Annotated in this window: 43 protein-coding genes and 1 other RNA gene (1 of these 44 running past the window's edge); 18 read left to right on the top strand and 26 right to left on the bottom strand. The window is 52.1% G+C overall.

Going from position 1 to position 57,671, the window contains the following annotated elements:
* The 10 genes from HNQ92_RS10255 to HNQ92_RS10210 form a co-directional block, all read left to right on the top strand.
* Positions 1-778, top strand: partial view of a VWA domain-containing protein gene (locus HNQ92_RS10255; RefSeq protein WP_184173872.1) — the final stretch only. It extends 1,301 nt beyond the left edge of the window; only the last 778 of its 2,079 coding nucleotides appear in the window; its start codon lies off the left edge, out of view; it ends in the stop codon at positions 776-778.
* Positions 779-817: 39 nt separating this feature from the next.
* Positions 818-1,690, top strand: a complete 873-nt coding sequence (locus HNQ92_RS10250) for a DUF2279 domain-containing protein (protein ID WP_246439968.1) — start codon at positions 818-820, stop codon at positions 1,688-1,690.
* Positions 1,691-1,724: 34 nt separating this feature from the next.
* Positions 1,725-2,708 carry a Smr/MutS family protein gene (locus HNQ92_RS10245; protein ID WP_184173868.1) on the top strand — a complete coding sequence of 328 codons (984 nt, stop codon included), beginning with the start codon at positions 1,725-1,727 and terminating at the stop codon, positions 2,706-2,708.
* The gene (locus HNQ92_RS10240) at positions 2,638-4,125 is read left to right on the top strand and encodes a DUF4403 family protein (RefSeq protein WP_246439966.1); all 1,488 of its coding nucleotides are present in this window, start codon (positions 2,638-2,640) and stop codon (positions 4,123-4,125) included. The genes HNQ92_RS10245 and HNQ92_RS10240 overlap by 71 nt, the downstream gene beginning before the upstream one ends.
* 116 nt (positions 4,126-4,241) lie before the next feature.
* Positions 4,242-4,660, top strand: an RNA gene (gene rnpB / locus HNQ92_RS10235) — RNase P RNA component class A.
* Positions 4,661-4,823: 163 nt separating this feature from the next.
* A complete protein-coding gene (locus tag HNQ92_RS10230; protein WP_246439964.1) occupies positions 4,824-6,236 on the top strand; it encodes an OmpA family protein in 1,413 nt (470 codons plus the stop codon).
* Positions 6,237-6,399: 163 nt separating this feature from the next.
* The gene (locus tag HNQ92_RS10225; RefSeq protein WP_184173864.1) at positions 6,400-6,957 is read left to right on the top strand and encodes a 30S ribosomal protein S16; all 558 of its coding nucleotides are present in this window, start codon (positions 6,400-6,402) and stop codon (positions 6,955-6,957) included.
* A gap of 123 nt (positions 6,958-7,080) precedes the next feature.
* Positions 7,081-7,626, top strand: coding sequence for a ribosome maturation factor RimM (gene rimM / locus HNQ92_RS10220; RefSeq protein WP_425504281.1), 546 nt, complete (start codon positions 7,081-7,083; stop codon positions 7,624-7,626).
* Positions 7,616-8,290, top strand: a complete 675-nt coding sequence (gene trmD, locus HNQ92_RS10215; protein ID WP_184173860.1) for a tRNA (guanosine(37)-N1)-methyltransferase TrmD — start codon at positions 7,616-7,618, stop codon at positions 8,288-8,290. The genes rimM and trmD overlap by 11 nt, the downstream gene beginning before the upstream one ends.
* A 319-nt stretch (positions 8,291-8,609) precedes the next feature.
* Entirely contained in the window at positions 8,610-21,698 is a 13,089-nt protein-coding gene (locus tag HNQ92_RS10210; RefSeq protein ID WP_184173858.1) for a collagen-binding domain-containing protein, read from the top strand.
* A 141-nt stretch (positions 21,699-21,839) separates the two neighbouring features.
* On the opposite strand, the gene HNQ92_RS10205 is transcribed toward HNQ92_RS10210, so the two are convergent.
* On the bottom strand, positions 21,840-22,283 hold the full coding sequence (locus tag HNQ92_RS10205) for a GNAT family N-acetyltransferase (protein WP_184173856.1): 444 nt from the start codon (positions 22,281-22,283) through the stop codon (positions 21,840-21,842).
* Positions 22,284-22,402: 119 nt separating this feature from the next.
* Complete coding sequence (locus HNQ92_RS10200) at positions 22,403-23,434, bottom strand: RluA family pseudouridine synthase (RefSeq protein ID WP_184173855.1); 1,032 nt, start codon at positions 23,432-23,434, stop codon at positions 22,403-22,405.
* A 77-nt stretch (positions 23,435-23,511) separates the two neighbouring features.
* On the opposite strand from HNQ92_RS10200, the gene HNQ92_RS10195 reads away from it, so the two are divergent.
* Positions 23,512-24,417: a 1-aminocyclopropane-1-carboxylate deaminase/D-cysteine desulfhydrase gene (locus HNQ92_RS10195; protein WP_343062982.1), complete on the top strand. Its 906-nt coding sequence runs from the start codon at positions 23,512-23,514 to the stop codon at positions 24,415-24,417.
* A 78-nt stretch (positions 24,418-24,495) separates the two neighbouring features.
* Here the strand turns inward: HNQ92_RS10195 and HNQ92_RS10190 are convergent, their stop codons facing one another.
* From HNQ92_RS10190 to rfaD, 4 genes are all read right to left on the bottom strand, one after another.
* Positions 24,496-26,727, bottom strand: a complete 2,232-nt coding sequence (locus HNQ92_RS10190; protein WP_184173853.1) for a monovalent cation:proton antiporter family protein — start codon at positions 26,725-26,727, stop codon at positions 24,496-24,498.
* Between the two features lie 198 nt (positions 26,728-26,925).
* Positions 26,926-27,429 (bottom strand): DUF3299 domain-containing protein, encoded by a 504-nt coding sequence (locus tag HNQ92_RS10185; protein WP_246439961.1) that lies wholly within the window; start codon positions 27,427-27,429, stop codon positions 26,926-26,928.
* Positions 27,430-27,579: 150 nt separating this feature from the next.
* Positions 27,580-29,025 (bottom strand): Fe-S cluster assembly protein SufB, encoded by a 1,446-nt coding sequence (gene sufB, locus HNQ92_RS10180; RefSeq protein WP_184173851.1) that lies wholly within the window; start codon positions 29,023-29,025, stop codon positions 27,580-27,582.
* 131 nt (positions 29,026-29,156) lie between these two features.
* Positions 29,157-30,122 (bottom strand): ADP-glyceromanno-heptose 6-epimerase, encoded by a 966-nt coding sequence (gene rfaD / locus HNQ92_RS10175; protein WP_184173849.1) that lies wholly within the window; start codon positions 30,120-30,122, stop codon positions 29,157-29,159.
* Positions 30,123-30,338: 216 nt separating this feature from the next.
* Here rfaD and HNQ92_RS10170 point away from each other — a divergent pair, with 216 nt between their 5' ends.
* The 4 genes from HNQ92_RS10170 to HNQ92_RS10155 are packed head-to-tail and all read left to right on the top strand — an operon-like array spanning position 30,339 to position 34,410.
* Complete coding sequence (locus HNQ92_RS10170) at positions 30,339-30,755, top strand: 6-pyruvoyl trahydropterin synthase family protein (RefSeq protein WP_184173847.1); 417 nt, start codon at positions 30,339-30,341, stop codon at positions 30,753-30,755.
* A 29-nt stretch (positions 30,756-30,784) separates the two neighbouring features.
* The gene (locus HNQ92_RS10165) at positions 30,785-32,521 is read left to right on the top strand and encodes a hypothetical protein (RefSeq protein WP_184173845.1); all 1,737 of its coding nucleotides are present in this window, start codon (positions 30,785-30,787) and stop codon (positions 32,519-32,521) included.
* Complete coding sequence (lpxB, locus tag HNQ92_RS10160; RefSeq protein WP_184173843.1) at positions 32,518-33,624, top strand: lipid-A-disaccharide synthase; 1,107 nt, start codon at positions 32,518-32,520, stop codon at positions 33,622-33,624. Before HNQ92_RS10165 ends, lpxB begins: the two co-directional genes overlap by 4 nt.
* A gap of 30 nt (positions 33,625-33,654) precedes the next feature.
* Positions 33,655-34,410 carry an EcsC family protein gene (locus tag HNQ92_RS10155; protein ID WP_184173841.1) on the top strand — a complete coding sequence of 252 codons (756 nt, stop codon included), beginning with the start codon at positions 33,655-33,657 and terminating at the stop codon, positions 34,408-34,410.
* 36 nt (positions 34,411-34,446) lie between these two features.
* Here HNQ92_RS10155 and HNQ92_RS10150 read toward each other — a convergent pair whose 3' ends face one another.
* The 4 genes from HNQ92_RS10150 to HNQ92_RS10135 are packed head-to-tail and all read right to left on the bottom strand — an operon-like array spanning position 34,447 to position 41,571.
* Positions 34,447-36,864 carry a hypothetical protein gene (locus HNQ92_RS10150; protein ID WP_184173839.1) on the bottom strand — a complete coding sequence of 806 codons (2,418 nt, stop codon included), beginning with the start codon at positions 36,862-36,864 and terminating at the stop codon, positions 34,447-34,449.
* Between the two features lie 54 nt (positions 36,865-36,918).
* Positions 36,919-38,034, bottom strand: a complete 1,116-nt coding sequence (locus HNQ92_RS10145; protein ID WP_184173837.1) for a DUF4249 domain-containing protein — start codon at positions 38,032-38,034, stop codon at positions 36,919-36,921.
* A 34-nt stretch (positions 38,035-38,068) separates the two neighbouring features.
* Positions 38,069-40,843, bottom strand: a complete 2,775-nt coding sequence (locus HNQ92_RS10140) for a TonB-dependent receptor (RefSeq protein ID WP_184173835.1) — start codon at positions 40,841-40,843, stop codon at positions 38,069-38,071.
* Positions 40,840-41,571 (bottom strand): hypothetical protein, encoded by a 732-nt coding sequence (locus HNQ92_RS10135; RefSeq protein ID WP_184173833.1) that lies wholly within the window; start codon positions 41,569-41,571, stop codon positions 40,840-40,842. Before HNQ92_RS10135 ends, HNQ92_RS10140 begins: the two co-directional genes overlap by 4 nt.
* A gap of 403 nt (positions 41,572-41,974) precedes the next feature.
* Between HNQ92_RS10135 and HNQ92_RS28925 the strand changes: the two genes are divergently transcribed.
* Entirely contained in the window at positions 41,975-42,103 is a 129-nt protein-coding gene (locus tag HNQ92_RS28925; protein WP_281380733.1) for a hypothetical protein, read from the top strand.
* Positions 42,104-42,231: 128 nt separating this feature from the next.
* Here the strand turns inward: HNQ92_RS28925 and HNQ92_RS10130 are convergent, their stop codons facing one another.
* From HNQ92_RS10130 to HNQ92_RS10085, 10 genes are all read right to left on the bottom strand, one after another.
* Positions 42,232-43,383 (bottom strand): retropepsin-like aspartic protease, encoded by a 1,152-nt coding sequence (locus tag HNQ92_RS10130; RefSeq protein WP_221307429.1) that lies wholly within the window; start codon positions 43,381-43,383, stop codon positions 42,232-42,234.
* Between the two features lie 199 nt (positions 43,384-43,582).
* Entirely contained in the window at positions 43,583-44,122 is a 540-nt protein-coding gene (locus tag HNQ92_RS10125) for a helix-turn-helix domain-containing protein (protein ID WP_184173829.1), read from the bottom strand.
* Between the two features lie 211 nt (positions 44,123-44,333).
* Positions 44,334-44,732, bottom strand: a complete 399-nt coding sequence (yiaA, locus tag HNQ92_RS10120; RefSeq protein ID WP_184173827.1) for an inner membrane protein YiaA — start codon at positions 44,730-44,732, stop codon at positions 44,334-44,336.
* 258 nt (positions 44,733-44,990) lie between these two features.
* Positions 44,991-45,392, bottom strand: coding sequence for a DoxX family protein (locus HNQ92_RS10115; RefSeq protein ID WP_184173825.1), 402 nt, complete (start codon positions 45,390-45,392; stop codon positions 44,991-44,993).
* Between the two features lie 13 nt (positions 45,393-45,405).
* Positions 45,406-46,011 carry a hypothetical protein gene (locus tag HNQ92_RS10110; RefSeq protein WP_221307428.1) on the bottom strand — a complete coding sequence of 202 codons (606 nt, stop codon included), beginning with the start codon at positions 46,009-46,011 and terminating at the stop codon, positions 45,406-45,408.
* A gap of 80 nt (positions 46,012-46,091) precedes the next feature.
* On the bottom strand, positions 46,092-46,691 hold the full coding sequence (locus tag HNQ92_RS10105; protein WP_184173821.1) for a Crp/Fnr family transcriptional regulator: 600 nt from the start codon (positions 46,689-46,691) through the stop codon (positions 46,092-46,094).
* Positions 46,692-46,828: 137 nt separating this feature from the next.
* The gene (locus HNQ92_RS10100) at positions 46,829-47,827 is read right to left on the bottom strand and encodes an alpha/beta fold hydrolase (protein WP_184173818.1); all 999 of its coding nucleotides are present in this window, start codon (positions 47,825-47,827) and stop codon (positions 46,829-46,831) included.
* Positions 47,828-48,163: 336 nt separating this feature from the next.
* Complete coding sequence (locus tag HNQ92_RS10095; protein WP_184173816.1) at positions 48,164-48,376, bottom strand: DUF4287 domain-containing protein; 213 nt, start codon at positions 48,374-48,376, stop codon at positions 48,164-48,166.
* 42 nt (positions 48,377-48,418) lie between these two features.
* The gene (locus HNQ92_RS10090; RefSeq protein ID WP_246439959.1) at positions 48,419-49,018 is read right to left on the bottom strand and encodes a class I SAM-dependent methyltransferase; all 600 of its coding nucleotides are present in this window, start codon (positions 49,016-49,018) and stop codon (positions 48,419-48,421) included.
* Positions 49,019-49,256: 238 nt separating this feature from the next.
* Positions 49,257-49,874 carry a hypothetical protein gene (locus tag HNQ92_RS10085; protein WP_184173814.1) on the bottom strand — a complete coding sequence of 206 codons (618 nt, stop codon included), beginning with the start codon at positions 49,872-49,874 and terminating at the stop codon, positions 49,257-49,259.
* An 806-nt stretch (positions 49,875-50,680) separates the two neighbouring features.
* Between HNQ92_RS10085 and HNQ92_RS10080 the strand changes: the two genes are divergently transcribed.
* Together HNQ92_RS10080 and HNQ92_RS10075 are read left to right on the top strand one after the other, a co-directional pair.
* On the top strand, positions 50,681-51,733 hold the full coding sequence (locus HNQ92_RS10080) for a DUF4386 domain-containing protein (protein ID WP_184173812.1): 1,053 nt from the start codon (positions 50,681-50,683) through the stop codon (positions 51,731-51,733).
* A 135-nt stretch (positions 51,734-51,868) separates the two neighbouring features.
* A complete protein-coding gene (locus tag HNQ92_RS10075) occupies positions 51,869-52,180 on the top strand; it encodes an alcohol dehydrogenase catalytic domain-containing protein (RefSeq protein WP_425504287.1) in 312 nt (103 codons plus the stop codon).
* A gap of 10 nt (positions 52,181-52,190) precedes the next feature.
* Here the strand turns inward: HNQ92_RS10075 and HNQ92_RS10070 are convergent, their stop codons facing one another.
* The 6 genes from HNQ92_RS10070 to HNQ92_RS10045 all read right to left on the bottom strand — a co-directional run bounded on the left by HNQ92_RS10070 (position 52,191) and on the right by HNQ92_RS10045 (position 57,463).
* Positions 52,191-52,775 carry a Crp/Fnr family transcriptional regulator gene (locus HNQ92_RS10070; RefSeq protein ID WP_184173808.1) on the bottom strand — a complete coding sequence of 195 codons (585 nt, stop codon included), beginning with the start codon at positions 52,773-52,775 and terminating at the stop codon, positions 52,191-52,193.
* Positions 52,776-53,047: 272 nt separating this feature from the next.
* A complete protein-coding gene (locus HNQ92_RS10065) occupies positions 53,048-54,040 on the bottom strand; it encodes a pepsin/retropepsin-like aspartic protease family protein (RefSeq protein ID WP_184173806.1) in 993 nt (330 codons plus the stop codon).
* A 170-nt stretch (positions 54,041-54,210) separates the two neighbouring features.
* Positions 54,211-54,834, bottom strand: coding sequence for a class I SAM-dependent methyltransferase (locus HNQ92_RS10060; protein ID WP_184173804.1), 624 nt, complete (start codon positions 54,832-54,834; stop codon positions 54,211-54,213).
* A 511-nt stretch (positions 54,835-55,345) separates the two neighbouring features.
* On the bottom strand, positions 55,346-56,128 hold the full coding sequence (locus tag HNQ92_RS10055; RefSeq protein WP_184173802.1) for a DUF3667 domain-containing protein: 783 nt from the start codon (positions 56,126-56,128) through the stop codon (positions 55,346-55,348).
* A gap of 328 nt (positions 56,129-56,456) precedes the next feature.
* Positions 56,457-56,768 carry a class I SAM-dependent methyltransferase gene (locus HNQ92_RS10050; RefSeq protein WP_184173800.1) on the bottom strand — a complete coding sequence of 104 codons (312 nt, stop codon included), beginning with the start codon at positions 56,766-56,768 and terminating at the stop codon, positions 56,457-56,459.
* A 158-nt stretch (positions 56,769-56,926) separates the two neighbouring features.
* Positions 56,927-57,463, bottom strand: coding sequence for an SMI1/KNR4 family protein (locus HNQ92_RS10045; protein WP_221307427.1), 537 nt, complete (start codon positions 57,461-57,463; stop codon positions 56,927-56,929).
* Between the last annotated feature and the right edge of the window lie 208 nt (positions 57,464-57,671).

Genomic DNA, 57,671 nt, shown 5'->3' with positions numbered 1-57,671 from the left:
TGGGGAGTACCGCCTGGCTCCCGGTAGCGAGGTAGTGCTGTACCAGCGGGTAGGTAGCGTAGCCACCACGAAGCCGTTGTTGGTACTGAATACCTCCGGTGAGCGCAAGATTGCCTTGCTGGCAGGGGAGGGGCTCTGGCAGTGGCGGCAGGAAGAATACGCCCTTACCGAAAAGCAGGATGTGGTGGATGAGCTGTTCCGAAAAGTCATTCAACTTATTTCGGTCAAAGAAGACAAGCGCAAGTTCCGGGTGTACCCCATCAACAACGAGTTTGATGCCGGCGAACGGGTCGTTTTCCAGACGGAGATTTACAACGACATCTACGAAAAAATTTACGGCCAGGAGGTACGTCTGGATATTACCGACGAAAAAGGAAAAACCCTCACCTACAACTACACCCACACCGCCGACAACCCGCGGTTTGAAATAAGCGGCCTGAATGAGGGCGTTTACCGCTACCGCGCCAGTACCTCGCTACGCGGCGGGCAGGAGCAGGTTAGTGGTCAATTTGTGGTACGTGATGTGGACCTGGAAGCGCTGAATACAACGGCCGATTTTGGACTATTACGGGAATTGGCCAGCCGGAGCGGAGGGCAGTTTTTACAGCCGAATACCCTGGGTAGTTTGGCGCAGCTCATGACTACCTCGCGCCCTCCCGACCGCCTTGACAGCTCCGAAGAGATGGTGGAGCTCATTCATTTGAAATGGCTGTTTTTCCTGTTGGTGTTGCTGGCAGCGACGGAGTGGGGGCTGCGTAAATACAGCGGGAGCTACTAAGCCATGGTGGGCGTTAAAACGGCGAGCAGGCTAATTCTGATGGGTGGAATACTCCTGGCCCAGGTTGGCAAGGCGACCTCCTGGCCCGCTGACTCTACGGAGCCCACCCGGCCTAACTACCGCCAGCTGCACGGGCTGTTTGCGGTACAAACGGTATTGTATACAGGTACCCTATACGGGCTGAGTAAGTCGTGGTACAAGAACCCGGCAACGCGTTTTTCGGTAGCAGATGATGCCCACGAGTGGAAACAATTGGACAAGTTGGGGCATCTTTACACCGCTTATCAGATTTCCCTACTCACTGCGGAGTTATATAAATTAACGGGTATCAGCAAAAAGCAGGCTATTTTTTACGGAGCGCTGTCGGGTTTTTTCTTCATGACCCCCATTGAAATTCTCGATGGCTTTGCCCCGGATTACGGATTTTCGCCCAGCGACATGGTAGCCAATGTACTAGGTCCGACGCTATTTATGGGGCAGTACGCACTTTGGGACGAGATTCGCATCCATCCCAAATTTTCTTTTCACCACACGCCACTGGCCGCCGAACGCCCTGAGTTGCTGGGAAGTAGCTGGTCGGAGCGCTGGCTGAAAGATTACAACGGACAGACCTACTGGTTTTCGGCGAGTCCCCGCTCGTTTGCGCCCGGGTCCAAGTGGCCCGGCTGGCTGTGCTTCTCGCTGGGCTACGGCATTCACGACATGGTGGCCGCCGAGGTAGGCAAAAGTACCGAGTTGGGGTTTGTACCCTACCGCCAGTACTACCTTTCGCTAGACGTGGATTTCACTAAGATCAAATCCCGGCGTAAATTTGTGCGCACGCTGGGGTTGTTACTGAATACCTTGAAAGTACCCGCCCCGGCGCTGGAAGTAAGTAAGCACGGCCTGAGATTCAGACCTTTGTATTTTTAGTAGCGAATCTTTCGCGCTTAACTTTTATTAAATTATGAACATTGGGGATAAAGTAAGGCTGGTACACGGACGCGAAGAGGGAATTATTTCCCGATTCCTGCCGGGGAATCAGGTTGAGATAGAGATTGAAGACGGCTTTCGGATCCCGGCCATGCGGCACGAAGTAGTGCTGGTGTCGCCGATGGAAGGGCAGCGAATGAAGAAGGCCGAAGAAAAGGATAAGATAGTGCCTCGCTCGGGGGCGGCACCCCGGCCCGCGGGTTCTTTTGCCGAAAAAGGAATCTACCTGGTATTTGTGCCCATCAACGACCGCGAGCTCACGGTACACCTGGTTAATAATACCGACTGGCTGCTTCCTTTTGTGGCTGCTAGCGATCACGAAGGTACCCATCAGGGCCTGGTGGGGGGTACTTTGAACGCCCGAAGCTCCCAGAAAATCAGCGACTTGCTCATCAAGGATTTTGAGCAATGGCCTACCTTCGACTTCCAGGTACTTCACTTCCGGCCAGGTACTTTCACCGCCAGGGCCCCTTTCCTAAAACGGATCAAGTGCCGGGCGCAGTCGTTCTACAAAAAGAAAAGCCAGGCACCGGTACTGCTCAAGGAAGCCTATGTGTATCAGCTGGATGAGGACGGCGAAGTGGCCGCCCCGGCGGGAAACATTTCGCCCCAGGAGCTCCGCGAGCGGATGCTTTCTCCCGAGCCGCTCAAAGTACCCCCGAGCCGCCCGGTAACTGCCCCTACTACGGTGGACCTCCACATTGAAAAATTACTCCCCGAGTACGCCAAGCTCCCCAAAGAAGAGATACTCACCATTCAACTGAAAACGTTTGAACAGCAGCTCGAGCAGGCCATCGCGGGCGGGGCGGACGAAATGACCTTTATTCACGGAGTAGGCAATGGCGTGCTCCGCTCAGAACTGCACCGCCGCCTGGGGCAACACCAACATGTACAGTACTATCAAGACGCTCAAAAAGAGAAATTTGGCTACGGAGCAACCCTCGTTAAAATTAAGTAAGCGCCGATGGTGCCTGCTGGCGCTGTGCGGACTCTTGCTGCTGGGTCAATGTACCCCCAAAAAGACTTCCCAGCCTTCGGCTCCGGCCGAAAAATACCTCTATTCGGATATGCAGATTCAGAACGAAAAGTACTTGTCGACCTTCAATGTACCCGTTGAGATGCCCATTGCGGAGTTGGAGAAGCAGATTAACGCTCAGCTGAAAGGGCTTATCTACGAGGATAATAGCTACGAAGACGACGGCCAGGACAACCTGAAAGCCAAAATTTGGAAGCTCAGTGACATCAAAGTTCAGGCGTTGGATTCTACGTTCTTGTTTGAGGTACCTTTGAAAATATGGGTCAGTGCCGGGTATAAAATCAGCCCGATGGGATTTACCATGTCGGGCTATAAAGATACCGAATTTGCCGTTCGGCTGCGGTTTATTTCCAAAGTAAGCGTTTCGCCGGACTGGCGCATGCTCACCACGACCCATGTAGACAGCTACGATTGGATCAGCGAGCCTTCCATCAAGGTCTCGGGCTTCAATATTCCCATCAAAGGGATGGTCAGCCGATTGCTGAACCGAAACTCGGATAAAATCACCCAGGCCATTGATGAGCAAGTCGGTAAGGCCATTGAGCTGCGTAAATACGTGCAGCAAGCCTGGGACCTGGCGCACAACCCGGTGCTGATGTCAGAGGAGTACAATACCTGGCTGGTGGTACTTCCCAACCAGATACTCATGACGCCACTGCTGGCGCGCAGCGGGGTACTTCGTACGTCCATTGGCATCAAAGGCTACACCCAAACGATTACGTCGAGCGTGAAGCCGCTCCTCAAGACCGACCCGCTACCTCCCTTGCGGGTAGTAGAAAAAATCCCCGCCGAATTCAAGGTAGGGCTGATCAGCCTGATCAGCTACGCGGAAGCCGCTCGTTTGGCGGAAGCCAATTTTGTGGGCAAACAGTTTGCCTTTATGGATGGCCGTTATGCAGTGGAAGTGACGAGCATCGCGTTGTTTGGCCAAAATGAAAAGTTAGTCATTAAGGCCGGGCTCAAAGGCAGCCTTAATGGGTTTATCTACCTGAAAGGTACCCCCACTTACGATCCCGACACGAAGATGCTCTCCTTGCATGACCTTGACTACGACCTGGATACCCGAAATGTAATCTTTAAAACGGCCAATTGGCTCTTGCAGGGGAAGTTTGCCCGAATGATGGAAAAGCAAATGGTATTTCCGCTGGGAGAACAGATGGAAGAAGCCAAAAAGGGCATTCAGCAAACGCTCAGCCGACGCAAACTGGCGGATGGCGTTGAGCTCAGGGGAACGCTGAATGAGGTACTTCCCGACAAAGTATACCTCACGCCCGAACACATTTATGCCGTGGTATTTGCCACCGGGAAAGTCAATATACGGATCGAAGGGTTGCTCTGAGCGCACCAAAAAAAAGTACCCTAAATGGGTAAAAAGCCTGTGTTTTTTTATTTTTTATGCTAAATTACCTACCAATCAAAGCAAAGTATTTGTTAGCTTTGTAGCCAAACCGAAATAGAGTAAGTCGTTCTATCGCTCCGGCAGAGGCCGGAGAGGAAAGTCCGGACAGCGCAGAGCACCGTACTTCCTAACGGGAAGGCAGCGGATTGGTGACGATAAGCTGACAGCCAGTGCCACAGAAAAAATACCGCCTGGCATGATATTTTGTGCCGGGTAAGGGTGAAAAGGTGGTGTAAGAGACCACCGTTCCGGCGGTGACGCCGGAAGCGAGGTAAACCTTACGGGCTGAAAGACCAAGTAAGTACTGAGTTTGGGGCGGCTCGTTCCAGTTTTTACTTCTAATCGTTGTAAAACCTCAGTACGGGTAGGTCGTTAGAGGCTCCGGGTGACCGGAGTCCTAGACAAATGATAGAAATTCCGGCCCTTTGCAAAAAGGACTGGAATACAGAATCCGGCTTACAGGCTTATTTTTATTTCGGTATTTTTAATTTTAAGTTGTTAGTAAAGTTTGAACTATTGAACCACATAACTGGTGTTTCCTCATGAAGAAAAAGAACCTTTACGTTGCCTTGATTTGCCTTTCTCTTATTGCAACGGACGCTCTGGCCCAGAATCGTTCCTACGAAGGTCCCAATAAGATGAATACTTGGTCCATTACCGGCTACGGAGGACTAACCCGCTTTTTTGGAGATTTGAGTCAATATGACTTCAAACGAGGCGAGAGAGAAAATGTCACGGGAGGGTTTGGTCTTTCTATCAACAAACAGCTAACGCCACTCTTTGGGATACAGCTTACCGGCTGGAACGGTAACCTCACCGGCTCCAAGCGCGGCGTCGAAGGGATGAATCCTGAGACGCGTGTGGTGACCAGCTATGACGTATACTTCAACAGTCCTTCGTTCATCCAGGCTACCCTCGACGGTACGGTCAACCTAAACCGCCTTTTATTTGGTTTCAATAAGCTACGCCGCTGGAAGTTTGATGCGCACGCCGGTTTTGGGGTGATGTACTTTCACAGCAAGCTCTACGACCTGAATACGGGCGCGTTTCTGTTTGAGACCAATACCGAAGGAAGCTCCAAAACTGCCGGTACCTGGGAGCGCAACGGATCGGTCTATACCCGCGAATGGGTTGTTCCGGTGGGTTTAGCCATTCACTACGAATTATCCCCTCGCTTTGATATAGGCGTAGATTTTGCGATCAACCACGTTAATACCGAAAAAATAGACCTTACCGTTGGGGGCGTAACCGACTACGCTTCACAGTCGGGAATCTGGGGCTTCCACAAAGGCGATTCCAAGCAGGATAAATGGGGCTACGGCGCCATTGCCCTTACGTACAAGCTGGGTAAAAATGCCGTGATGTCGAAAGACGGAAAGTACGATGCCTCTTCGGGCCGTTACCACCTGCGTTGGGCCGATCCTAACGCCCTGATCCCGCCGCCATACAACCCTACCATGGATGACGCCGATTCCATTGCAAAGGCCAACATGCCCAAGCCCGTTGATCCGCGCCTGTACACGGATTCTGACGGAGACGGGGTTGCCGATCTGTTTGACAAGGAGCCCAACACGCCCGCTGGCAGCGTGGTATCCGGTGGTGGGGTAGCCATGGATCTGGAAAAGTACATCTCCGATGCCATCCGGAACAACTTGCCCAAAGACGAATGTGAGGCCCTGTTCTCCAATATTGAATTTGATACCGACAAATCAGTGATTCGCCCTACTTCTCAAACGACCCTTAACCAGGTAGTTGAGTTGTTGAATATGCGTCCCAACTGCCGCATTGTATTGGTAGGTAATGCGGATGCCCGCGCCTCCGACCGCTACAACATGGCCCTTTCGAAACGCCGGGTCGAAGCGGCCAAGCGGTACCTGATTCGGGCGGGCTTGGCGGATCCCAGCCGTATCATTGTGGAGCACTTTGGTGAGTTTCGCCCCATTGCTCCCAACACCACCGTGGAAGGGCTCCAGGCTAACCGTCGGGTAGAAATCAAAATCCTGCCGATGAATTCGCTTCGTTCCAACTACCCGGCTGGTTTCAGACCTTAATGCAAAGTACCCCGGTACCAGTCTAAATAGATATATAAAAAACGGGAGGGCAGTCATGCTCTCCCGTTTTTTTATGAAGTATGCTTCACAGAATAAAGAAAATAACGTACATTTGCACCCTGTTTAACCCGAAGGACGAGTTCCTTCATTTAAAACAAACATAATGGCAGTAAAAATTAGATTAGCGCGTCGTGGACGCAAAAAACTAGCGATGTATGACATCGTAGTAGCCGATGCCAGAGCACCACGAGATGGTCGTTTCATCGAGAAAATCGGTACTTTTGATCCCAATAGCAATCCTTCAACCGTAGTTTTGCAGTCTGAGAAAGCCGTAGATTGGTTATTGAAAGGCGCACAGCCCACGGATACCGCTCGCTCCATATTGCACCACGAAGGCGTATTGCTTCGTAAGCATTTGCAGGTAGGCGTTATTAAAGGGGCTATCACGCAGGATGTGGCAGATGCCCGTTTTGAGGAGTGGAAGCAAGCGAAGGAAGGTAAAGTAACATCGAGCACGGATGCTTTGACGCAGAAGAAAGAGGCCGAGAAACAAGCCAAGCTGGATGCTGAGCGTAAATCGAACCAGGCCCGTGCCGAGGCAATTATCAAGAAGAACACCCCTCCGGCTGACGAAGCACCTGAAGCACCCGCTGAAGAGGCTGAAGATACGGCTTCTGCCGAAGGAGAAGCAACGGAGGAAGAAACCCCTGCGGCTGAGTAATACTTCTTCAAGGGTACTTAATAAAATAGGGGTCTGCCGGTTAGCCGTACAGACCCCTATTTTTTACAAATCAATTCTCCAAATCAATCAATCGATCTAATATTGACACACGATAGCTGCTATTTGTTGGGATATATCGTACGTACCCACGGCACCAAAGGCGAGTTGACCATACATCTGGATGTAGACTATCCCGAGGAGTACGAAGAAATGGACTCCGTTTTTGTGGAGATCAAAGGGGAGCTGGTGCCGTACTTCGTGGAGCGCATCAACCTCCAGAAACAAAGCAAAGCCATTGTGCAGTTTGAGGATATCAACACCATCGAGAAGGCACAGGCGCTCGTAGGTACTGCCTTGTATATGCCGTTGGATACCCTGGAGGCACTGGAAGAAGGCCAATTTTATTACCACGAAATCCAGGGGTACCGGGTAGTGGACCAGCAACTGGGCGAGCTCGGTACGGTAAAGGATGTATACGCCCAAAACGCCCAGGACCTGATTGCCATGGAATACCAGGGCGTAGAGGTACTTATTCCCACGGTGAATGAAATTGTACTTCGGGCCGATCGGCTCAACCGGCAGCTGCTGGTGAACCTTCCCGAAGGCTTGCTGGAGGTGTACCTGGACCCCAACGCGGAAGCAGAACCAGAGGAAGACGATGCGGATTGACATCATTAGCTGCGTACCCAAGCTGCTGGATAGCTTCTTTGGCCACTCGATCCTGAAGAGAGCGCAGGACAAACAGCACGTAGAAGTATATGTACACGATCTGCGCGACTACGCCACCACCAAACACCGCACCGTAGACGACTACGCTTTTGGCGGCGGGGCTGGCATGGTACTTCAGATCGAACCCATTGCCCGCTGCCTGCGTACTTTACAGGCCGAGCGCTCCTACGACGAAGTAATCTACCTCACTCCCGACGGGGCGCTTCTTCAGCAACGAACCGTCAATACCCTCTCCTTAGCCCAAAATCTCATTTTGCTCTGCGGCCATTACAAAGGCGTAGACCAGCGCGTGCGTGATTTATTCATTACCAAAGAAATCAGCATTGGCGACTACGTACTTTCGGGAGGCGAATTGGCCGCGGCCGTTCTGGCCGACGCCATCATTCGGCTGGTACCCGGCGTACTAAACGACGAAACCTCAGCCCTAACGGATTCTTTTCAGGATGATCTGCTGGCTCCTCCCGTCTATACACGTCCCTTTGTGTTTGAAGGACACGAAGTACCTGCCGTGTTGCTGTCCGGCCACGAGGCCAACATCGAAGAATGGAGGCATGAACAATCGCTAAAGCGCACCGCCGAAAGGCGCCCGGATCTGCTGAAGTAGGGGTAGTTATTGACCAAAAAATAAATCGTTATTGGTAATGTGACTTTTATTGCTTTACTTCGAACATATTTTTTGAAGAAGGCATGAAATTTCTTTAGGCGCGAAGGCGTCTAAAAAATGGCATGTTCTTTGCAGCATTTACATAGTGCCTCCCATCGAGAAGCTTTTTGAAGCCCTTCGGGAGGTTTTTGCAAGAGAGAAGTACCTATTGATTTTTAGCTTAACTATTCCAAAAGTTTATTTTTTAAACGAATAATTCAATTGGAATAGTAGGAGCAACAAGCGTGCCAAAATAGAGTAACACACACACTATACTAACATGAGAATAAACTTTACCTCTCTGAGGTTAGCTATGGCGTTGGCTGTAGCTAGCGTCACTCCTGCTTTTTCCCAAAATCCTACGGCCGCCGCTACTGGCTATGGGGTAGTAGTCCAAAACAATTTAACGCTCAAATCCGGAGAGATCGACGGTGGCTCAGCCGCCGGAGGGAATCTGATTTTGGAGGGAACTACCAACGTTACGGGTAATACCTATAACAATGCGGGTAGTAGGCCCACCACCAACTCGGGCAATAACTTCTTGGCGCTGACCATCCAGGGCAAGGTTACCTACACGAGCGGAGGTGGTGTGAACGTGAACGGCAACGGCTGGGTGAAGCTGTGCGATCAAACGGGCTCCTATTTCTTTTCCGTAAATGGATCCAATACCCGTATTACGGGCCAAAGCGGAAATAGCAATGCCGACCCCAAGGTCAATATCAACACCGGGCAGGCTACTAATACCCTTCAGCAGTGTAGCGTTTTTAATTTTACCACCGCGTTTACGGCCTTCAATGCCACTTCCACCACGCTGGGAGGCTGCGCCAATAACGTTACGCCTGCTTTTGATCAGGGAAGCAGCACGCCCAAGTTGACGCTCCAGTCCAACACGACCAACGTATGGAACCTGGCCATGAGCGGCCAGAACCTGGGTGGGTACACCAATGTTACATTCAATAATGCCCCCACCAGTACCCGACCGCTGGTAATCACGGTTTCTACGGCCGGTGCCATTACCTGGAACACCTGGTCTATGGCCGGCATAGGAGACGCCGAAGGCGCTTTCATTATATATAACTTCCCCAACGCGACCTCCCTCACCATGACGGGCGGTAATACCATCAAAGGTACCGTATTGGCACCCAAGGCCGATATTATTAAGAATACCAGTGGCAATATAGACGGGCAGGTAATTGGGAAGTCGTTGGTCATGAATGGAGGTGAAATTCACTACCGTCCTTTCAACGCCAGCACGACCTGCTCTACACCGACGGTTTGCCCATGTACCTCCCCAAATTTAGTTACCAATGGCTCATTTGGCAGCGGTACTACCGGCTGGGTGTTACCGGGCTCGGGTTCCAACAGCACCTTCACGGGCCAATACGCTTACAACAACGGTCCTTCTTTGGTAATCAATAATAGCGACGCCTCAGGTACCTACGAAGTATACCAGGATATAACCGGCGTTACGGTTGGAAAAGAATACAAGATCAACATGCGTGCTTCTACGCACACACCGTATACATCCAGTAATGGCAAAGATCATTATGTAGCCTACGAGTTTTATAATTCCAGTAATGTTAGAATTGGGAACCGGGTGCAGCAGCGCGTTACGCAGAGCGTTTTCTCTTCCAATCCTACCTATGGGTTATACTCCTTTGAGGCCACGGCACCGGCTGGAGCGGTAAAACTCAGGATTGTGGGCTCGGCGAAAAATGATGCCCTGAAACTGGATGAGGTAGTCGTTACCACTTGCGTTACGCCTCCGACGGTTACGGTCACGAACAATGGCCCACTTTCCTGTACCAAATCCAGCGTTACCATTACGGCTACGCCTACCCCGTCTTCGGGCGTTACGTACAGCTGGACGGTACCCAGTGGTGTGACCAATCCGGGTAACGTAGCTTCCTTCTCCACTACTAAAGTAGGTACTTATACCGTAGTCGTAACGGTTCCCGGCACCGGGGCCAGCTGTACGGCTACCGCCACCACCGAGGTAACAGAAAACAAAACGCCGCCAACGGTTACGGTGACCAACAACGGTCCGCTGACGTGTACCAAGACGAGCGTGACGATCTCAGCCACGCCCGCCACGGGAGCCAGCTACGTCTGGACCGTACCGCCGGGTGTAACCAACCCCGGCAACGTGGCTTCTTTCAGCGCCAGCGTGGTAGGTACCTACTCGGTGGTGGTGACCAGCACCGCCAACGGTTGCTCGGCCAACGGAAGTACCTCCGTAATAGAAAACAAAACGCCGCCAACGGTTACGGTGACCAACAACGGCCCGTTGAGCTGCGCCAAGACGAGTGTGACGATCTCAGCCACGCCTGCCACGGGAGCCAGCTACGTCTGGACGGTGCCGCAGGGTGTGACCAATCCCGGCAACGTGGCCAGCTTCAGCGCCAGCGTGGTAGGTACCTACTCGGTAGTCGTGACCAGCACCGCCAACGGCTGCTCGGCCAACGGAAGTACCTCCGTCACCGGCAGCACAACACCACCGACGGTGGCGGTGACCAACAACGGTCCGCTGACGTGTACCAAGACGAGCGTGACCATCTCGGCCACACCCGCCACGGGAGCCAGCTACGTCTGGACGGTACCGCAGGGGGTGACCAATCCCGGTAACGTAGCTTCTTTCAGCGCCAGCGTAGCCGGTACTTATTCGGTGGTGGTGACCAGTACCGCCAACGGCTGCTCGGCCAACGGCAGCACCTCCGTCACCGGCAGCACCGCTGCCCCGACGGTTTCCTTAAATACCATTACCCTCACCTGTGCTTCGCCGAGCCAAACCTTGACGGCTACGCCAGGCAACCTGAATGGCGGCACAGCCAGCTACGTCTGGACAGTACCGCAAGGTGTGACCAACCCCGGCAACGTAGCCAGCTTCGCCGTAACGGTAGCGGGTGCATATAGTGTTGAAGTGACCAACTCGGCCAATGGCTGTAAGGCGTCGGCATCCAAGGAAGTAACAGAAAACAAAACGCCACCGACGGTTACGGTGACCAACAACGGTCCGTTGAGCTGCGCCAAGACGAGCGTAACGATTTCGGCCACGCCTGCCACGGGAGCCAGCTACGTCTGGACGGTACCGCAGGGGGTAACTAATCCCGGCAACGTAGCCAGCTTCAGCGCCAGCGTGGCCGGTACCTACTCGGTGGTGGTGACCAGTACCGCCAACGGTTGCTCGGCCACCGGAAGTACCTCCGTCACCGGCAGCACAACACCCCCAACGGTCACGGTAACCAACAACGGTCCGCTGACGTGCGCCAAGACGAGCGTGACGATTTCAGCCACGCCCGCCACGGGAGCCAGCTACGTCTGGACGGTGCCGCAGGGCGTGACCAATCCGGGCAACGTAGCTTCTTTCAGCGCTAGCGTGGCGGGTACCTACTCGGTGGTAGTGACCAGCACGGCCAACGGTTGCACCGCCAACGGCAGTACCACCGTCACCGGCAGCACCGCCACGCCCACGGTATCCTTGAACACCATCACATTGACCTGCGCCAGCCCCAGCCAAACGCTGACGGCTACGGCAGGTAACCTGAGTGGCGGCACGGCCAGCTACGTCTGGACGGTACCGCAGGGTGTGACCAACCCCGGCAACGTAGCCAGCTTTACGGTAACGGTAGCGGGAAATTATTCAGTCGAAGTGACCAACTCGGCCAACGGTTGTAAGGCGTCGGCTTCCAAAGAAGTAACAGAAAACAAAACGCCACCGACGGTCACGGTGACCAACAATGGCCCGCTGACGTGTACCAAGACGAGCGTGACGATCTCAGCCACACCTGCCACGGGAGCCAGCTACGTCTGGACGGTGCCGCAGGGCGTGACCAATCCGGGCAACGTAGCTTCTTTCAGCGCCAGCGTGGCGGGTACCTACTCGGTAGTGGTGACCAGCACGGCCAACGGCTGCACCGCCAACGGCAGTACCACCGTCACCGGCAGCACCGCTGCCCCAACGGTATCCTTAAATACAATTAGCCTCACTTGCGCCAGCCCCAGCCAGACCTTGACGGCCACGGCAGGTAACCTGAGTGGCGGCACGGCCAGCTACGTCTGGACGGTGCCACAGGGTGTGACCAACCCGGGCAACGTAGCCAGCTTTGCGGTAACGGTAGCAGGTACTTATAGTGTGGAGGTGACCAACTCGGCCAACGGCTGTAAGGCTTCGGCTTCCAAAGAAGTAACGGCTAACAAAACGCCGCCGACGGTATCCTTGAACACCATCACATTGACCTGCGCCAGCCCCAGCCAGACCTTGACGGCCACGCCAGGCAACCTGAATGGCGGCACGGCCAGCTACGTCTGGACAGTGCCACAGGGTGTGACCAACCCGGGCAACGTCGCCAGCTTTGCGGTGACGGTAGCAGGTACTTATAGTGTAGAAGTGACCAACTCAGCCAACGGTTGTAAGGCATCGGCTTCCAAAGAAGTGACGGGCAGCACCGCTGCCCCGACGGTATCCTTGAATACGATCAGCCTCACTTGCGCCAGCCCCAGCCAGACCTTGACGGCCACGGCTGGCAACCTGGGTGGTGGCACGGCCAGCTACGTCTGGACGGTGCCACAGGGTGTGACCAACCCCGGCAACGTAACCAGCTTTGCGGTAACGGTAGCAGGAAATTATTCAGTCGAAGTGACCAACTCGGCCAACGGCTGTAAGGCGTCGGCATCCAAGGAAGTAACAGAAAACAAAACACCACCGACGGTGGCGGTGACCAACAACGGTCCGCTGACGTGTACCAAGACGAGTGTGACGATTTCGGCCACACCCGCCACGGGAGCCAGCTACGTCTGGACGGTGCCGCAGGGTGTGACCAATCCCGGCAACGTGGCTTCTTTCAGCGCCAGCGTAGCCGGTACTTATTCGGTAGTGGTAACCAGCACCGCCAACGGTTGCACCGCCAACGGCAGCACCTCCGTCACCGGCAGCACAACACCACCGACGGTGGCGGTGACCAACAACGGTCCGCTGACGTGCGCCAAGACGAGCGTAACGATTTCGGCCACACCCGCCACGGGAGCCAGCTACGTCTGGACGGTACCACAGGGGGTGACCAACCCCGGCAACGTGGCCAGCTTCAGCGCCAGCGTAGCCGGTACCTACTCGGTAGTCGTGACCAGCACCGCCAACGGCTGCTCGGCCAACGGCAGCACCTCCGTCACCGGCAGCACCGCTGCCCCGACGGTATCCTTAAATACGATCAGCCTGACCTGCGCCAGCCCGAGCCAAACCTTGACGGCTACGCCAGGCAACCTGGGTGGTGGCACGGCCAGCTACGTGTGGACGGTGCCACAGGGTGTGACCAACCCCGGCAACGTAGCCAGCTTCGCCGTAACGGTAGCAGGTACGTATAGTGTAGAAGTGACCAACTCGGCCAACGGTTGTAAGGCGTCAGCTTCCAAGGAAGTAACAGAAAACAAAACGCCTCCAACGGTGGCGGTGACCAACAACGGTCCGCTGACGTGCGCCAAGACGAGCGTGACCATCTCGGCCACACCCGCCACGGGAGCCAGCTACGTCTGGACGGTACCGCCGGGCGTGACCAATCCCGGCAACGTGGCTTCTTTCAGCGCCAGCGTAGCCGGTACTTATTCGGTAGTGGTAACCAGCACCGCCAACGGTTGCTCGGCCAACGGCAGCACCTCCGTGACGGGCAGCACCAGTACGCCAACAGTTTCACTAAATACGATCACGCTGACCTGCGCCAGCCCGAGCCAAACGCTGACGGCCACGGTAGGTGGTTTGGACGGCGGCACGGCCAGCTACGTGTGGACGGTACCACAGGGTGTGACCAACCCCGGCAACGTAGCCAGCTTTGCCGTGACGGTAGCAGGTACTTATAGTGTGGAGGTGACCAACTCGGCCAACGGTTGTAAGGCCTCGGCTTCTAAACTGGTAGAGGAAAACAAAACACCACCGACGGTTTCCTTAAATACCATTACCCTGACCTGCGCCAGCCCCAGCCAGACCTTGACGGCTACGCCAGGCAACCTGAATGGCGGCACAGCCAGCTACGTCTGGACGGTACCGGGTGGTGTGACCAACCCCGGCAACGTAGCCAGCTTTGCGGTAACGGTAGCGGGTACCTATAGTGTAGAAGTGACTAACTCGGCCAACGGTTGTAAGGCGACGGCTTCCAAAGAAGTAACAGAAAACAAAACACCAACGACGGTATCCTTAAATACGATCACGCTGACCTGCGCCAGCCCGAGCCAAACGCTGACGGCCACGGTAGGTGGTTTGGACGGCGGCACGGCCAGCTACGTCTGGACGGTGCCACAGGGTGTGACCAACCCCGGCAACGTAGCCAGCTTCGCCGTAACGGTAGCAGGAAATTATTCAGTCGAAGTGACCAACTCGGCCAACGGTTGTAAAGCTTCGGCTTCCAAAGAAGTGACGGGCAGCACCGCTGCCCCGACGGTATCTTTAAATACCATTACCCTGACCTGCGCCAGCCCCAGCCAGACCTTGACGGCCTCGGCGGGCAACCTGGGCGGCGGCACGGCCAGCTACGTCTGGACAGTACCGGGTGGTGTGACCAACCCCGGCAATGTGGCGAGCTTTGCGGTAACGGTAGCAGGTACCTATAGTGTAGAAGTGACCAACTCGGCCAACGGTTGTAAAGCGTCGGCTTCCAAAGAAGTGACGGGCAGCACCACGACCCCGACGGTATCTTTAAATACCATTACCCTCACCTGCGCCAGCCCTAGCCAAACGCTGACGGCCTCGGTCAATAACCTGGGCGGTGGCACGGCCAGCTACGTCTGGACGGTACCGGGTGGTGTGACCAACCCCGGCAACGTAGCCAGCTTTGCGGTAACGGTAGCAGGAAATTATAGTGTGGAGGTGACCAACTCGGCCAACGGTTGTAAGGCTTCGGCATCCAAGGAAGTAACAGAAAACAAAACGCCTCCGACGGTGGCGGTGACCAACAACGGTCCGCTGACGTGCGCCAAGACGAGCGTGACGATCTCGGCCACGCCTGCCACGGGAGCCAGCTACGTCTGGACGGTACCCGATGGCGTAACCAACCCCGGCAACGTGGCTTCTTTCAGCGCCAGCGTGGTAGGTACCTACTCGGTGGTGGTGACCAGCACCGGCAACGGCTGCTCGGCCAACGGTAGCACCTCCGTCACCGGCAGCACGACGCCTCCAGTGGTGACAGTCACCAACGACGGCCCGCTGACTTGTACCAAAACGAGCGTGACGATTTCGGCCACGCCCGCCACGGGTGCCAGCTACGTCTGGACGGTACCGCAAGGAGTGACCAACCCCGGCAACGTGGCCAGCTTCAGCGCCAGCGTGGTAGGTACCTACTCGGTGGTCGTGACCAGCACCGGCAATGGCTGCTCGGCCAACGGAAGTACTTCCGTCACCGGTAGCACCGCCACGCCCACGGTATCCTTGAATCCGATCACTTTGACCTGCGCCAGTCCAAGCCAAACGCTGACGGCCTCGGTGGAGAACCTGGGTGGCGGTACGGCCAGCTACGTCTGGACGGTACCGGGTGGTGTGACCAACCCGGGCAACGTGGCCAGCTTTGCCGTAACGGTAGCAGGAAATTATTCAGTCGAAGTGACCAACTCGGCCAACGGCTGTAAGGCTTCGGCTTCCAAAGAAGTGACGGGCAGCACCGCCACGCCCACGGTTTCCTTGAATCCGATCACTTTGACCTGCGCCAGCCCGAGCCAAACGCTGACGGCCTCGGTCAATAACCTGGGCGGTGGCACGGCCAGCTACGTCTGGACGGTGCCACAGGGTGTGACCAACCCCGGCAACGTAGCCAGCTTTACGGTAACGGTAGCAGGAAATTATTCAGTCGAAGTGACCAACTCGGTCAACGGCTGTAAGGCGTCGGCTTCCAAAGAAGTGACGCAAGATAAGGCGGCTCCGACGGTAGCGGTGAATGGAGGCGTGCTGACTTGCATAGCCACTTCCCTTACCCTCACGCCAACGACCAACCCAGCCAACGGACTGACCTACCTGTGGAGCGGCCCCGGCGTGCCAGCCAATACCACTACGCCTACCTACGTAGCCAATGCCGTAGGTACTTACACCGTTACGGTGACGAATCCGGCCAATGGCTGTACGGCCTCCGACACGGCCATTGTTTCTGAAAACAAGACAGCGCCTCAGGTGACGGCGACCGGTGGACGGATTACCTGCTCAACCTCCAGTGTGAAATTCTCCGTAACCCTTGTGCCCGCCGGAGCTGGTTACAGCTACGCCTGGTCGGGGCCCAATGCTTACGTATCGACGGAAAAAGAACCTTCGGTAGGCGAAGCAGGGATTTACACCCTGGTAGTCACCAACCTGGCCAACGGCTGTACGGCTTCGGATACGGCAGAGGTGAAGAAGGATACGGACCTGCCCGGTGCGACGGCCATTGGCGATACGATTACGTGCGAGCAGACGACGGTAACCCTAAAAGGTTCTTCGCAGGCCTCGGGAGTAACCTACGCCTGGACGGGCCCCAATAGCTTTACCTCGAATTTGCAAAACCCCACGGTGTCTACACCGGGAGTTTACACGCTAACCGTAAGCAAGGCCGGTAGCGATTGCCAGTCGATGGCCACCGCCGAGGTGAGTATCGATACTCTTAAACCAGCCGTGAGTCTCAATACCATCAAGCTGACTTGCGCCAACCCCAGCCAAACGCTGACGGCCACGGTAGGTAGCCTGAACGGCGGCACGGCCAGCTACGTCTGGACGGTACCGCAGGGCGTAACCAACCCGGGCAACGTAGCCAGCTTCACGGTGACGGTAGCAGGTACCTATAGTGTAGAGGTGACCAACCTGACCAGCGGTTGTAAGAAGTCTGCTTCAACGATGGTCACGGAAGATAAAGAGGTACCTACGGTGACGGTAATTAATGACGGCCCGCTGACCTGCACCAAAACGAGCGTGACGATTTCGGCCACGCCCGTCACGGGTGCCAGCTACGTCTGGACGGTACCGCAAGGAGTGACCAACCCCGGCAACGTGGCCAGCTTCAGCGCCAGTGTGGTAGGTACCTATTCGGTGGTCGTGACCAGCACCGGCAATGGCTGCTCGGCCACCGGCAGTACCTCCGTGACGGAAAACGGAACGTTGCCTACGGTTACCCTAAATGCAATTGAACTTACCTGTACTACCACTAGCCAGACTTTAACGGCCACGGTAGAAAACCTGGGCGGCGGCACGGCCAGCTACGTCTGGACGGTACCAGGTGGCGTAACCAACCCCGGCAACGTGGCTAGCTTCACGGTGACGGTAGGAGGTACTTACTCGGTAGAGGTGACCAACTCCGCCACGGGCTGTAAAGCGTCGGCTACTACGAAAGTAGAGGAAGACAAAACGCCGCCAGTGGTTACGGTAACCAACAACGGTCCGCTGAGCTGCGCCAAGACGAGCGTAACGATTTCGGCCACGCCTGCCACGGGAGCCAGCTACGTCTGGACGGTACCCGATGGCGTAACCAATCCCGGCAACGTGGCCAGCTTCAGCGCCAGTGTCGTAGGTACCTACTCGGTGGTAGTGACCAGCACCGCCAACGGCTGCTCAGCCAACGGAAGTACTTCCGTCACCGGCAGCACGACGCCTCCAGTGGTGACAGTCACCAACGACGGCCCGCTGACTTGTACCAAAACGAGCGTGACGATTTCGGCCACGCCCGTCACGGGAGCCAGCTACGTCTGGACGGTACCGCAAGGAGTGACCAACCCCGGCAACGTGGCCAGCTTCAGCGCCAGCATGGCAGGTACCTATTCGGTGGTCGTGACCAGCACCGGCAATGGCTGCTCGGCCACCGGCAGTACCTCCGTGACGGAAAACGGAACGTTGCCTACGGTTACCCTAAATGCAATTGAACTTACCTGTACTACCACCAGCCAGACTTTAACGGCCACGGTAGAAAACCTGGGCGGCGGCACGGCCAGCTACGTCTGGACGGTACCAGGTGGCGTAACCAACCCCGGCAACGTGGCTAGCTTCACGGTGACAGTAGGAGGTACTTATAGTGTAGAGGTGACCAACTCAGCTACGGGCTGTAAAGCGTCGGCTTCTACAATGGTAGAGGAAGACAAAACACCACCGACGGTTTCTCTCAACGCCATCACGCTTACCTGTATCGACCCCAGCCAAACGCTGACGGCCACGGTAGGTACTTTGAACGGAGGTACTGCCAGCTACGTGTGGACGGTACCGCAGGGCGTAACTAACCCCGGCAACGTAGCCAGCTTCACGGTAACTACCCCAGGTACCTACTCCGTAGTAGTTACGAACTCCGCTAATGGTTGTGAAAAGTCAGGTACCTCCGTCGTTCTCGAAGACAAAGCGGTACCTGTGGTGGTAGCCAAGGGCGGCGCGCTGACCTGCACTACGTCGAGCATCAAGCTGACGGCGACGGTCACTCCCGACAACAACCAGTATACCTACAGCTGGTCAGGACCTAATGCCTTTGTATCAACGGAGAAAGAGCCCGTTGTGAGCGAAGCAGGTACCTACACCCTGACGGTGACGAATCCTGCCAGCGGCTGTACGGCTTCCGATACGGCCTTGGTAACTAAAGACAACGAACTCCCCGGCGCTACGGCCGTGGGTGATACCCTCACCTGCGCGCAAATCACGGTGACCCTGAAAGGCTCTTCGCAGGCCGAAGGCGTAACCTACACCTGGACGGGGCCTGGTAGCTTTACGTCGAATTTGCAAAATCCGCAGGTATCCGTACCTGGTACTTACACACTGACGGTCACCAAGCCCGGAAGTAGCTGCCAGTCGGAGGCCACCGCCGAAGTAAGCATCGACACGCTGACACCACAGGTAGTCATCAACGGAGGAGTACTTAACTGCGAGCAAACGACCGTGACGCTCACGCCAACCACTACCCCAGCGCAAGGCTTGACCTACCTCTGGAGCGGTCCCGGTGTACCAGCCAACACCACCACACCTACCTACGTAGCCACGTTAGCCGGTACTTACACGGTGACGGTCACGAACCCGGCCAACGGCTGTACGTCTTCTGACACGGCAGTAGTAACGGGCGACAAAGAAGTACCTTCGGTGGTAGCTACTGTAGAGAACGACGGGCTGCTGACCTGTGACGCTTCTTCGCTCACGATCACCGCCGTAGGTACCCCCACCGGCGTGACCTACGCCTGGACCGGTCCGGAAAGCTTCACGGCCAGTACTGCCGAAATTGAAGTGGCCCAAGCAGGTACCTACATCGTGACGGTGACGAGTGCCACCAACGGCTGTACGGCTTCGGACACGGTGGTGGTGACGCAAGATAACGGCAAGCCTACCGTCGTAGTAGATGGAGGAATGCTCAACTGCGAGCAAACGACCATCACGCTTACGCCAGCAACTACCCCAGCGCAAGGCTTGACCTACCTCTGGAGCGGTCCCGGTGTACCAGCCAACACCACCACACCTACCTACGTAGCCACGGTAGCCGGTACTTACACGGTGACGGTGACCAACCCCGCCAACGGTTGTACGGCCTCCGACACGGCTATTGTTAGTGGCGACAAAGAAGTACCTTCGGTGGTAGCTACCGTAGAGAACGACGGGCTGCTGACCTGCGATGCTTCTTCGCTCACGATCACCGCCGTAGGTACCCCCACCGGCGTAACCTACGCCTGGACCGGTCCGGAAAGCTTCACGGCCAGTACCGCCGAAATTGAAGTAACCCAAGCAGGTACCTACATCGTGACGGTGACGAGTGCCACCAACGGTTGTACGGCTTCGGACACGGTAGTAGTGACGCAGGATAACGGCAAGCCTACCGTAGTAGTAGATGGGGGAATGCTCAGCTGCGCTCAAACGACCGTGACGCTCACGCCAACAACTACCCCGGCGCAAGGTTTGACCTACCTGTGGAGCGGTCCCGGCGTACCGGCCAACACCACCACGCCTACCTACGTGGCTACCGAGCCAGGTACCTACACCGTGACGGTGACCAACCCCGCCAACGGTTGTACGGCCTCCGACACGGCGCGAGTGATCTTTGATGAAAACGCCGCCAAGCCCGAGGCCGGGGCGGATATACCCGTGGTTTGTGTGGGTATCCAGCCCGCAACGACCGCTACGCTCAACGCCCAGCCGTTTGCCGGAGCCACCTGGATTCAGGTAGGAAATTCACCTTCGGTAATCACCATTGCCGATGCCAATGATCCTAAAACGACCATCAGCGGCCTTACGGTAGGTACCTATACGCTGGTATGGCAAGCGGGCGACTGCGCCGATACCGTGCAGGTACTGGTGCCCGACTGTAGTCTGGAGTGTGTCAAGCCCGATGCGGGTGCCGACCAAACGGTTTGCGCTCCGGCTACTACCTTTAAACTACCCAACGCCGGCGAAAACCAGGAGTGGGTCGTTGGGGATGGTCCGTCCGTAGCCACGATCAACGCCACCACGGGGCAGGTTAGTGGCCTCACGGAAAGCGGTATCTATGCGTTCATCTTGCGTGACATGACCATCGGAGGTACCTGTGCCGACACGGTGTTTATCTTCCGCGGTACCAACAGCGCACCCGACAACCAAAGTACCTGCAACGACACGCTGACGCTGGTGGCCACCGCCGGAGGTACCTGGACGGCCGCCTCGGGCAACCCAGCCGCCGCCGCCATCACCGCCGCAGGGGTAGTAACGGGCATGACCGAAGTAGGCGTGTACAAATTCATCCTTTCCAACGGTACCTGTACGGATACCGTGGCGGTAGAGCGACTGGATTGTACCAAAGAATACGACCTGGCGCTGGATAAATCCATCAGCACCAAAGTAGCCGCTCAGGGCGATACCATCACCTACACCATTCGGGTGTGGAACGAAGGCGAAGCTACCACCCACGGCATCGAAGTGACCGACACCCTCAACGCCGGTGTGCAGTACCTCTCGTACCTGGCCAGCGTAGGTACCTACACGGCGGGCACGGGCATCTGGAAATTCGATAGCCTGGAAGTAGGCGATACCGTGTCGCTGCAAATCAAGGTGCGGGTTATTGCGCAGGGTGTGTGGTTCAATACCGCCGAGATTACCAAGATGACTGAGAAAGACCGCGACAGCACCCCCGACAACGGCGCTGAGGGCGAAGACGACATCGACCGCGAGTGCTTCACGGTGCCGGTGGAGCTCTGCCTGGGCCAAAAGTACCAGGCGTCAGTAGATGCCAGGTACACCGACGTAGTGTGGTTTAAGGACAACGTACAGATCGCCACGGGCAACAGTTACATCATCAGCGAAACCGGCCAGTACACCTTCACGGCGGCTGGTACACAGTGCCCGGCGCAAGGCTGCTGCCCCATCATCGTAGCGGTGACCGAGTGCTGCCCGGCCGAAGTGTGCGTACCGGTTACGATCAAGAAAACCCGCTCCGCCCGGAAATAAAAAATACCTTTTGCATAAGAATTGAAAACCCCGCCTCGTAGGAAGCGGGGTTTTCTTGTTAACGGGAAATATGTTTTAGTAGAAGCAAACGCGGGTCATAAAGATACGGCTTCATGCCCTTAGCCCTATGCCCCTTGCTACTTAAAAGTCGAGGTGGCAGTTGATCCACTCGTCGTCGAAGCGGGTACCGTACTTTCTATAAAAGCCGTGGGCGGAGGTATTCCAATCCAGTACCTGCCACATCATGCCGGTGCAGCCGGTGTCGCGGGCGGCCTGTACGGTGGCGTCGAAGAGCAGCTTTCCGATGCCGTTGCCCCGCATACTTTCCGTCACGATGATGTCTTCCATGTAGAGGCGCTTGCCTTTCCAGGTCGAGTAGCGGAAGTAGTACAGCGAAATCCCCACGATTTTCCCGTCGGCTTCGGCCACAAAAAAATCAAATAGTTTTTCTTCGTAATCCCGATTCAGTCGGTCCAGCGTATTCGTCACCTGGTCAAGTGCTTTTTCATAAATGGCCAGTTCCTTCACAAGTTCAAAGAGGGCCGGGGTGTCTTCCGGCGTTCCGGGGCGGGTTGTCAGGGTCATAGTGTAATGATAATAAAGAGTCGATCAGGGTTCAGAGTAGTGTATTTCTATAGAAAGTACCTGAATACCCGGATACTACTACTACTGCGTGAATTTGTTGGCCGTTTTTTGGGGTACTTTCACTGGTACTTTACATACTGGTCCCACTTTTCAAGTACCTGCTGGAAATCCTCCGGCAGTGGGCTCTCAAACTGCATCCACTCTTTGGTACGCGGGTGCACAAAGCCCAGCGAGCGGGCGTGCAGCGCCTGCCGGGGCATGAGCCGGAAGCAATTTTCGACGAAGGCCTTGTAGCTGCCGCTGGTGGTACCGCGCAAGATGCGGTGGCCGCCGTAGGTGGTATCATGAAAAAGCGGGTGCCCCAGGTACTGCATGTGCGCCCGGATCTGGTGCGTGCGGCCGGTTTCGAGCTTACACTTGATGAGCGATACGTAACGCAGCGGCAGCAGTACCTCGTAGTGCGTCACGGCCTGCTTGCCCTGGCTGCCGTCGGGAAAGACAGCCATCACGCGCCGGTCTTTGGCGCTGCGGCCAATGTGCCCCGTGATGGTACCCTTCTCGGCCTTAGGTACCCCCCACACCAGTGCGTAGTAGGTACGCTCAATGCTGTGGTCGAAGAACTGCCGGGCCAGGTGCGTCATGGCGTATTCGGTTTTGGCAACTACCAGCAGCCCGGAGGTATCCTTGTCGATGCGGTGCACCAGGCCGGGCCGGATCTCGCCGTTGCGCGCGGTAGGAAGTTGCTGAAAATGGTACACCAGCCCGTTCACGAGCGTGCCGCTCCAGTTGCCGTAAGCCGGGTGTACCACCATGCCCGGCGGCTTGTTGATGATGAGCAGTTCGTCGTCTTCGTAGCGAATATCCAGCGGCAGGTTTTCGGGAAGTACCTGGGTGTCGCGCGGGGGCTCGGGCAGCGAGAGCGTAAGCACGTCGAAGGGCTTTATTTTGTAGCTGGCCTTGGTGGGTTTGTCGTTGACCCGGATGGCCTCCGCGTCGATGCCGTTCTGGATTTTGGTGCGCGTGGCGTTGGGCACGTGCGTGCTCAGGTACTTGTCGAGCCGCATCGGTCCCTGCCCTTTATCCACCACCAACCGGTAGTGCTCGTACAGATCTTCCTCGTCTTCAATGGGGTCTAACTCTTCCTGGGTCATGCGCTGAATGAAATGGTAAAAAACCCATAGCTTCTATGGGTAAGTAGTGTACTTTTGGCAAAAATACCAAAAAATACGTGGACTTACCGTTTTGCCCCAAGCCCAGCCCGTTGCAGGCCGTGTCCGACGCCGTTACGGAGCGGGCGGGCGTTCAGCTGTTCGTGAAGCGCGACGACCTGCTTCACCCCACGGTTTCGGGCAACAAATGGAGGAAACTCAAGTACCTCCTGCAAAGCCTCGATCCGGCGGACTCGCCGCGGCTGCTCACGTTTGGCGGAGCCCACTCCAACCATCTCTATGCCCTGGCTGCCGCCGGTGCGGCGCTACAAGTACCTACCGTGGGTATTGTACGCGGAGAAGAGTACGCCCACCCCGCGCGCGAGACAAGTACCCTTCGTTTTTGCCGCGAACAGGGCATGGAGCTGCATTTTGTGAGCCGCGAGCACTACCGCCAACGCCACGACCCGGCCTACCTGCAGCAGCTTCAAAGTACCTTCCGGGCCACGCTGGTAGTACCCGAAGGAGGTACTACATCGCTGGCGTTGCCGGGCGTACGGGAGCTGGTGCAGGAAACGGAAGCGCAGCTGGGCTATCGGCCCATCTACTACGCGGTAGCTGCCGGCACGGGCGGCACGGCGGCGGGCATCCTATCGGCCGGAGCGCAGGTACTGGCTTTTTCCGCGTTGAAGGGAGGTCATTTTTTGGAAAAAGAAATAGAAGAGCTTCTTCCGCCGGAAACGTGCGTAGGTACCTTGCAGCTTTTTACGGAGTACCACCAGGGCGGCTACGGGCGTCATAGTCCGCAGCTCCTCGCATTCATCCAAAAGTTTGAGCAGGAGCACGGCATTCTGCTCGAGCAGGTCTATACCGGCAAGCTCTTTTTTGGCCTGTACGACCTCCTTCAAAAAGGGTACTTTCCCGCCGGAAGTACCCTGGTGGCGGTGCATACGGGCGGGCTGCAGGGGCGCTTGCCGGGCTTGTAAAGGTACTTGGGCTCAAGTACTTCGCGGGCCGTTTTGCCAGGTACTTGGCCCAAGTACCCCTGCAAAAAAGCAGGTACCTTAGCTGGCCTGAAACACTTCCCGAATGTACTTTTTGTGGCCGGCGATCCAGAGGATGTCCCCGGCCTGAATAACCTCCGACGACTCCGGGTTGAGAATACGGTGTCCTTCGCGCTCCAGACCTACCACCAGCCCGTTGGTGAGCTCCCGGATCTGGCTTTCCCGGATGTTTTTCCCCACGAACGAATGCCCGCCGCGGATCTCGATGTGTTCCAGCGCTATGGGCGACTCTTCTCCCAGGTACTTGTTGCCCTCACTGACGCGGCGTTGCTCTACCAGGTCTTTGAAGCGCTGCAGCTGGGAGTCGGTGCCGATGACCTCGATGCGGTCGCTGGGAAAGAGGCGGTCGGTGGGTTTGGGGAGCAGAATTCGTTTGCTGCCGCGTTCGATCAACACCACGTTGATGCCGTACTTTTCGCGTAGTTTGAGCTCCTGCAACGATTGTCCAATCAGGGGCGAGTCGGCGCTGATCTGGAAAAAAGCTAAGTGGGCGTCCCAGGGGGGCAGCGTAAGGGTAGACTGCGATTGCTCCCGGGCGTTCAGGTTTTCGATAAAGCGCGTTTCGATGCGGTTGTAGAATCGCTGTAATTTTTGGTAAAATAGCGCAAAGGAAGGAATAATGATAAGCGCGGCGATGACCAGGGCCATCTTTACGGTAAAGAAAGTGCTGAGTAAAATACTAACGAAAACCACCGCCAGCGTAACCCGCAAAAGCTCCAGAAGCAAGAGAGGGCCGCGGTTGAACTTCCGGTCGATCCAAAGGGCCTTGTAGGAGCTGCGGTGCGACCGCTTGAATACCAACGCCCACAGGAACGGGGCCATAGCCAGGAGCGCCATCGCACTCGTAAGTACCCCTCCCAGCAGGGGGTCGGGCATTCTTCGCTGCACCAGCGGAAGCAGCGCTCTTGACGCCAGTAACAGCAGCGCGATGATTACCACGGAGTTCAGCACAATCACCTGCAGGTAGTCTTTCAGGACGTCGTTCCAGTGGCTATGAGTGCGTATGGTTTGGGTGGTGTTGCTGTATCGGTTCAGGAAATTGTACCACTTGGTGGGCATGCGTTCTTTGATCCATTCGTAGAGCGGCACGGCGGCCTTGATGCAGTAGGGCGTGGTGAAGGTGGTGATCACCGATACGCCCACGGCAATGGGGTAGAGGAAGTCGCTGGTGACGCGCAGCGCAATGCCCAAGTTGGCGATGATGAACGAAAATTCCCCGATTTGTGACAAGCTCAGGCCCGCCTGGATGGACGAGCGGAGCGGCTGGCCCGCAATGAGGGAGCCCACGCTGGCAAAGAGCGTTTTGCCCACAATCACCACCACCACCAGGATCAGCAGCGGTACGGCGTACTGGACCATCAGGCTCGGGACGATGAGCATCCCCACCGACACAAAGAAGATGGCTCCAAACAGATCCTTGACGGGCTTGAGCAGGTGCTCGATTTTTTCGGCCTGGGTAGTTTCGGCCAGAATGGACCCCATGATAAACGCCCCCAATGCCGCCGAAAAGCCCGCCTGGGTGGCGATGGTGACCATCAAAAAACAAAGCGCGATGGACGTAATCATAACGGTCTCGTCGTTCATGTAGCGCCGAAAAGACTTGATGAACGAAGGAAAAATGAAGATGCCGCCCAGAAACCACAGGATCAGGAAAAAGACGAGCTTCGCCACCGAAGCCAGCATCTCGATGCCCTCAAACTGCTGGCTCACTGCCAGGGTAGAAAGCAGGACCATCAAAAGTACCGCCACCAGGTCCTCAATGACCAGAATGCCCATCACCACGCTCGCAAACTGCTGGCTCTTGACGCCCAGCTCTTCAAAAGCCCGGATGATGATCGTGGTGGAAGAAATGGAGATAATCCCGCCCAGAAAGAGGCTGTCCAGGTGGCTCCAGCCCATGAGCTGCCCCGCCGTATAGCCGCTCAGCAGCATGAAAGATACCTCGAATAACCCGCTGATGGCGGCGGTACTCCCTACTTTAACGAGCTTCTTGAAGCTGAACTCCAGCCCCAGGTTGAAGAGCAGAAAGATAACGCCTATTTCGGCCCAGATCTGGATGGATTCGGTCTCGACGACGGAGGGAAAAAGCGGAAAGTTGGGCCCCACCAGCAAGCCGGCCAGCAAGTACCCGAGTACCAGAGGTTGTTTTAAGCGCTTAAAAAGAATGGTCGTTATACCGGCGGCTCCCAGGATCAGGGCCAGGTCAACGATCAGATGGGGAATGTGGTTCATGCGGTATTATTGCGTCAGAATCTACAATAATACTAAAATTTGGGTGATTTTGGGCCCGAAAAATAGATAAGCAACAGTCAGAACGGATAAGTATTTAGCCGCCCAAGTACCCCTGCCCGCCAGGGAAGTACCTTTGACGCGGAGCACCCAGGTACTGGTTACTACTAAAAAGATCGGTTGGAAAATCGAGCCGGGTGGCTACTGCAACACGCTGGCCTGGTCCAGGATGTAGTTGAGCTCGTCGATGTTGGTGGCGTTGAGCCGCAAAGTACCCTGGATCGTAGCTACCTGGTCTACCTTGAAGCGGTGCGGCTTGCTGAGCTTAACCTGTGCGATGGATTCGGGCCCGGACCCGCCGCAAAAGAAGCACATGGCCATGGGCTGCTGCGAGATTACCAACATTTCGCCGTCGGCCGTCATCGGGATCATGTACCCCCGCAGGATCACCTTTTTGCCTTCCAGGTTTTTGACCGCCGGGCCGAAGGTAGGGTAGAGGAAGTACATGCCTATGTCGTCGTTCCATTTCTTCTTAAAACGGACGTCGGTCAGGTCTTTCCAGGTAATTAGCAGCGGCTCAGCCAGACGTGGCTCGGCCGGGCCGCGCTCGGCCAGACGTGGCTCAAAGGTACCCGGACGAGCGGAGACAAACGCCAGTGACATCACGGCTAGACTCGCCAGAACAAAAGGACGGAGGTACTTCATAGCAACTATTTTGTGCAACAACGATGCAAAATAAAAAGTTATTTTACCATTTGCAATGAAGTTGCATAAAGTACCTTGGTAAAGGAGCGTAAAAAAAGAAATCCTCCGCCGGAGCAGAGGATTTCTTTACAAAAAAGTATGCGTGCCAAACTAGCCTACGCTACCTTCCAGGCTGATTTCGAGGAGCTTCTGGGCTTCTACCGCAAACTCCATCGGCAGCTGGTTAAGTACCTCCTTGGCGTAGCCGTTCACGATGAGCGCCACGGCTTGTTCGCTGGGAATACCGCGCTGGTTGCAGTAGAACAGGATATCCTCGCCGATTTTGGAGGTAGTGGCCTCGTGTTCGACGGTGGCTGAGGGGTTGTTTACTTCAATGTAGGGAAACGTGTGCGCCCCGCACTTATCGCCCAGCAGCAGCGAGTCACACTGGGAGAAATTACGGGCGTTTTCGGACCGCTTGAATACCTGCACCAGGCCCCGGTAGGAGTTATGGCTCTTGCCCGCCGAAATGCCTTTGGACACAATCCGGCTCTTGGTATTCTTCCCGATATGGATCATCTTGGTACCCGTGTCGGCCTGTTGCATGTTGTTGGTCACGGCCACCGAGTAAAACTCACCGATGGAGTGATCGCCCTTCAGGATTACCGAGGGGTACTTCCAGGTGATGGCCGAGCCGGTTTCAACCTGCGTCCAGGATATTTTGGAATGAGCACCGTCGCAGATGCCGCGCTTGGTTACGAAGTTATAGATACCACCCTTGCCGTTGGCGTCGCCAGGGTACCAGTTTTGTACGGTAGAGTACTTTACTTCGGCCCGCTCGTGCGTAAAAATCTCCACCACGGCGGCGTGAAGCTGGTTTTCGTCCCGCATGGGGGCGGTACAGCCTTCCAGGTAGCTTACGTAGCTGCCTTCGTCGGCCACGATGAGCGTCCGCTCAAACTGACCCGTCCCGGCGGCGTTGATCCGGAAGTAGGTCGAGAGCTCCATCGGGCAGCGTACTCCTTTGGGAATGTACACAAACGAACCGTCCGAAAAAACGGCCGAATTCAGGGCGGCGTAGAAATTGTCCCGGGGTGGTACTACCGAGCCCAGGTACTTCTTTACCAGCTCCGGATGCTCCCGGATGGCCTCGCTGATGGAACTGAAAATGATTCCTTTTTCTTTGAGCGATCCCTTGAAGGTTGTGAAGACCGACTCGGAGTCCATGACGGCGTCGACGGCCACACCCGACAGGCGTTTTTGCTCGTCCAGCGAAATCCCCAGCCGCTCAAAGGTATTGCGCAGCTCGGGATCGACGTCGTCCAGGCTTTCTACTTTTTTCTTTTTCTTCGGGGCCGAATAGTACTTAATGGCCTGGAAGTCAATCTTGGGGTACGAGACATTCGGCCAGGTAGGCTCCGTGGTTTTGATCCAGGCCCGGTACGCCTTCAGGCGCCATTCCAGCATCCATTCGGGTTCTTCCTTTTTGGCTGAGATGAATCGCACTATATCTTCACTCAGACCGGGAGGGGCTTCGTCCGCCTCAATGTCCGTAATGAAGCCATATTTATATTCCGAACTGGTGATTTCTTCTAATAATTCTGCTTCTTTACTCATAATCTTGTAGGTCAGCTACTTTGTACGTACTCATAACACCCCGAAAGGTTTCTGAGTTTAATCGTGACCCCAAAAATATACAAAAAATCCGAATAGTTAAGCTACAAGTACCGAGCAAAGCCAGGACAGCTTTAAAAGTACTTCCCGGGGATCAGGTAGTTCTTTACGTAGTCTTCGATGCCTTCCTCCAGCGTATGGAAGGGCTTCGTGTACCCTACGGAGCGCAGCTTGCCCATGGCGGCCTGCGTAAAGTACTGGTACTTATCCCGAATATCGGCGGGGGTATCCACAAACGAGATGTCTGGTTCTACGTCCATGGCCCGGAAGGTATTCGTCACCAGATCCAAGAAGGTGCGCGCCTGGCCGCTGCCGAGGTTATAGATGCCGGCGTCTTGGCGGTGGTGCATAAAAAACAGGCAGACGTCGATGAGGTCTTTGACGTAAATAAAATCCCGCATTTGCTCGCCATCCTTGAAGTCGGGGTTGTGGGAGCGGAAAAGCTTCATCTGGCCGGTCTTTTGGATCTGGTGGTAGGCGTGGAAAATCACCGACGCCATCCGGCCTTTGTGGTACTCGTTGGGGCCGTATACGTTAAAGAATTTCAACCCTACCCAGAAGAAAGGCTTCTTCTCTTGCTCCAGCGCCCAAATGTCGAAATCGTTTTTGGAGTCGCCGTAGGGGTTGAGCGGTTTTAGCTGCGCAATTTTGGACTCATCGTCGTCGTAGCCTTGTTCGCCCAGCCCGTAAGTAGCCGCCGAGGAAGCGTATACGAGCGGGATCTGGTACTCGATGCACTTGTTCCAGATGTCTTTGGAATACTGAATATTTAATTTTTCAAAAATTTCACGGTCAAACTCCGTGGTGTCGGTGCGGGCACCAATGTGGAAGATAAACTCCACGTCGGCGTGATTTTGGTCCAGCCAGGTGAAAAATTCGCTGCGCTCTACGCGCTCCTGAATGGTTTTCCCGGTGAGATTATCCAGCTTCTGGAGCTGGGCGAAGTCGTCCACGGCAATGAGATGCGTGAAGCCTTCCTGGTTGAGTTGACTAATAAGACAGCTGCCAATGAACCCGGCAGCACCCGTAACAATGATCATAATCGTAGGCGTTTCGTGCTTGTGGTAGGTAGACCCTGCCTGGCTCTGAATAGTTCGAAAGACAGGATTTAAAAAAAGTAAAGGTAAAATAAATACCCGGATGCAGCCCCGATGGACTACCTATGAAAGTAGGATTTTTTTTAGCCAAAGTGCCGAATAGCTACCAAACTACCAAGACAAGCTGTAATTTTGTAGCAGAATTATTCAGAAAATAGTATGATTTACGTAACCAGGAAAGAACATTTCAACGCGGCGCACCGGCTCTACAACCCTAACTGGTCGGAGGAGAGAAATCAGGAGGTGTTCGGACCCTGCGCCAATATAAACTACCACGGCCACAACTTCGAGATTTTGGTTACGGTAAAGGGGGTGCCCGATCCCGAAACAGGCTTTGTGATTGATTTAAAGGTACTTGGTGATATTATCAAGCGCGAGCTGATCGACAAGGTAGATCACAAAAACCTAAACCTGGACGTGGATTTTATGCAGGGCAAGATGGCCTCCTGCGAGATCTTCGTCCTGGAAATATGGAAGCTCCTGGCCCCCGCCATCGGGACGGCGGCTCCGAACGCCCAGCTGCACTACATCAAGCTGATCGAAACACCCAAAAACTTTGTGGAGTTTTACGGATAATAGCTACGTTTGTGCCTTCACTCCCTCCTATGCCTGCTGCTAACCCTACCCGCTCCGTATTCTTTTTTGGTGTAATCGTGCTGGGAATCGTGTTGCTGTACGTTGGGTACATCAACCACTACGCCCTAAACATCCCCATCTCGGACGACTACGACCTGGTGCGGGTGAAGTACACGTTGCTGACGCAGGAGCTGTCGGGCTGGGAGCAGCTCAAGTTACTGCTGGAGCCCGAAAACGACCACCGTATTTTGTTCCCGCGCCTGGTGGCGTTGGGTTTTTACGCCTGGGAGGGATTTATCAACTACCGCACGCTGATCTTCTTTGTCAATGCCTGCCTGCTGGGCCTGCTGCTGGTGTGGGGGCTGAGCTTTCGGCGGCAGGGGCTTTCGCACTGGTACCTGTTGCCCGTGCTGCTGTGGTACCTGAACCCCTTTCTGTACGACGTCACGCTGTGGGGCATCAACGGGATGCAGCACACCATGCTCAACCTGCTGGTTTTTAGTTCGCTCTACGTACTTTCCTATTTTCAAAAAAAAGGTACCTTGCTGGTGGGGTTGGTGCTGGCCCTGATGGCTACCTTCACCAACGGCAACGGTTTTCTGGTGTTTCCGGCGGGGTTGGCTATGCTCCTGGTCGCCCGCGAATGGGGCAAAAGTGCGGTCTGGAGCGCGGGGATGCTGGTGGCGCTCGGGGGGTACTTTTTCAATTACAAAGCCGGACAAGCCACGCAGGTAGATTTCACGGCCGAATTTATCCGAAACGTCGCCATCAGCTTTGGGGCCCTTTCGGCGGGCTGGGTGGAGGCGTTTGGGGCCGATCCGGGTACCTTGATCTGGCTTTCATTCGGCCTGGGGTACCTCACTCTGCTTCTCATCGTGCTGGGCCTGGCCTTGCTGCTTTTTCCCGTCACTACCTTTTCGGCCCGGAGCGGTCCGTATTTTTGGGTGGGCGTCCTGGTTTTTTCGGCGCTTACGATCGGCATCATTGCCGTGTCCCGCGGGGGGCGCGATCTGTTTTCGGTCTTTACGAGTCGCTACAGCCTGTATCCCATTCACTTATTGACGCTTGTCTACGTCATTGTGCTGGCGGTTGTGCGCCGGGGCCCACAGCGCGTTATTTTTGTAGGAGCGCTCCTTTTCGGGCTGCTCTTTGTAGCTGAGAGCTACTTTCAGTACGCCAAAGGCCGCGACGTGCGCTACCGGAATCTGGTGGCGGATCATTTCAACTGGCGGCAGCATCGTCGGCTGGTGACGCACTTCCGCAGCGACCTGGCTGATTTCTTCACGCTGGACGCCTACCAGCGGGGGATCTACCGGATGTCGGACTTCCCGCTCGTCGGGGCGGAGCGGGCCATGCGCGCGCGCTGGAGTTCAACGATCCACGAAGTGCCCCTGGCCCTAACTACCCAGACCGACTCGATCCGTTTCTTTGGTACTCCGCAACAGATCACGCAATTCACGCTGGACAACACCACCCTGCCGGACCAAAACCGCGGGTACTACCTGGTGCTCAAATCCCACAGCGGGGCTACCTACCTGCTGCCTACCTGGCCCACGCCGGGGGGGCGGAAGCGCTTTTTTACGGCCGGGGAAGTGTACAAGCCGGGCTTTACCGTAACGTCTTACACCGAGAATTTCCGGCCGGGTACCTACCGCATCGGGTTGCTGACGGGCCAGCCCGGAAAGTACCAGGTCCAAAGTACCTCCTACGCGTTGCAAGTGGATTCGACGAGCGCTTCCCTGCGTATACAACCCCTGTCCCCATGAACTACTACCTCATTGCCGGCGAGCGCTCGGGCGATCTGCACGGCGCCAACCTCATTAAAGGCATTCGGGCCAGCGACCCGGCCGCCCGTTTCCGGGGCTGGGGCGGGGACTTGATGGTCGCCGAAGGCATGGAGCTGGTGACGCACTACCAGGACACGGCTTTCATGGGTTTTTGGGAGGTAGCTAAAAATATTGGTACCATCCGGGGGCTCCTGAAAAAATGCAAAAAAGACGTGCTGGCTACGCAGCCCGACGCCCTCATCCTGATCGACTATCCAGGGTTCAATTTACGCATGGCGGCCTTTGCCAAAAAACAAGGCCTCCGGGTTTTTTATTATATATCACCCAAGGTATGGGCCTGGAATCAGCGGCGGGCGCTGGCTATCAAAGCCACCGTAGACCGCATGTTCGTGATCTTTCCCTTTGAGGTCGATTTTTACCAAAAATACAATTATGCGGTAGACTACGTGGGTAATCCGCTGATGGACGCCGTGGCTTCCTTTGCGCCCAGCCCTACCTTTCGGGCCGACCAGACCTTGCCCGACCAACCCATCGTGGCGCTGTTGCCCGGTAGTCGGCAGCAGGAGGTGGTGAATATGCTCGATGCCATGCTCAGCGTGCAACCCTACTTCCCCAACCACCTGTTTGTGATCGCGGCGGTACGCAATCTCCCGGCAACGCTCTACGAAAAGTACCAGCAAATCCCCAACGTAAGGCTGGTCTTTGAAGCCACTTACGACCTGCTGTCGCTGGCGGAGGCGGCCCTCGTTACCTCGGGTACCGCTACCCTGGAAACTGCCCTTTTCAACGTACCGGAGGTCGTTTGCTACCGCACCAGCGGGCTATCCTATGCCGTAGCCAAGCGATTGATCCGGGTACCTTACATCTCGCTGGTCAATCTGATCATGGAGCGGGAGGTAGTAAAGGAGCTGATCCAGGATGAGCTAAGTACCCCTAGGCTGGTGGAGGAGCTGCGGGCCATTTTGCCCGGAGGTACCCAAAGAGCCGCGCAGCTTAAAAATTACGCGCTGCTGCACGAGCGCGTGGGTGGGGCGGGTGCTTCCGAACGCGCGGGCCGCCTGATGGTAAGCTATTTGCAATAGCTTACTTTACGATCTTACCTATATGTACCTATGAGAACCTACGAAGATACCGTGAGCCGGGAACTAAGGCAGTGGCAGATTAAAATGCAAAAGCCGCCGTCGCTGGGAAACAAGGTAGCTAAAAACGTCCAGACCCGGCTCAATCGGCTGATACCCGACAAGGTACATCAGGCCGTTACGGCCACCATCAAACAAATGACCCGGGCCGTGCTGTTTGGCTCGGAATTCACCACCCGTAAAAAGGAGCAATACCGGAGCCTGGCGATGCGCGAGGCGGTGGTAAAAGAGCGGATAAATTTCTACAAAAAAACGGGAGCCGTGGAGGGGGGCGTGACGGGGGCCGGGGGCTTTTGGCTGGCGATGGCCGATTTTCCCATCCTGTTGGGAATAAAAATGAAAATGCTTTTTGAAATTGCTTCGCACTACGGCCACGACGTCGAAGACTACCGCGAGCGGTTGTACATTTTGCACATATTTCAGCTGGCTTTTTCGAGCCAGGAGCGCCGGAAGGAAGTATACCAGCAAATGGTTGGCTGGGACAAGAAATGTGCCGAGTTGCCTCCCGATATTGACCAGTTTGACTGGTACCAGTTTCAGCAGGAGTACCGCGACTACATCGACCTGGCCAAAATGGCCCAGCTGCTGCCCGGCGTGGGAGCTGCGGTGGGGCTGGTGGTTAATTACCGGCTCATTCAGCGGCTGGGCGAAACCGCCATGTACGCCTACCGGATGCGCCTCGCCGACCGCGCCTTGCTACCCGCTACACCCTCCCTGCCTGAGCACTAGCGTAGCAGAGGTACCTGCTTGGCTGCTAGCTTGCCTTTAGAGGGTTCTTTTGTTTACCGTAAAGGTAAGCGAAGTACTTCCCGCCTGGCCCTGGCCCGTCATGCCCTGCACCACCACCCGGTAGGTACCGGGCTGGTCGGAGGTGTAAAAATCCAGCTTGTGCTTGCCCGTGGCGTCTGTCACTACCGTCGGTGCCCAGTACAGCAGATTTCGGAAGTCGGCCATCCTGCTGGCCTGATTCGCTTTGAGGTCATAGCGCGGTGCGTAAAATTCACGCTGGGCCTGTACGCCCTCGTAGCTCATAACCAGCGCGTGGGGGTTGAGCGGAAAGCCCGCCAGATCTCCTTTGTAGGTAAAATAGCTCACCACGCCCTGAAAAGTAGTAGACCCCAGGATGTACTGGGTGTCCATCACTTCCATTTTTTTTACTTTGAGCGGATCAAAAGCAATGATTTGGTTGGTATTGAAAACCGGCACGCCATCCAGCAAAACAAGAGGATCTCCCTCAAAAAAGCCCTTTCGTTCTTTGTCGATGATGCGGTAGTGAAACTTACCCTGCCGCCTCCGTACCGACACTTCGGGTACGTACTCCCGCATTACCTCTTCCATGGTGGGAAAGCGCGTGTAGTCGTCCAGAAAGTACTTCCGGTTGGGGATGCCGTAAAAAGCCAGGCTATCGAGCGCCGGCTCGGTAGTCAGTTGAGACGGGGCAGGGGAGTAGGCGTTGGTAGTTTGCATGTGAATGCTGCGGTTCAACAGCGGGTCTTTCAACCCTTTGTCAAACGAAAAAGCGGGTAACGGCCGGGCCGACACTTTGTCCGAGAAAGGGGAAAGTATCTCCATCCGGTAGACGCTGTCCAGTCCCGTATTGGTTTGTAGAATGATTTCTTTGGGGCCGTACACGTTTTTTAGCTCAAAACGAATGTTGCCCTGCGGATCGGTCCGCGAGACGAAGAGTTGGGCCCGACGGGCGGGATAGGAGAGGTAGGTGTCGATGTACCCAATGGGGGTACCACTCTGGATCGCCGACAGCCGTCCCTGAACAAAATGGCCGCCAAACTCCGGCAAAAATTCGGGGGCGTCGGACTGACCCGCCAGTACTTCGTCCCATCGAAAACGGCTCCACCCGTGGGTCAGCATCAGGTTGTCCAGGGCCGTAGTAGCCGTAGCGTCGGTATGAGTGAGGTAGTAATCCGGCGACTCCACGGTACCCTTCAGGTCCGACGTGAGCCAGAGGTAGTTTTCGATGGTAGGTAGCTCTTCGGTAGAAAGCGAATCCAGCAGGTACACCGCTACCGATAGGTCCGCCGCGGCGGGAGCCTGGGTACCTACCTGGGTGGTGAGCTCAATGGGTACCTTTTCCCGGTTTTGGTAGGCCTTCTTGGGTATTTTCGCTTCCAGCCGCAGCGCTGAGGCCGGGCGCTGGCAGTACAGGCGCTCCGCAACGGGCTGCTGGTTGAAGTTGAAGAGCGTCAGGTGCGTGATGCCGTCGCTCAGGGAATCCTTCGGGACCAGGAATTCGGCCCGTCCCGCCCGAAGGTTTTGCGCCTGGGTATAACGCGGAACCGACCGCGTGTGCGCCAGCAGGTACAGCTGCGGAGGGGTACCTTCGGGCATTCTGGCCGTGACGATCACTTTAAGCGCGCTGGGAGAGGCGTCAAGTACCTGGATGCCGTAGCCCTGCTCCCGGATGGCGGGCAGGCGGTGGGTGGAGGTGCGACCCAGGCTGTCGGTGAGCAGGACGTGGTAGTCGTTGCCGTCGGTGGGCGTAAAGGTAAAAGAACCAATGCCAAAGGTAAGTGGGCTGAAGCGGAGCAGCGTGTCGTTGTGCTGGTTGCGCAGGGTACCCTGGAAGCCTAGCCCCGCTCCGTTGGGCGCAAGAGCCCTGAAGCCCACCCGGCCTTCTACATTCCGGACCAGCTGCCCCCCTTCGGGAAAGAACTGCAGATCGTAGGGCTGGGCCTGAACCACCGGCGGCGGTGGCTCGAAGCTCCGGAAGGGATTCAGGATGGTGACGGTCGTTTGAAAATAAAAATCCGGGCTGAAATTCTTCATCCAGTTGGTGTAGCTACGCACCGTATAGTGGCCACTCGCCAGGGTAGCGGGCAGGATCAGCGCGCCGTTGCCGCGGCCTTCGTGCAGGGCTATTTTTGTTTGCAGTACCGGGTTTTGATCTTTATCCAGAACATCCAGGTAGGCAATCTGGCTGGCGTCCAGAAAATGATGCCGGGTACCTTCCACGTAGTACATCTTAAACCACATGGTTTCGCCGATGAGGTAGGTAGGGCGGTCCAGGTGGACAAAAATCTTTTCCTGAAAGGCCTGATCCCGGTATTTTTTTAGCTGCCGGAGGGGTACTTCCAAGGTACCTGGCTGAGCTTGCACCAGCTCCGCTCCCGCCAGCAGCGCGAGCAGGGATAGCAGAGAAGAAAAACGGAAATTAAAGTACTTCATGGGCTAGGGGCCTTTGGTCAAAATAAAAACGACGTTCTGGTGGCAGGTACTTTCCTACGGCCAGTAGCTGGGCTTGGTGGTAGTTCCGCCCCGGGTCCGGCAGTCGGCGCAGCTGACTGTACCAATCAGATAGTCCGGGAAAATGGCATTTTCACCAAAGTACTCCGAAATAATCATTTCCTGGGTTTCAAGTACTTTAAAGCGATCAAGCGTGTCAATGATCGGGCAAAAACCCATCCGCCCCATCCGGGGCGCGATGAGTAGCCGCTTTTCCTGGGAGGCCGAAGCGCTGAAAAAACCAAAGGCCAGTTCCTGCGGATCGGTAATACACTTGATGTTGCCGGTGATTTGCGAAGGCAACGGATCGAATAAACTACCCGTTTGCTCGGTCGTTTTGGCCAGGCTGATCCAGTATTGGAAGCCTTCCTGCGTGAGTGCATACTGCTTAAGCAGGATGCTGTACCTGCTGCGAAGCTTGCCCGTGGAGGCCGACACAAAGGTAATGGGGTGTTGGCGTAGCACGTCTTGACTGAGCTTCACGGTAGTACCTACCAGGATCGTGGCGGGCTTGGTTGAGCTCCAGCAGGTGTTGATGTTTTCTCTTCGGTCCACCACCGCGCCGTCTTGTATTTCATAGGCCGAGTAGAGCGGCATGCTGTACTCCCAGGTTTCTTCAAACTTCCAGCGGTAGAAGCGGGTGTTGCTCTGCGGGTCCTGGGTATTGACGTAAAACTGAATACCATCCCGAGCCTCGTCTACTTTATAGGTAATGCTGTCGATAGGAGGTGTTTTTTTAATGGGTACGTAGTCGGAGTAGTATTCGTAGCCTCCCGACGTCCGGATGTACAACCGAAATTGTTCGGCTTCCTGAAACGACTGCGGAGGGAGCATGTACCTGCCTCCACCTACCTGCGCAAACGGAAAGGTACTTCCCCGATCGCCCTGTACGCGTACCTGCGCGCCGTTTTCCTGGGTGGGCTGGTCGGTGTCCAGGATGTTTTGGGTGCGGCTGAGCCGAATCCAGCTCGTGTCGGAGCCAACGTCCAGAAAGCCGTCTACCACCAGGTACTGCCGGGCCGAGGTGATCTCGGGGGGCGAAAAGGGATCGATGCAGCTTTCCAGGAAAAAAAAGATTCCTACTAATCCTAACAGGGAGAAACGATACTTCATACAAATTTCCATTCTGGACCTCAATCGGGACCCTTTAAAATCTAAAATTATACGTAACGGTGGGGATCGGCTGGCCAAAGATCGAGAGCTTGTAGCCGTTGATGAGCCCGTTGTTGGTCTGGAAATAAACCGACGACGGGTTCCGGCGCCCCAGCAGGTTGTACACCGCCAGCGTCCAGGAGCTGTGGGCCAGTTTCCGGATCTTATGATTCCCTTCAATGTTCATCGAGATGTCGGTCCGGACGTAGTCCGGGATGCGGTATTGGTTGCGCTCGGCGTAGTAAATGCGCGTAGAGCCTTCGATGACGTACTTCCCAATGGGCGGCGTGTAGGGCCGACCGGTACTGTAGGTGAAGTTGAGCGAGAAGCTAAACCGGTGGCTGAACCGGTAGTTGCTGATCATCGTGAAGTCGTGCGGCTTGTCGTAGTTGCTGGGGTACCAGGCACCCTGGTTGGGTACGTCGGAGGCGGCCAGGTCGGTGGCGCGCAGCAGCGAGCGCGAGTAGGTATAGCTCACCCAGCCGTTGAGCTTGCCGGTGAGTTTTTTCAGCATAAGCTCCACGCCATAGGCTTTCCCGACGGTATTGATCACGGCGGTTTCGACGCGGGGATTCAGGATCAGCGAGTCGCCGCCTTTAAAGTCCAGGAAGTTCTGGATGTTTTTGTAGTAGCCCTCTACCGAGAGTTCTATCTTGTTATTTCGCAGGTTTTTATAAAGGCCCACGGCGAGCTGGTCGCCCTGCTGCGGCTTGATGTTGTTGTCGCTCAGTTTCCAGATGTCGGTCGGAGACACGATCATCGTATTGGAGAGCAGGTGAATGTACTGCCGCATGGTATTATAGCTCACCTTCAGGGAGGTGTTGTCACGCAGGGTATAGCGTGCCGAAAGGCGGTATTCGGGTCCGCCGTAGCGTTTGATCACATCGCCGCGCTCGTACCGCTGGCTGCCTTCGGCGTAAATGGTTTCAACGGGGAAGCCGGGCAGGTAGGTGTTGACCGTCCGTGGGCCCAGGTAGTGAAAGAGCGAAAAACGAATGCCCGCCGTGATCGAGAGCCGGGTACTTACCTCAAAGCGGTCTTCAAGGTAAATGGCACTTTCCTGGGCCTGCTCCGCTTCCAGAATATCCGGCACTACCAACGACTCGCTGCCTTTGGGGGTGAAAGAGCCGGGAGTGAGCCTATACCGCAGCGTGGAGGCACCAAACTCCAGGGTGTGGTTGGGGTGCAGAAAATAGGTAAAGTCCGCCTTGACGTTGGACTGGTTGATGCCGAAGGCGAGGTCAAACGCCGCCGTGGGTGTAGCCTGGCTGCCGATGGCGTACTCGTAGTTGCTGTGTGAGGCGGTAAAAACGCTGTAGAGCTTGTCGTTGAAAGTGTGCTTCCATTTGAGCGAAGCGAGCTGATTCTGATAAGTATAGAGGGTGTCGCCAACGAGCCGGAACTGGTCACTGCTCAGGTACCCGGTGGCGTAGATGCTATTCTTCTGGTTGATTTCGTGGCTCAGGTGGAGGTTGACGTCATAAAACGAAGCGGAGCCATTGTTGAAAGAAGCGTTGTCGAGCCGCTTAAGTACCCAGTTGGAATAGGTGGAGCGTCCGCCCAGCAGAAACGAGGTTTTGTCCTTGATAATGGGCCCTTCTAAGGTAAAACGCCCGGTGATAAGCCCCACGCCACCCGAGGCCACGAATTTCTTCTTGTTGCCGTCGCGGCTGTTGATTTCCAGTACCGACGACAGCCTACCCCCAAACCGGGCGGGGATGGTACTTTTGTACAGCTCTACGTCCTTGATGAGGTCCGGGTTAAAGGCCGAAAAGAACCCAAACAGGTGGGACGGATTATACACCACGGCGTCGTTGAACGAAATGAGGTTTTGGTCCGTCGAACCGCCGCGGACGTTCAGACCTACGCTACTTTCGCCCACGGTTTTTACGCCGGGGAGGGTCAGGATGGTCCGCAGCAGGTCGGTTTCGCCAAACACCGTAGGTACCTGTTTCAGCGTTTTAATGTTCAGCTTTACCTGACCCATCTGGTTGCCCGCCACGTTGTCGTCTACCCCGGCTTTAACGGACACCTCTTTCAGCGCTACCACACTCTCCAGCAGTTCGATGTCCAGGGTACCGGTAGAATAAAGCACGATCTGCCGACGGCTCTCGCGCATGCCCACGCTCTTGATGCGCAAGGTATGCCGCCCTCGGGGCAGGGTGAGGGAGTAGTAGCCCAAGGCGTCGGTGGTGGTACCGATGTAGGGTTTTTCGATGAATAAGGCCGCGCCGATCACCGGTTCGCCCGTGTTGGCGTCCCGCACGTAGCCCGACAGCACCGAGTTGCCCGGCGTGATCCGCACCCGCTTGATCCCGATTTCAAACAGCTTACTTTCGGCCGTGGCCAGCAGCTGCTCCTGCAGGTCGCTGGTGGGGGAGGCGTAAGCTATGGCCTCGGTAGTATCTGCCTGGCTACGGGCGTCGAAGAGGTTGGGGGCTAGCTGCGTAATGATGGCCTGGCCTTTGGTCACGTAGACACGCCGCTGGTCGTCGATGGCGTAGGTAAATTCGGTATCCCTAAACACCTGGTCCAGGATGGCCCTCAGCGAGAGGCCCGTGGCCTGGAGCGTGACCTGCAGGCTGTCGAGCTGGGAGGCGTCGTAGTAGAAGTAGTAGTCGGTTTTGGCTTCGATCTGCTGCACAAACTGCGGAAAGCTCACGTTGGGAAAGGAGGCGTCCAGGGTGGGGGTACTTTGGCCGAACGCGCCGCCGCCCGACAAGAAGAAAGACAGCCATACGCAAACGGCGATTCGTAAAAATAGCTTCATGGGCGGACAAGTTGGTCGTAGTAAGCGGTCATTTTCACCAGGGCATTTTCACGGTCCTGGCGGTAATTGATCTTTTGCTGGCGAAGGTACCTTTTTAGCGGTTTCTTTTGGTCCGCCAGCAGGTTAAGGAAGGCTTTTTTGCTGTGAATAACCCGGAAAGTACCCCCCTGTTGCAGGTAGTAGGTATTTTTGGCGTTAAACTCCACCACTACCACCATGTTGTCGATCCGTTCCTGCCGGTCTTTGATTCGGCGTGCCCATACCTTGGTTTCGCCATCGTACAGCAAGTCGTGAAAGCCCGTTCGAATTCCTACGTTTTGCTCGGCCTGCAGCCACACAAAGGTGTGATCGAGCATTCGGAAGTACTTGACCCGGTCGCGGTTGAGCTGCACGTTGCCGTAGCCTCGGATGTGCTTGATCACCACCTGATCTTTCAGAATGTCATATACCATCGGGATCGACTCGTGCAGCAGGCCATCGTAATGCACGGTACCTTCTTCCCAGTTTTCGGTTTCGAAGAAAGGGTGCGTTTTGGCCCGCTTGTCGTAAAAGAAGTACCGGCTGCCGTTGTAGAGGTGTTGCGATTCGGCGGTCGCTTTCCGGTAAAGCGAAAGTGCCTCCTGATAGCCAGGCGCGGTGCTGTCCTGTGAGGAACGAACAACAACCTGACCCTGTACCCAGGACGACGTCCAGAGCCAGGCAATAACGCAAAGGTAATGCATGCGCATATAACGTGTGGTTTAGGCTTTATGCCCTTCGGGACGGACCAAGTACCGCCCGTCCCCAAAGCGTTCACAATCTACGGACAAAAAAGCAATTTCCCCAGCCTAAGTACTTTAACAGGGCTACTAAAGTATACTTATGTAACCGGTAATGGTATTTTGGGGTAACAAGTACCCTGAACGTTCTTCGTACCTATACGCCGTATATAGGCTGTTTGTGGCGCAACGCGAAAAAAGAAAACTACCCCTTCGTAAAGCTATAATCCTATCATGCCTTCGGCATTTTTGTACGAAAGCCCTGTGTTGATCAGTGAGTAAGCCTGTAACTATTTTTCTTAGAGAGGTGATATTTATGCTTGTACACTCATGCGGCGGGAAAGCGTTATGAAGAATTCACCCATCCATACTCATGAGCCGAATCAGTGCCGTTAAGTACGCAACGAGCGGTGAGGCTCAGGTACCCAACGGCACGCGGATTCACTACCTAAGTTCTCTTCTACATACATTCGATCGCTACGCGGCCACGAAGGCGCGTTAGTGATCCGTAAATTAGTTTGTACACGCTTTTGAATCGTAAAGTAAACTCCTCGAAGTAAAAGCAGGAAAACCCTACAAGGTACTTTACATTCCTAATCGCTCATCAATTGGGAATGTAAAGTACCTCTATTATTTCGCCATTTGTTTCAGGTAGCTTTCGTAATCGGAATAGGGTTCGTCTTTTCGGCTGTTTGGTTTTAAGTAGAGCAGGCCGTTTCGATTATCCAGGATGACATTAAAGTGGTTTAATACCTGATTTCCGAACAGGGTAGTCCGTCCCTGAGGATTGGAGGGATCGGCGGCATTGGTAACGATGTCTTTGAATTCCACTCCGGCAATGGTGGCATCCAGCCGAATGATTTTTCTTCCGTTTAGGATTTGCAATTCTTTCAGGTTAGCCCAGTTACTACCCTGGCTCGTGAAGTCTTCGCCAAGGAGCATGGTTCCGTCACGGCCGGTGTCGAACAGAAACCAGAAAGCGTATTTCTTTCCATTTTGAACAAAATCAGCCTTGAACTTGGGTCGGTCTTGTTCATAAAATACGGCTTGCTTTTTATACTCTTTCGCGTAGGCAGGCAATTGATCGTGCACGGTCAGGAGCTTTTTATCATAATCAATTTCAATGATTTTGTTGCGAAAAAGCCCATTGCCAATAATCAAATCCTCGTGGGGTTTCATGTTTCCTACTTCAATGAGTGGTACCCCGCTCCAGCTGAAATCGCCCAGCGTTAATGTATTGCCCGAGCTAACCCTGGCCTCGTTTACGCCCTGGGTATTATCGACCATGGCCTTTCCGTCAAAGGTTAACGCCAATTTTTCGGAAGCTGATCTATTAACGCAGGATGCCCCCGCACCGAGATCAAATTGTATAGTTACATTTTTTTGGCCATTAAGGTACCCTTGAAAGTATATTCTCGAACCAATTAAAGTAAAGGGAATGCTTTGAGGGTAGGTTTTATTCAGCTGCATGGATACGGGCGTCGGCGCTTCCCTGGCTACAATCCGAACGAGGCAGCTGTCGGTTTCACGGAGCAGCACGATCAAATCGTAGATTTGGCCGTACTTCGTTTTAAAGCTGATTTTGTCCTGATCCGTCTGGAGCGTTACCTTACTACCTTTTAATGGAATATTTACGTAGTAGATGTCCGGTTTCAGACCGGGCTCGAGCGTCCAGTTTACTTTGACCTGGTCTCCATCCAGGATGAAAGCATTTTCCTGGGTCGCTTTAATGACGGGAAGTTTCTTTTGGGCGAAAAGGGGCGAGCTTAGGCCAAATAGCATAAGAAGGATTACCCGTAAAAGGGTATACGTCGGAAGTAAAGGGGTTTTTGTCTTACACATGGGGCTCATTTTAGAAAGCGATAAGCAGGTATTTACTGGCTCCTGCTAGTTACCCCAAAGGAAGGGTACATTCCGGTAGCGGAAAGTGCCAGGTAGCCGCCAAAGTACCGTCACCGACCCGCCAATGACCCGCCAAAAATTACAATAGGCTAAATTTTAGGGAGATGCGTAAAGTGTTGTTCTTCGCGATTTCGGCGGCATTCCGAAGAACGACGAAGCCGTTTAAAAGTACCCAGACTATAGGTACTAATAAAGTGAATTTGCTTTGTATGGCAAACCAGTCGTTCAACATCATGATGAGCAGCAAAAGTAAGAGGGCAACGAGCGTCCACAGGATTTGAATCGTGACGATCTGCCGGGTAGTGGGTGTGAACTGATTCTTCCAAAACATCAGCAGGAGCGGAGCCGCGATATTGAGGGGCGGAATAACAATAAAGGGGAGGGGAGACAGATTGATTACTTTCAACCAGGTACTCTCATCCCGTACACTTTTCTCTTTCTCGTCGAGCAAGTCGGCTTCGCTTACGCCCAGTCCTTTGGCCAACGCCTTCAGCGTATACCCTTTGGGGGCAGTGCCTGCTTCGATGCGTTGAATGGTCCGTACCGAAACCCCCGATTTTTCGCACAACTCCTCTTGGGTTATATTTAGTTGTTGTCTGAGGGCTAGTAATTTGGACATGGAAATTTTGTTGATAGTTTCAAAATTTGTCCCCGGAACTTGCATTTTCTGATAGTATTTTCGCCAGCCATTCAGTTCCTATGGCCTCAAGGTACCTTGTCCATAGACGCTGTAAGAGGTTCGCTACCAGAGATTGCCCCAACTTGATTAAATCCTCCAATCGCTGACGGAGGTACCCTAAAAGCGGCCGCTAGGATTCTGGTTGATTTTTCTACTCAGCCTTGTTGGTAGGCATGTTGTCCCTGGTGTTTTTTTGCACGGAGATAGCCCCAAAAAGGCCTAGTAAAAAGGCAAAAGCATAGAACCCTTTTTCGCTGGGTAATAAGGTGGCGTTCCAAAGCCCCACGGTTAGTAAAAGAATGGATAATAGGGTAGCAAACCAACAAATTCCGTAGTACATATCCGTAACCGGTACCCCTTCCAGTCGGTCCCGAACACTTTTTTGAAGAGATACAACGGAAAAAAGGCCAAACATGAGAACCGTAAAGTAATACCCTTTTTCGTTTAATACCATTTCCGATCTCCAAAGCCCTACTAAATAACCCACCATGCCTACCCCTAAGGCAATCCAGGAGGCGGCTACGAATGCATTTGATGTTTTTTGTACCATTTTATAGCTTAATTATTTGTTATTGATCGGTGCGTCTTTACCCGTGCTTAATAAGCACCGGTTTGACCACACGTTAAGGATAAAGGAGGTACATAAACTTGAAAAAAGCCAAGTATGCTCACTCATGGGATAAAAGTAGCGTTTTGTTGCTGACTACAAAAACCGTATGCAAAATGGCTTACAATTCCCAGGTTTTTTAGCAACGTAGATCGTGGCTAAGCGTAGGTCACTCAGCTGGCTCATCCCCTGCGCGATGGGCTAATCCCACGGATGCTGGCTCGAAATAGCTATTTTTCCCGCTCCCGTACATAGAAGGCTGATTCCCATCAACAGGTATATCGCTAGCAGCTCCAACGCCCAGCCCCCGGAGTCATTGAGCTTAAAAATAGAGGTACTTTGGGCCAGAACAATCGCCGTAAGACAATTGATGGCAAAAACCAATCCGGCTAAACGCGTCCGGAAGCCTACGATGATCAGGATCGGAGCCACTACCTCTCCTGCATAAACGCCGTACGCCAGGAAGGCGGGCAGCCCTTTTTCCACGAGAAGGCTTTCGATGAAACCAACTCCGGTTTGTACTTTACTAATTCCGTAAAACAACATGGGAAATCCAACGGCGATTCGGCTGATAAACATGCCTGAGTCAATGCTTTTTTTCATGGCTATTCAATGGTTAAAAGTGATACTTGATAAAAAGTCCGGCGTTTTGTAAGGTTTTTGTATTGTTGTTAAATTGATCCAGGTTAAGGGCAAAGCCATAGCTGGCTTTTTGCTGTTTCAAGCCCAACCGGACAAACTGCAGCCCGCGTTGATAGCCCTGCCTATGGACATTGGCAATGGCCAATAGATTGAAATACAGCTGAAGGGTTTGCGTCAGGTACGGCGAATAATCAAAGGATACCGCTTGCTCCAGCGTGAAGCCTCGCTGGTAGGTAGTACCCAGGGAGTAAGCAAACCAGTAGGTAGGTTTGACGACCCGGTATTGGGCCGAGGCAGTCAGAAAAGAGCCCGGGTTTTTGATTCCCACGGCGGCGTTTAGAGCAATCTTTTGGGAAATAGAAAAGGATACGGTGTTTCGGATGAAAAAGATGTTGTTTTTATCTTCCTGGTACTCCGTGTCCAGGAGGGTAAGGTTATTGATCCTGATTTTATCGTTGAATGAGTAGCTAATGGTATGCAAATACGTAAAGGAGCGGTGCCCGAGGTTCAGGTCGGGTACGTAGGTTACTGGTTGGGCGGTAAGTTTGAAAGTGACACCCCAAAAAAGTGCAAGCGTCATGTACCTGGCCTTCATTTTATTGCTTATCTAAATGACAGCGCAAACCTAGGCAGGGCCGAAAAGCTAAAAATTAAGGTACCTTAAGAAATGTCTGTAACGTGCTTTTTTCGCAGGAAACTTAAGAATTCCGGGGTTATACCCAGGTAGGAAGCAAGGACGTATTGGGGGAAGCGTTGCTCCATGGTTCGGTGGTCAGAAATCAAAGCCCTGTACCGGGAGTAGGCATCAACGCTCAGGTGCTCGATGGTCCGCTCTTGCAGGGCCACGTAGGCACTTTGTATTTTCAAGCGGAAAAAATCCGATAGGGCAGGTACTTCTTTGTAGAGGGTCTCTAGGTTATTTTTACTGATTTGGATCAGGGTAGTTTGCTCGTTGGCCTGGATAAACATCCGGGAAGGTTTCCCACTCAGGTAACTATACAAGTCATTGATCCACCAGTTTTCAAGGCCTAGCTGCAACGTATGTTCCTGGCTTTTCTCATCGAGGTAGTATACGCGCATACTTCCCTGGGCGATGTACCGCATGTGCCAGGATACCTGACCGGGCTGGAGCAGGTACTCTTTTCGTTTTATCTTTTTTAGTTCGAGTTTAGAAGTAATCAACTCCACCTCGCTACCATCCAGGGGGACCACCTCCCTGAAATGCGCTACCAGTTGTGAAATGATTCTATCCGTATCCATTTAAAGGGTCGTGTTCTGGAAATGTTTAGAAGCTTGATCTGTTGTTGGTAAGCTTCCCAAACCTCATGGGGGGGCACCGACATGCATGAGAAAGAGGTTTTAAGCCGAACCAAAACGCTATGGATATTGGTGGATTTCTATTTTGGGTTCTTTGTTAAATAAGAAATTAGAATTTTATAAAATTCTGCTGGCTGATCTTCCCACATGATATGGCCACATTTTTCAATAACCCTTATTTCGCTATTCTTAAGACATTCTTTTTGCAGGAAGAAGGTCGACTCCCCTTGATCATCTTGCCGTCCATACAAAATGAGAGCCGGTGTTTTTAACTTTTTCAAAGCGGCCGTAATGTCCCATTGGGTTTCCATTACCTCTTTGTCGATGTAGGGAATCGGCTGGAAGTTGAAGCCATAAAAAAGCTCCTCGAAGTTTTTGGCAGCTTTAGTCCGATCATAATACATAGACCGAGCATGGATTGCCATAAAATGCTTGAAAGCTACCACTTCTTTGGCCAGCGGATCTGCCTTTTTTAAGGAGTCTAATTCCGCATCAGTCTTCTGAGTAAATATCTTTTGAAGTACTTGCATGGAATCGAGTTCCGCACCGGAACGACGAACGTGCTGATTGTCAAAGAGTACGTTCCAAAGCTGGTAAGAAGGTGGAGCAGAACCTAACAGTGCCAGGTTGGATACAGCGTGTGGGTAAAGCGCAGCGTAATTCATGGCAAGCAGGCCCCCCCAGGAGATTCCCAGAAGCGTTATTTGCTGGTCACCTCGTGTACGGCGTAACAATTCAATGTCATTCAGATAACTCGCTATGTTGATGGTTTTTTCATTAATAGCAACATGGCGGGACTTCCCGGCACCCCGTTGATGAAGCAGCACACAGGTGAAAACGGCTTTTAAACTATCCATTAGTTCATAGGCTGGATGTTCGGGAGGGGCGCCAGGACCACCGGTCAAGATGTATAAGGCCGGGCCGGTGCCTTGCTCTTCATAAAAAAGCTGAATGCCGGCATTCGTAAAACTTTTTACGGATTGTCCATAGCAGCAGTTTATTGCCAGCAGCAAGATAAGCCCTGTTCTTTCGATACAGAAATAGCACTTCTTAGGGATATCGACAACGGGTTCACGCATGTGCATAGGCGGGTTTTCCCCGTGCTACTTTTCTCTGTCAGAAGAATACGCTCAGAGTGCTGTTCTACTACTTGAAGCGTCTCATGGATGGTACAGACATGCCATAGAAAGAACGGCACTTCGCTTTTGGCGGATGAAGATAAAAAAAAATAGTTGATGATATCACTAACTACGATACAAAGATTTATTCTCTAACACGGTATGTAAAATAAATTCCCGTTCAAACGATTTGCACAACGGGTCCGGTATTGGGGTAGCGGCGGACCCTTCGCGTACATCGGTTGGGCATTGAACCTGCTGATCCGTCAAGGTATCTAAGGTTTGCGAGCTCGTCTTTTATTCGGTCTTGCCTTTGAGCGTGGCATAAATGGCCATCGCGTGGCCATGGCCCAGCTCAAATTCTTCTTTCAGCCAATCCGTTACCTGAGTCGCTTTTACGGCCAGCGCCCCGTTTTGCAGAAACCCTTTTTCTTCGGCTATTTTTTTGAAATCCTCGGGGGATTTTCCGGTTTTCTTTTGGATGTTGTCGATATAGGCTTGAAAAGACATACGAATATGATTTTTAGATGGCATTGAATCACGTAGGGTAGCTTATCGGCTGAGAGCAAAACTACCAATAATTTCCCTTAAGTACCCCTTTGGCATGTGATCAAAAAGAAGGGGTAGTTTTCCGTCACTTCCGTGACCTCCAACAGTCCGGCCTCGCCAAACTCTTCCTGGATGGAGGCGCGGTCGTAAAAAAAACAGCTGAACGCCCCCGAACATCTCGAACCGATCCGGGCTGAGGTAGGTACCCTGGCCGTAGGTAGGGGCGGCTTTCGATAGGACCGTAAAAACCATGTAGCCTTGCTCCGTCAGCTGGTGGTAGCAGTCCCGGATCAGCTTCTCACGCTCGGGGCGGTCCAGCAAATGGATGAGGGCGTAGCAGAAGATGCCATCGTAACGATTATGATCAAAGGGCATGTCCGTCACCGAGCCGTGGTAGATCGCCATAGCCGGGCCGTACTGCTTCCGGGCTATCTCGATGGCCGTTTGGGATATTTCGATGCCGGTCACGGCCATGCCGCTATCCCGGAAGACCTGCGCGTTGCGTCCGTAGCCGATACCCGGAATCAGTACCTGCCTGACGCCCCGCTCAGCAAAGAAATCCCGGACCAGCACCGCCGACCGCGCGGGCTCAAAGCCCCACATGGCCTGCTTTTCGCTAAAGCTGGATTCCCAAAATTCTGGTGTTTGTGGGTTGTTGGTTATGAGGGGGGATGGATAATATAGCTAGCGTTTTAGCGCTTGTCGCAGTGGCGGATTTCGGATCAGCCCGCCTAAGCGGCAAAAATCTGGCAATATACCACAAAAGTTGATGGGAGGTAGAATCTTCAAGGAAGCACTTCACCCGCCTTTGAACCAAATGCCTATTAGCCGTTCGTTGTTTTTACTTCCCTAGAAGGACTTCATATTCTATGGGTATTTTTACTCCCTTAAACCGATTTGTCAGTCCGTAAAATAGTACAATGGTCAAAATTAGTCCAAAAATCAAAATTGCTTTTGATTGCTGTTTTGGTGTAAGGTTTAGAAAGCCCGCCTTTCTTTTCTTGTTATGAATTGCAGCAATATGTCCAAAAAAAGAAAAGATGGCAAGACCGTAATAGGGGATAAAAAACATGTTTAAAGGAAACGAATTAAGCCCTGCAACACCAAAATAAAAATTCGTATCAAGGTTTAATAAAAGCCGTCCTACTAAAACAGCACTCAAATGAATTATAAAAAATAGTGCTAAATAAAATCCGGTCCAAATGTGCATTTTTTCAAAAAATGTCTTTGCTGATTTTCTGTTCACCTTAAAAAGTGTAAACCCTGAATAAATTTGTATTGATATAGTCAAAAATAAAATTGTCTCAACGCAAATGTTGCGATAAAAATGTCGTAAAATTATCATTATTTCAATGTGTTTGCCTGCACCTATAATGCTGAAACAATGATTGAATAAATGAAGCCCAACAAAAATAGTTATAGCCAGTCCTGAAATGTAATGTATTTTTTTTAGGGTCATACTTCTTTTTGGAATATTTACCGTTAGTGCATTGATTTCTCTTTTCTTTAAAAGTTATTCTCAGCTTTTTGCAACAATTTTTAGTTCAGTATATTTTCAATCAATACTACAAAATTAGATAAGCCATAGTACATAAAACGTTAACTTAAGTCAAGAAATAAGTTTTTTTAAAACTATTTCTTCTAGAATTCTTATCCTAATTCAGATTGATGATATTGTATTTTTTAGATATGGGAAGCACGTTATCGAAACGACGTTCCCCTTTATTCAGAAAGCTGTTCGGCAATAGCTTGGATGCGCTGTTGAGCTTCTTGCAGAGTCTGGAATATCCTGTTTTTCAGCCGCCTTCGAACTTCTCGGTAGAATCGTTCGACGGGGTGGTCGGCCGCCGCCGTTGAGCCGCTGCGGGCAGGTTGCTGGAAGCCTGACAAAGTCCAGCCGCGTGGCCTGGTCGTCGCGCAGAATCTGCCGCAAGAGGCTAATCTGCTGACTGGTGAGCTTTCCGAATCCCCGCCTGGAGGGCTTTGTTATTAGTCCGTCGAAGCCCTTTTGACCATAGCTCTGCCACAGCCGGTGAGCATGGCGCTCACATAAGTCCATGGCTGCCCCAGCGGTAGCCTGAGATTTGCAATCGTCTGTTTTGAGTAGGCGCAGAAGCCGGGCTCGATCACGATCTAGGGCACTGCCTCGCTTCTTTTCAACTTTCGCTTTTCAATGATTGATCACGGTTTTGGGATTTCTTATCTTAAGTCAATGAATAGAACTTTTTTGAAAAAGTACCTTTGCAAAAATAATTTACACTCTTTATGAAGAATATTTTTAAAGGTACCAAAAGCGTAATATTTCTTACGATACTCATTTTGTCGTCTTGTTCGACTCCGAATAAGGTCGCCTGCCCTTCTTTTGACTCAGGAAAAGGCTTAAAAAACAAGAGGTATAAGAGTGGAATTAAAACTTTTAACGTTCGTAAAGTATTTTCTTTAAAAAAAGGACATAATTATAAACGAGAAAAAATGTCCAACCTAAATTTTATTGATGACCAATCTTCTGATTTGCCCACGGAAGAATTTAATTCATTTGCATCTAGTGAGGAAATTAATTCACACGATTTAGGCCACTCTAATTTTGATTTAATTGAGCAAAATCAACATCAGGAGCATAAAGTTGCAAATTCAAATAAGTTATATTTAAAAAAACAAATAAAGCCTATAAATGCAACTTCTAGTCCGCATATAAAAAAGGTTTTTGAAAAAAAGAACACATTCAACAAAAATCAAGATACTAGTATTTATGAAAAATCAAAACGAAAGGAGGCTATCATCAAAGGTGGAGCCATTATTTTAATGGCTCTTTTAGCGGGTATTTCTATTCCCGCATTGGGAACAACTACTGCGAGTGTAGGTTTGGTAGCTATTTTACTGCTTGATGTGCTTATTTCGATAGGTATTATTAGGTACTATAGAAAAGAGAAACCCAATCTTGCAAAAACAACTGGATTCTTGCGAATACTTTATTCCGCAATATTTGGGATTGGTATTGGTTATCATATAGTAGGGAATGTGGGTTTGTTTAATAAATTTTGGTCATTAGGACTTATTGCCTTTGGGTTTCATCTTATAGCCTTAGGGATACTTTTTAATAATGAAGGTGGTAAAAAATGGGTAAATTACACTATAAAATCATTGTTAATTATTGCTGGTATTGGCTATACTTTACTTAATGTTGGACTGCTATTTACTGCTAATCCTGTTGCCTTCACAGCTTTAATACAGCCTATATTTACAGTGCCTCAAATAGTAGGAGAAGTACTGTTTGCCTTATGGATGATTATTAAAGGAGGGAAAAGTGAAAATATATAGTTAAATAGGCGTATTAATTAAATATTTGCCAGGGCTTTTATTTATTAATAAAATGTCAACTAATACGATGAAGGCAGTTGTATGTGAAGGATACGGTGGTGTTGAAGTATTGCGTATTGCAACGCTGGATAGCCTATTACAAAAGTAACTGAACTACTTATACGGATTAGTGCTACTGCAGTAAACTCAGGTGATGTAGCTGTTAGAACATTAAAAGGAAATCTTTTTCAGAAAACAATCATGAAGCTTATATTCGGATGGGGTAAGCCGAGAAATCCAATATTAGGCACAGTTTACGCTGGTATTGTAGAACAGATAGGAAGCGATGTGAAGAATTTTAAGAAGGATAATTATAACTCATGTATTGATAGGATATATACATTAAATGAAATCGTTGAAGCTCATCGCTACGTGGATACAGGCAAAAAAAAGGGAATGTTGTCGTGAAAATCAATTCTTAATTTATGGACGTTTTTAAAATACGTTTTCTTATTCGACTTAAAGACTCAGGTGTCATCCCCAGATAACTGGCAATAAAATACTGAGGTACTCGTTGTAAAAGTTCGGGCCTTTCGTTTATTAGATTCAAATAACGTTGTTCAGGAGACGAAGTAATAAATTTTGCAAGTGTACTTTGGGTTTTACCAAAATCAGCCTCAATCATTTTACGAGTTATATCAGCTAAAATAGGAAACTTAATAAATAATTCTTTGTCTTTTTCAGGATTTCCAATTAGCAAAACAGAGTCTTCAATACAAGTGAGATAACTTTCTGATTTTTGTTGTTCAATTTGATTAGAATAGTAATTTACGGCTTGATTTTCGGTATAAATCCCTATTGTTTTTTCGGTACCATCTTGAATAATATACTGTCTTAAACAACCTTTTAAAACAAAGTAGCACAAGTTACATGCCTGTCCTTCTTTTACTAGATTGTTGTTTTTCTTAATTTCAACAACAGTCATCAATCCAGCTAATTCTTGAACTTGATTTTCATTCAGTTCGTTGAATTTTGATAAAAATTGAATTAATTTTTCATTCATTGTTTTTTGCTTGCTATGATTTTAGATTTATGACTTATTTTTTTTGCCTGTGATGATATTCTCACCAATAATGAATGCCGAGTTTACGATCCAAATATTGGACCAAATTATAAATTTAGCTTAATGATCCGTAACGTTTTATAGCGGGGGGGCTTCATACACTTGCCGGAGAAAACACCAGCAAGGGCTTAACATTTTTGTGGGTTGTTGGAATTTATTTGGGGAGTGCGTTATTGAACGCATGGGCTGCGTACGTTTTAGCCTGTCGGCGTCTATTTATTAAACTTTATTAACTCACTATTATAATCAATAGTCACTTTAAAATAGTGTAAAAAAGAACCTCCAATTGCCCCTTTTACGACTTTATCCATACTTCCAATCATTCCTTTTGACCAAGCCTCATCCGGTCTTTTGGCAAACCATACAGGTCCTGCCGTTAAGTTTCCTACTTTCACTTCAGGTACTTCAATCAGGTCTGACCCTGTGAGTTCACCCTTTTCAATGATTCTCCAGTCGGGATGTCGGCGGTGCCACTCGTTGAAAACACTTGTTGCTATAAAGGAGCCTGCTGTCACCTCCACATCGACCCCTAATTTATTTTTACCATGTTCACTTAGCAAAAACATGGCTCCTGTGTCAAATAGAAAGTCCAGTACTTTACCATCAATTTCCAATTTCATGCTTGGATGACCAAACTTTTTATTTCCAGTTCTGTCTTTTTTAAAACGGATCACTTGTACGTTCTGGTCACTTTGATCTTTCCTGATGGACGTATTGACATACATTCTCCCCGTTAGGTAATCGAAGGTCCACGAATGATTGATAAAAAAAAACTGCCCTAGGAATACCTGATAGTTAACTAACCTTGCTAAGAACAAACTCTCCCGCGTGTCATCAGGTGCTTCCAAAAAAGGGGTATCTATATGTGACTTGAAATAGCTGGCAATCTGTGGATAGGGTATATCGCTGTTAGTGTATATTTCTTTTGCCAGAATATATTTCGTCGTATCGCCTTCTATATCTAAGACCTTAACCTTTGATGCCAGACCAAGTTCTGCCACGGCTGAACGGTAAATTGCTGTATAACCGCCACCTGTGTCACAATATCCTAAGATAGTATCGCCCTTAATGGTAGGTATTTTAAGAAAAAATCGTCCCTCTATCAGTTGAGCAGGAAGGGAAATGGGCTTAATTATTCGCTCAGGCATTGTTTGTGCATACCCTTCGACAGTAATCACTATGAGTAGAATATAGATAATTTTCATAATAATTTTTTTTGCCCATGTTGATATTCTCACCAGCAACGAATGCCGATTTTTCGATCCAAATATTTAACCAAATTTTTAATTATAATTTAATGATCCGTAACGTTTTATAGCGGGGATTTTTGCTTCATACACTTGCCGGCCAAGCGCAAAATTACAGATATTTTCCCTCAAGTACCCTTTTGGCATGTGATCAAAAAGAACGGGTAGTTTTCCGTCACTTCCGTGACCTCCAACAGTCCGGCCCCGCCAAACTCTTCCTGGATGGAGGCGCGGTCGTAAAAAAACAGCTGAACGCCGCCAAACATTTCATACCGGTCTGGACTGAGGTAGGTACCCTGGCCGTAGGTGGGTGCGGCTTTGGATAGGACCGTAAAAACCATGTAGCCTTGCTCCGAGAGCTGGTGGTAGCAGTCCCGGATCAGCTTCTCGCGCTCGGGGCGGTCCAGCAGATGGATGAGGGCGTAGCAGAAGATACCGTCGTAACGATTATGATCAAAGGGCATGTCCGTCACCGAGCCGTGGTAGATCGTCAGGGCCGGGCCGTACTGTTTCCGGGCTAGGTCAATGGCCGTTTGGGAGATTTCGATGCCCGTGACTTCCATGCCGCTATCCCGGAAGACCTGCGCGTTGCGTCCGTAGCCGATACCCGGAATCAGTACCTGCCTGACGCCCCGCTCGACAAAGAAATCCCGGACCAGCACTGCCGACCGTGCGGGCTCAAAGCCCCACATGGCCTGCTTTTCGCTAAAGCTGGATTCCCAAAATTCTGGTTTTTGTGGGTTGATGGTCATGGTGGGGAGGGTTGTATGCAGCTAACGGATTTATTGATGCGTGAATTAGGTGGTCAAGTATCTACTGGTTTCCTACTTTCCCCGAAGAAAACAAGACTTTCGCGGCACTTGGGTCATTATAGGGAAACTCATGGATATAGAAAGTGCTTTATGCGGAATTTCAAGATTCCGGAGGAATCTCACGTATATAGCCAAGATTCGAGCCAAACCTTCCTCTGATTCCAGCGGAATCACACGATTTTTCGGCGCTTACGACCACGCTGTGGACTATCTGCCAGGTTACTTTGCTTTTAAATATCTGTAAACGTGTAAATCCGTTACCACCGTGGCCTCTGGCGTTATCGGTTGAGCCTTTACAAATCAATTCACAGACCTATAAGCTTGGCGATGTAGTGGATTTTCAGAATAAAAACAGGGCCGCCCAAGGGTTCAGAAAAATTCTTGTTGTTGAATCTTGCGCCGCTGGGGCGGGACGTAAATGATTCATAGAACCACTTCGGCCGCCACAATGCTAAAACGATGTTGGGTTCAGCATTTTTGAAATCAAAACAATTAATAATATTACTAGTATAAACAAAATTCCCATAACCACATAGGTCACAACGGTCAATAATACTCTTTTTATAGGTTTAAGTGAGTCGAAAAATTGATAATATGTCCAAAATGTCAAACAAATCCCTAAAAGGAATTTTATAACGTCTATTATTCCGTTCAGTTCTTTGTCTTTAATAAAATATGCAAAGGGTAGTATGATTAAAAAAGCTACCGTTCTTTGCCCGGCAACGAATGAATTGAGAATGAGATGCTGAAAGAAATTATTTTTTGTTTTATAAAAACAAAGATAAGAAGAGAACGAAATAATGGGGATAATAATCAAAGTTGAGTAAGCATAATGATTTGCCATCCATTGAATAATTTCTCCCAACAAACCGAGGTTAGTGTTCGATTCTGTGGTAGAAGCATAGTTCATTCCTTTTAAAAAGTCGTCAAGAAAGCTCGTTTTGTGCGATACTTTTGTCAATAAAGCATATATAGTCGATAGTATAAATATGTAAGCAAAAGGCTTAAAATGTTTAACCCTCTTTCCATCCAGATATTCTCTAATGGTATGCCCTGGCCTCCGAAATAATTCTTTTGAAGTATAAAGTATCCCTTTGTCGATATGGAATATGCCGTGTTGTATTTCGTGTAAAATGCTTGTAAAATTAATCTCATGAGTATTGGCAGTTTGTCCACAATTGTTGCAATAATTACCTTGAAAAGTATAATTACAATTCTTACAGGTTGTTGTCATAGTAAGCTGTTTGTCTTTTTTTGACCTTAGGTTGAGGACATTAGAGATTTGGCTATTGGCTTTTAAATATACGAAGTTTTGCGGACGCCAAGCAATAGTACTTTTTGTGTTTTATGTAACTTTTCGAAGAAAGAATAGCGCTTTGTGGGCTTGCTTGCTGGATTTACTTCTCCCGTTTATGAATTCTTTCTTAGGATGAGCTATTCCATTCGGGGCCCTGATTGGTGTAGAAGCCTTTGTGGGTGAGAAGACCAATAACGGATGCGGCGCTTATGAGCTAAGCACTTGATCTGTTTTAAGAAGAAGGGATTTTAATTATTTGTGAGGTTCAATAAGGACAAAAAAAAGGCATGTCCGTCACTGAGCCGTGGTAGATCGTCAGGGCTGTACCATACTGCTTCCGGGCTATCTCAATGGCCGTTTGGGAGATTTCGATGCCGGTCACGGCCATGCCGCTGTCCAGGAAAGGCTGCGCATTTCGGCCGTAGCCAATACCCGGAATCAGTACCTGCCGGACGTCCTGCTCAACAAAGAAATCCCGGACCAGCACCGCTGACCGCGCGGGCTCAAAGCCCCACATGGCCTGCTTTTCGCTAAAGCTGGATTCCCAAAATTCTGGTTTTTGTGGGTTGTTGGGCATAGGGGGATTAGTTGAACGGATAAGCGCTTTAAGAATGGCGGGTATTCAATGTTCTGAAGCCTCACTTTTGCTCTGCCGCTGATTATTGTTTTGTTGTTGAAAAATAGCACTTCTGCCCGACTTTTTTAAAGCGACTGTTAGTGGCAGTTGGTCGTAAGTTAAATCTTGATTTTTCCATTTGTCCACCATTCAATAAACATTTTTAAATTAGGTGCAATCCAGGTTCTGCTATCTTCTTCGTGGTTCCAAACAAAAATATCATTCTTTTCAAATCTGCCATTCAGTGTCACGAAACCAAATAAGTCTCCATTGCCAGCGTCAGAAAAGAACAACAGTTGTTCAAAAGACATGTACAACTCCTTAAAGTCTGGAAGGGTGCGGTATTTCTTATTTGTTTCTATCACCCGCTCAATAGTCCAAATAAGTTCGCCGATCTTTTCACCGTTTATAGTTTGGATTATCCCATTTGTCTGTCGGTATAACTCTTCCAGTTCTTTCGGCAATTCGTCAAGACCAAACTGACGTTTTACATAGAAAATTAAATTAGCCGGTGCAGGCGGATTGAAACTAAAACCGTTCGTTTCGTCCTGCATTTCTATTCCTTTCGTTACATACTCCTTCCAGTCCATTTCTAAGGTCTCTTTGTATTGCCCATAACGTTCTGCGGCTTTGCGTTCAAGCGGGTTTCGGAGCACAAAGTTTCAATTAATCACTAAAGTTCATTAGAAGCACTAAGCTCCAAGTTTGCACGTCAGCCCGCCTGACGCAAAACCGCTGTGCCTGTTGCACAACTCTTGTATCAAGATAGTTTTTTTCTGCCTGGAGTGTCAGTATTTGTTAAATATTTTTTTTAAACAGTTGATTTTCATTTGTTTAAGTGACTAAAAATCACTAAGTTTAATA

The sequence above is a fragment of the Rhabdobacter roseus genome, from assembly GCF_014202275.1.
In the GTDB taxonomy this organism is placed as follows: Bacteria; Bacteroidota; Bacteroidia; order Cytophagales; family Spirosomataceae; genus Rhabdobacter; species Rhabdobacter roseus.
This window is presented reverse-complemented; position numbering and strand designations above follow the sequence as displayed.

Excerpts from the sequence above, each read along its gene's own strand:
- HNQ92_RS10050 (WP_184173800.1), bottom strand. The coding sequence starts at position 56,768 with ATGCCCAACAACCCACAAAAACCAGAATTTTGGGAATCCAGCTTTAGC.
- HNQ92_RS10065 (WP_184173806.1), bottom strand. The coding sequence starts at position 54,040 with ATGAAAATTATCTATATTCTACTCATAGTGATTACTGTCGAAGGGTAT.
- HNQ92_RS28925 (WP_281380733.1), top strand. The coding sequence starts at position 41,975 with ATGAGCCGAATCAGTGCCGTTAAGTACGCAACGAGCGGTGAGGCTCAG.
- HNQ92_RS10210 (WP_184173858.1), top strand. The coding sequence starts at position 8,610 with ATGAGAATAAACTTTACCTCTCTGAGGTTAGCTATGGCGTTGGCTGTA.
- HNQ92_RS10100 (WP_184173818.1), bottom strand. The coding sequence starts at position 47,827 with ATGCGTGAACCCGTTGTCGATATCCCTAAGAAGTGCTATTTCTGTATC.
- HNQ92_RS10125 (WP_184173829.1), bottom strand. The coding sequence starts at position 44,122 with ATGTCCAAATTACTAGCCCTCAGACAACAACTAAATATAACCCAAGAG.
- HNQ92_RS10240 (WP_246439966.1), top strand. The coding sequence starts at position 2,638 with ATGTACAGTACTATCAAGACGCTCAAAAAGAGAAATTTGGCTACGGAG.
- HNQ92_RS10080 (WP_184173812.1), top strand. The coding sequence starts at position 50,681 with ATGAAGAATATTTTTAAAGGTACCAAAAGCGTAATATTTCTTACGATA.
- HNQ92_RS10060 (WP_184173804.1), bottom strand. The coding sequence starts at position 54,834 with ATGACCATCAACCCACAAAAACCAGAATTTTGGGAATCCAGCTTTAGC.
- HNQ92_RS10155 (WP_184173841.1), top strand. The coding sequence starts at position 33,655 with ATGAGAACCTACGAAGATACCGTGAGCCGGGAACTAAGGCAGTGGCAG.
- HNQ92_RS10150 (WP_184173839.1), bottom strand. The coding sequence starts at position 36,864 with ATGAAGTACTTTAATTTCCGTTTTTCTTCTCTGCTATCCCTGCTCGCG.
- HNQ92_RS10145 (WP_184173837.1), bottom strand. The coding sequence starts at position 38,034 with ATGAAGTATCGTTTCTCCCTGTTAGGATTAGTAGGAATCTTTTTTTTC.
- HNQ92_RS10140 (WP_184173835.1), bottom strand. The coding sequence starts at position 40,843 with ATGAAGCTATTTTTACGAATCGCCGTTTGCGTATGGCTGTCTTTCTTC.
- HNQ92_RS10165 (WP_184173845.1), top strand. The coding sequence starts at position 30,785 with ATGCCTGCTGCTAACCCTACCCGCTCCGTATTCTTTTTTGGTGTAATC.
- HNQ92_RS10090 (WP_246439959.1), bottom strand. The coding sequence starts at position 49,018 with ATGTGGGGCTTTGAGCCCGCGCGGTCGGCGGTGCTGGTCCGGGATTTC.
- lpxB (WP_184173843.1), top strand. The coding sequence starts at position 32,518 with ATGAACTACTACCTCATTGCCGGCGAGCGCTCGGGCGATCTGCACGGC.
- HNQ92_RS10055 (WP_184173802.1), bottom strand. The coding sequence starts at position 56,128 with ATGACAACAACCTGTAAGAATTGTAATTATACTTTTCAAGGTAATTAT.
- HNQ92_RS10110 (WP_221307428.1), bottom strand. The coding sequence starts at position 46,011 with ATGACGCTTGCACTTTTTTGGGGTGTCACTTTCAAACTTACCGCCCAA.
- trmD (WP_184173860.1), top strand. The coding sequence starts at position 7,616 with ATGCGGATTGACATCATTAGCTGCGTACCCAAGCTGCTGGATAGCTTC.
- HNQ92_RS10115 (WP_184173825.1), bottom strand. The coding sequence starts at position 45,392 with ATGAAAAAAAGCATTGACTCAGGCATGTTTATCAGCCGAATCGCCGTT.
- HNQ92_RS10135 (WP_184173833.1), bottom strand. The coding sequence starts at position 41,571 with ATGCGCATGCATTACCTTTGCGTTATTGCCTGGCTCTGGACGTCGTCC.
- HNQ92_RS10070 (WP_184173808.1), bottom strand. The coding sequence starts at position 52,775 with ATGAATGAAAAATTAATTCAATTTTTATCAAAATTCAACGAACTGAAT.
- HNQ92_RS10225 (WP_184173864.1), top strand. The coding sequence starts at position 6,400 with ATGGCAGTAAAAATTAGATTAGCGCGTCGTGGACGCAAAAAACTAGCG.
- sufB (WP_184173851.1), bottom strand. The coding sequence starts at position 29,025 with ATGAGTAAAGAAGCAGAATTATTAGAAGAAATCACCAGTTCGGAATAT.
- rfaD (WP_184173849.1), bottom strand. The coding sequence starts at position 30,122 with ATGATCATTGTTACGGGTGCTGCCGGGTTCATTGGCAGCTGTCTTATT.
- HNQ92_RS10245 (WP_184173868.1), top strand. The coding sequence starts at position 1,725 with ATGAACATTGGGGATAAAGTAAGGCTGGTACACGGACGCGAAGAGGGA.
- HNQ92_RS10170 (WP_184173847.1), top strand. The coding sequence starts at position 30,339 with ATGATTTACGTAACCAGGAAAGAACATTTCAACGCGGCGCACCGGCTC.
- HNQ92_RS10130 (WP_221307429.1), bottom strand. The coding sequence starts at position 43,383 with ATGCTATTTGGCCTAAGCTCGCCCCTTTTCGCCCAAAAGAAACTTCCC.
- HNQ92_RS10205 (WP_184173856.1), bottom strand. The coding sequence starts at position 22,283 with ATGACCCTGACAACCCGCCCCGGAACGCCGGAAGACACCCCGGCCCTC.
- HNQ92_RS10190 (WP_184173853.1), bottom strand. The coding sequence starts at position 26,727 with ATGAACCACATTCCCCATCTGATCGTTGACCTGGCCCTGATCCTGGGA.
- HNQ92_RS10230 (WP_246439964.1), top strand. The coding sequence starts at position 4,824 with ATGAATACTTGGTCCATTACCGGCTACGGAGGACTAACCCGCTTTTTT.
- HNQ92_RS10200 (WP_184173855.1), bottom strand. The coding sequence starts at position 23,434 with ATGACCCAGGAAGAGTTAGACCCCATTGAAGACGAGGAAGATCTGTAC.
- HNQ92_RS10095 (WP_184173816.1), bottom strand. The coding sequence starts at position 48,376 with ATGTCTTTTCAAGCCTATATCGACAACATCCAAAAGAAAACCGGAAAA.
- HNQ92_RS10085 (WP_184173814.1), bottom strand. The coding sequence starts at position 49,874 with ATGACCCTAAAAAAAATACATTACATTTCAGGACTGGCTATAACTATT.
- HNQ92_RS10105 (WP_184173821.1), bottom strand. The coding sequence starts at position 46,691 with ATGGATACGGATAGAATCATTTCACAACTGGTAGCGCATTTCAGGGAG.
- HNQ92_RS10185 (WP_246439961.1), bottom strand. The coding sequence starts at position 27,429 with ATGAAGTACCTCCGTCCTTTTGTTCTGGCGAGTCTAGCCGTGATGTCA.
- HNQ92_RS10250 (WP_246439968.1), top strand. The coding sequence starts at position 818 with ATGGGTGGAATACTCCTGGCCCAGGTTGGCAAGGCGACCTCCTGGCCC.
- yiaA (WP_184173827.1), bottom strand. The coding sequence starts at position 44,732 with ATGGTACAAAAAACATCAAATGCATTCGTAGCCGCCTCCTGGATTGCC.